At 69.6% G+C, this 57671-nt stretch carries 45 protein-coding genes and 1 pseudogene (1 of these 46 running past the window's edge); 25 read left to right on the forward strand and 21 right to left on the reverse strand.

Features of this window, described 5'->3' with window-relative positions; translation table 11 throughout:
- Positions 1–566 precede the first annotated feature (566 nt).
- Positions 567–3875: a GH92 family glycosyl hydrolase gene (locus VXC91_RS02895; protein WP_329504828.1), complete on the forward strand. Its 3309-nt coding sequence runs from the start codon at positions 567–569 to the stop codon at positions 3873–3875.
- Between the two features lie 72 nt (positions 3876–3947).
- On the opposite strand, the gene VXC91_RS02900 is transcribed toward VXC91_RS02895, so the two are convergent.
- A complete protein-coding gene (locus VXC91_RS02900) occupies positions 3948–7751 on the reverse strand; it encodes a GH92 family glycosyl hydrolase (protein ID WP_329504830.1) in 3804 nt (1267 codons plus the stop codon).
- Between the two features lie 457 nt (positions 7752–8208).
- Between VXC91_RS02900 and ngcE the strand changes: the two genes are divergently transcribed.
- The 9 genes from ngcE to VXC91_RS02945 all read left to right on the forward strand — a co-directional run bounded on the left by ngcE (position 8209) and on the right by VXC91_RS02945 (position 20245).
- Positions 8209–9660 (forward strand): N-acetylglucosamine/diacetylchitobiose ABC transporter substrate-binding protein, encoded by a 1452-nt coding sequence (ngcE, locus tag VXC91_RS02905; protein ID WP_329504831.1) that lies wholly within the window; start codon positions 8209–8211, stop codon positions 9658–9660.
- A gap of 49 nt (positions 9661–9709) precedes the next feature.
- Positions 9710–10636, forward strand: a complete 927-nt coding sequence (locus tag VXC91_RS02910) for a carbohydrate ABC transporter permease (protein WP_329504833.1) — start codon at positions 9710–9712, stop codon at positions 10634–10636.
- A 4-nt stretch (positions 10637–10640) separates the two neighbouring features.
- Positions 10641–11564 (forward strand): carbohydrate ABC transporter permease, encoded by a 924-nt coding sequence (locus VXC91_RS02915; protein WP_329504834.1) that lies wholly within the window; start codon positions 10641–10643, stop codon positions 11562–11564.
- Positions 11565–11790: 226 nt separating this feature from the next.
- Positions 11791–12990, forward strand: coding sequence for an ROK family transcriptional regulator (locus VXC91_RS02920; protein WP_329504836.1), 1200 nt, complete (start codon positions 11791–11793; stop codon positions 12988–12990).
- 133 nt (positions 12991–13123) lie between these two features.
- On the forward strand, positions 13124–14221 hold the full coding sequence (locus VXC91_RS02925) for a substrate-binding domain-containing protein (RefSeq protein ID WP_329504969.1): 1098 nt from the start codon (positions 13124–13126) through the stop codon (positions 14219–14221).
- 187 nt (positions 14222–14408) lie between these two features.
- Positions 14409–15200: an ATP-binding cassette domain-containing protein gene (locus VXC91_RS02930; protein WP_329504837.1), complete on the forward strand. Its 792-nt coding sequence runs from the start codon at positions 14409–14411 to the stop codon at positions 15198–15200.
- A complete protein-coding gene (locus VXC91_RS02935; RefSeq protein WP_329504838.1) occupies positions 15197–16489 on the forward strand; it encodes a sugar ABC transporter permease in 1293 nt (430 codons plus the stop codon). The genes VXC91_RS02930 and VXC91_RS02935 overlap by 4 nt, the downstream gene beginning before the upstream one ends.
- A gap of 177 nt (positions 16490–16666) precedes the next feature.
- The gene (dxs, locus tag VXC91_RS02940; RefSeq protein WP_329504839.1) at positions 16667–18604 is read left to right on the forward strand and encodes a 1-deoxy-D-xylulose-5-phosphate synthase; all 1938 of its coding nucleotides are present in this window, start codon (positions 16667–16669) and stop codon (positions 18602–18604) included.
- A gap of 144 nt (positions 18605–18748) precedes the next feature.
- Positions 18749–20245, forward strand: a complete 1497-nt coding sequence (locus VXC91_RS02945; protein WP_329504841.1) for an amino acid permease — start codon at positions 18749–18751, stop codon at positions 20243–20245.
- Between the two features lie 45 nt (positions 20246–20290).
- Here the strand turns inward: VXC91_RS02945 and VXC91_RS02950 are convergent, their stop codons facing one another.
- On the reverse strand, positions 20291–20689 hold the full coding sequence (locus VXC91_RS02950) for an NTP pyrophosphohydrolase (protein ID WP_329504842.1): 399 nt from the start codon (positions 20687–20689) through the stop codon (positions 20291–20293).
- Between the two features lie 80 nt (positions 20690–20769).
- Here VXC91_RS02950 and VXC91_RS02955 point away from each other — a divergent pair, with 80 nt between their 5' ends.
- From VXC91_RS02955 to VXC91_RS02965, 3 genes are all read left to right on the forward strand, one after another.
- Complete coding sequence (locus VXC91_RS02955; RefSeq protein WP_329504971.1) at positions 20770–21786, forward strand: hypothetical protein; 1017 nt, start codon at positions 20770–20772, stop codon at positions 21784–21786.
- 364 nt (positions 21787–22150) lie between these two features.
- A complete protein-coding gene (locus VXC91_RS02960) occupies positions 22151–23422 on the forward strand; it encodes a nucleotide sugar dehydrogenase (protein ID WP_329504844.1) in 1272 nt (423 codons plus the stop codon).
- Positions 23419–25149 carry a glycosyltransferase gene (locus VXC91_RS02965; protein WP_329504846.1) on the forward strand — a complete coding sequence of 577 codons (1731 nt, stop codon included), beginning with the start codon at positions 23419–23421 and terminating at the stop codon, positions 25147–25149. Before VXC91_RS02960 ends, VXC91_RS02965 begins: the two co-directional genes overlap by 4 nt.
- Positions 25150–25203: 54 nt before the next feature.
- Here the strand turns inward: VXC91_RS02965 and VXC91_RS02970 are convergent, their stop codons facing one another.
- The 7 genes from VXC91_RS02970 to VXC91_RS03000 form a co-directional block, all read right to left on the reverse strand.
- Positions 25204–26667 (reverse strand): polysaccharide deacetylase family protein, encoded by a 1464-nt coding sequence (locus VXC91_RS02970; protein ID WP_329504848.1) that lies wholly within the window; start codon positions 26665–26667, stop codon positions 25204–25206.
- A gap of 18 nt (positions 26668–26685) precedes the next feature.
- Positions 26686–28098: a cellulose binding domain-containing protein gene (locus tag VXC91_RS02975; RefSeq protein ID WP_329504850.1), complete on the reverse strand. Its 1413-nt coding sequence runs from the start codon at positions 28096–28098 to the stop codon at positions 26686–26688.
- Between the two features lie 250 nt (positions 28099–28348).
- Entirely contained in the window at positions 28349–30478 is a 2130-nt protein-coding gene (locus VXC91_RS02980; RefSeq protein ID WP_329504851.1) for a 3-hydroxyacyl-CoA dehydrogenase NAD-binding domain-containing protein, read from the reverse strand.
- Entirely contained in the window at positions 30475–31692 is a 1218-nt protein-coding gene (locus VXC91_RS02985) for a thiolase family protein (RefSeq protein WP_329504853.1), read from the reverse strand. The genes VXC91_RS02980 and VXC91_RS02985 overlap by 4 nt, the downstream gene beginning before the upstream one ends.
- 292 nt (positions 31693–31984) lie before the next feature.
- Entirely contained in the window at positions 31985–33259 is a 1275-nt protein-coding gene (locus VXC91_RS02990; protein WP_329504855.1) for a ribonuclease D, read from the reverse strand.
- A gap of 214 nt (positions 33260–33473) precedes the next feature.
- Complete coding sequence (locus VXC91_RS02995) at positions 33474–34136, reverse strand: response regulator transcription factor (protein WP_003993737.1); 663 nt, start codon at positions 34134–34136, stop codon at positions 33474–33476.
- A 339-nt stretch (positions 34137–34475) separates the two neighbouring features.
- Positions 34476–35102, reverse strand: coding sequence for a DUF3000 domain-containing protein (locus tag VXC91_RS03000; protein ID WP_408057324.1), 627 nt, complete (start codon positions 35100–35102; stop codon positions 34476–34478).
- A gap of 243 nt (positions 35103–35345) precedes the next feature.
- Between VXC91_RS03000 and hemE the strand changes: the two genes are divergently transcribed.
- Positions 35346–36413, forward strand: a complete 1068-nt coding sequence (gene hemE / locus VXC91_RS03005; RefSeq protein WP_329504859.1) for a uroporphyrinogen decarboxylase — start codon at positions 35346–35348, stop codon at positions 36411–36413.
- Positions 36414–36699: 286 nt separating this feature from the next.
- Here the strand turns inward: hemE and VXC91_RS03010 are convergent, their stop codons facing one another.
- From VXC91_RS03010 to VXC91_RS03020, 3 genes are all read right to left on the reverse strand, one after another.
- Entirely contained in the window at positions 36700–37518 is an 819-nt protein-coding gene (locus VXC91_RS03010) for a rhomboid family intramembrane serine protease (protein ID WP_329504861.1), read from the reverse strand.
- Positions 37519–37816: 298 nt separating this feature from the next.
- On the reverse strand, positions 37817–39220 hold the full coding sequence (locus VXC91_RS03015) for an FAD-dependent oxidoreductase (RefSeq protein WP_329504863.1): 1404 nt from the start codon (positions 39218–39220) through the stop codon (positions 37817–37819).
- 27 nt (positions 39221–39247) lie between these two features.
- Positions 39248–40252 (reverse strand): DUF4349 domain-containing protein, encoded by a 1005-nt coding sequence (locus VXC91_RS03020; protein WP_329504865.1) that lies wholly within the window; start codon positions 40250–40252, stop codon positions 39248–39250.
- A gap of 184 nt (positions 40253–40436) precedes the next feature.
- On the opposite strand from VXC91_RS03020, the gene hemG reads away from it, so the two are divergent.
- Entirely contained in the window at positions 40437–41891 is a 1455-nt protein-coding gene (gene hemG / locus VXC91_RS03025) for a protoporphyrinogen oxidase (RefSeq protein WP_329504867.1), read from the forward strand.
- A 4-nt stretch (positions 41892–41895) separates the two neighbouring features.
- Positions 41896–42627 (forward strand): hydrogen peroxide-dependent heme synthase, encoded by a 732-nt coding sequence (gene hemQ, locus VXC91_RS03030; protein ID WP_329504869.1) that lies wholly within the window; start codon positions 41896–41898, stop codon positions 42625–42627.
- A gap of 33 nt (positions 42628–42660) precedes the next feature.
- Here the strand turns inward: hemQ and VXC91_RS03035 are convergent, their stop codons facing one another.
- Entirely contained in the window at positions 42661–43422 is a 762-nt protein-coding gene (locus VXC91_RS03035; protein ID WP_329504871.1) for a DUF4142 domain-containing protein, read from the reverse strand.
- Between the two features lie 268 nt (positions 43423–43690).
- Complete coding sequence (locus VXC91_RS03040) at positions 43691–45070, reverse strand: DUF692 domain-containing protein (RefSeq protein ID WP_329504873.1); 1380 nt, start codon at positions 45068–45070, stop codon at positions 43691–43693.
- A 160-nt stretch (positions 45071–45230) separates the two neighbouring features.
- Between VXC91_RS03040 and VXC91_RS03045 the strand changes: the two genes are divergently transcribed.
- Together VXC91_RS03045 and VXC91_RS03050 are read left to right on the forward strand one after the other, a co-directional pair.
- A complete protein-coding gene (locus tag VXC91_RS03045) occupies positions 45231–45503 on the forward strand; it encodes a hypothetical protein (RefSeq protein ID WP_329504874.1) in 273 nt (90 codons plus the stop codon).
- A 13-nt stretch (positions 45504–45516) separates the two neighbouring features.
- A complete protein-coding gene (locus VXC91_RS03050) occupies positions 45517–46449 on the forward strand; it encodes a glycoside hydrolase family 16 protein (RefSeq protein WP_329504875.1) in 933 nt (310 codons plus the stop codon).
- Positions 46450–46495: 46 nt separating this feature from the next.
- On the opposite strand, the gene VXC91_RS03055 is transcribed toward VXC91_RS03050, so the two are convergent.
- The 6 genes from VXC91_RS03055 to zapE form a co-directional block, all read right to left on the reverse strand.
- A complete protein-coding gene (locus VXC91_RS03055; RefSeq protein ID WP_329504877.1) occupies positions 46496–47050 on the reverse strand; it encodes a DUF4232 domain-containing protein in 555 nt (184 codons plus the stop codon).
- Between the two features lie 212 nt (positions 47051–47262).
- Positions 47263–48030, reverse strand: a complete 768-nt coding sequence (locus VXC91_RS03060) for an aminoacyl-tRNA hydrolase (RefSeq protein ID WP_329504879.1) — start codon at positions 48028–48030, stop codon at positions 47263–47265.
- A gap of 72 nt (positions 48031–48102) precedes the next feature.
- Complete coding sequence (locus tag VXC91_RS03065) at positions 48103–48276, reverse strand: hypothetical protein (protein ID WP_329504881.1); 174 nt, start codon at positions 48274–48276, stop codon at positions 48103–48105.
- A gap of 28 nt (positions 48277–48304) precedes the next feature.
- The gene (locus VXC91_RS03070) at positions 48305–49153 is read right to left on the reverse strand and encodes a polysaccharide deacetylase family protein (protein WP_329504883.1); all 849 of its coding nucleotides are present in this window, start codon (positions 49151–49153) and stop codon (positions 48305–48307) included.
- 607 nt (positions 49154–49760) lie between these two features.
- Positions 49761–50795 carry a slipin family protein gene (locus tag VXC91_RS03075; protein ID WP_329504885.1) on the reverse strand — a complete coding sequence of 345 codons (1035 nt, stop codon included), beginning with the start codon at positions 50793–50795 and terminating at the stop codon, positions 49761–49763.
- A 326-nt stretch (positions 50796–51121) separates the two neighbouring features.
- On the reverse strand, positions 51122–52222 hold the full coding sequence (zapE, locus tag VXC91_RS03080; protein WP_329504887.1) for a cell division protein ZapE: 1101 nt from the start codon (positions 52220–52222) through the stop codon (positions 51122–51124).
- Positions 52223–52259: 37 nt separating this feature from the next.
- Here zapE and VXC91_RS03085 point away from each other — a divergent pair, with 37 nt between their 5' ends.
- The 7 genes and pseudogenes from VXC91_RS03085 to VXC91_RS03115 form a co-directional block, all read left to right on the forward strand.
- Entirely contained in the window at positions 52260–53108 is an 849-nt protein-coding gene (locus VXC91_RS03085) for a pyrimidine reductase family protein (RefSeq protein WP_329504889.1), read from the forward strand.
- Between the two features lie 209 nt (positions 53109–53317).
- Positions 53318–53794 carry an indole-3-glycerol phosphate synthase gene (locus VXC91_RS03090; protein ID WP_329504891.1) on the forward strand — a complete coding sequence of 159 codons (477 nt, stop codon included), beginning with the start codon at positions 53318–53320 and terminating at the stop codon, positions 53792–53794.
- Between the two features lie 82 nt (positions 53795–53876).
- A complete protein-coding gene (gene murC / locus VXC91_RS03095; protein ID WP_329504893.1) occupies positions 53877–55268 on the forward strand; it encodes a UDP-N-acetylmuramate--L-alanine ligase in 1392 nt (463 codons plus the stop codon).
- Between the two features lie 24 nt (positions 55269–55292).
- Positions 55293–55700 carry a peptide-methionine (R)-S-oxide reductase MsrB gene (gene msrB, locus VXC91_RS03100; RefSeq protein ID WP_329504895.1) on the forward strand — a complete coding sequence of 136 codons (408 nt, stop codon included), beginning with the start codon at positions 55293–55295 and terminating at the stop codon, positions 55698–55700.
- Between the two features lie 217 nt (positions 55701–55917).
- Positions 55918–56244 carry a plasmid mobilization protein gene (locus VXC91_RS03105; RefSeq protein WP_329504897.1) on the forward strand — a complete coding sequence of 109 codons (327 nt, stop codon included), beginning with the start codon at positions 55918–55920 and terminating at the stop codon, positions 56242–56244.
- Positions 56241–56726, forward strand: a complete 486-nt coding sequence (locus VXC91_RS03110; protein WP_329504898.1) for a hypothetical protein — start codon at positions 56241–56243, stop codon at positions 56724–56726. Before VXC91_RS03105 ends, VXC91_RS03110 begins: the two co-directional genes overlap by 4 nt.
- A 67-nt stretch (positions 56727–56793) precedes the next feature.
- Positions 56794–57066, forward strand: a pseudogene (locus VXC91_RS03115) (peptide-methionine (R)-S-oxide reductase); the annotation flags it as partial.
- 344 nt (positions 57067–57410) lie between these two features.
- Here the strand turns inward: VXC91_RS03115 and VXC91_RS03120 are convergent.
- Positions 57411–57671 carry the 3' end of a hypothetical protein gene (locus tag VXC91_RS03120; RefSeq protein WP_329504900.1) on the reverse strand. 540 nt of this gene lie beyond the right edge of the window, so 261 of the gene's 801 nt are visible here — the last part of the coding sequence; its start codon lies beyond the right edge, outside the window; the stop codon is at positions 57411–57413.

Genomic DNA, 57671 nt, shown 5'->3' on the forward strand with positions numbered 1-57671 from the left:
GTGTCGCCGGATGCGGAGCGAACGCGGGCGACCAGTGCATCCACAACCGTTCGGGATGCGCCAGATGAGCCGGTTTGGGTCCAAGACTCACTCCTGCTCACTGATTAGGAACGGTGGGCGACGACGACCGGGCCCGGCGCGGAGGAGCAGCGCCAGCCTCTGACCCGTGCGTGGGGCGGCATCGACGACAACACGTCGGCCACGCCCGTGTACCAGGCACGGCGAGGCACTCCGGGCGGACCGGGTGGCCAGTGTGTGGGCCACCCGGTCCGCGAGCCCGGCCGGCCCGGGGGGAGAGGGCCGGACCGGGTGATACGTGGCTTGTGTGCGCCTGCGGTGGCGACAACGTTGTCGAGATGGTCTGTACATGACTGTACTCCTGCAGCGGACAACGATGTCAAGGCTGTTCACCCGCAAGGCTGACACGGCGGAGCACACCGGCCGAGGCTCCGGCTCCGCTCGACGTCCGCAGGCGGTCTTCCGCGGTACGGGCGGCGCGCGTTACTGTCCCTGCGGCTTGTGCGACCCGTGGTGCGCGACCCGTCCGAAGGAGGAGGGGACGCGTCATGCGTTTCCGTCCGACGTCCCTGCTGCTGGCCGCCGTCCTGGCGGTCGGCGGCTCCCCCACTCTCGGCTTCGCTCGAGCGGGGGAACCCCCATCCCCGGCGCTCGCCGCGAGCGCCGCACCGCCCGATCTCGTCCGCGATCCCACCGGGTACGTCGACCCACTCATCGGCACCAGGAACGGCGGCAATGTCTTCCCGGGCGCCGTCGTCCCGTTCGGCACGCTCTCCTGGAGCCCCGAGAACACCCGCGGCGACGCGACGAGAACGGCCGCACCAGGCGGTTATCAGTACGACGCCACCCGCATACGAGGCTTCAGCCTCACCCACATGTCCGGCACCGGATGCGCGGGCGGCAGCGGTGACATCCCGTTCTTCCCCTACGCGGGCGAGGTCACCTCCTCCCCGGCGAGCGACACCAAGGACGCGGTGTACGCTGCCGACTTCACGCACGCCGCCGAGACCGCTGAGCCCGGCCACTACCAGGTCGGTCTGTCCTCCGGTGTGACGGCCGATCTGACGGCGACCACGCGGACGGGCTCGGGCCGCTTCACCTTCCCCGCGGACAAGCCGGCCTCGCTGCTGATACGGACGGCCAACTCCGAGGTGGGGTCCTCGGATTCGTCGATCACGATCGACCCGGCGAGCCGCACGGTCTCCGGCTCGGTCACCTCGGGCAACTTCTGCGGCTACCTCGACCCGGAGGGACAGCGCAGCTATTACACCCTCTACTTCACTGCCCGCTTCGACCGTGACTTCACGGCCACCGGCACCTGGCAGGACGACAGACTGAGCCCGGGATCGACCCATGCGCGTGGTGACACCGGCGGCTTCTCGCACGGCGGCAGACCCGTGGCCGGCAAGGGGGCCGGCGGATACGTCGAGTTCGTGCCCGGCTCCGGCCCGGTGAACGTCAAGGTCGGCATCTCGTACGTCAGTCAGGCGGGCGCTGAGGCCAACCTCAGGGCCGAGAACCCGGATCGGCGGTCCTTCGAGTCGGTGCGGGACGCGGCCCGCAGCGCCTGGCGTGCGGAGCTGTCCGCGATCCGGGTCGGGGGCGGCACGGACGAGGACCGGACCACCTTCTACACCGCGCTCTACCATGCGCTCCAGCACCCGAACGTGATCAGTGACGCCGACGGGCGCTACCGCGGCAGCGACTCCGCGGTGCACCGGGTCGGCCGCGGCCACAAGGCCCAGTACGGCACCTTCTCCGGCTGGGACATCTACCGCGACCAGGTGCAGTTGCTGACCCTGCTGAACCCGGACACCGGATCCGACATGGCGCAGTCCCTGTATGAACTGGCCCGGCAGAACGGGGGCGTCTGGGACCGCTGGCTGCACGGGGCGAGCGGCACCCATGTCATGAACGGCGACCCGTCGCCGACCGTCCTCGCGGGGATCCGGGCCTTCGGCGGGCAGAACTTCGACCTGCGCGGCGCGCTGGATTCGCTGGTGAAGGCGGCCACGGTCCCGACCGAGCAGGATCTGTCGACCGCGGGCAAGCCGGTGCTCTCCGTGGGCCAGCGCCCGTCCCTTGACAAGTACCTGGAGCACCACTACATGCCGTCGGTCTCCAACGCGTGGGGCGGCGCGGCGGAGACGCTCGAGATGTCGACGGCCGACTTCTCCCTCTCTCGGCTGGCCGCCGCGGCGGGGGAGAAGGACACGGCTGCCACCTTCGCACGCCGTTCCCAGTGGTGGCAGAACAACTTCAACCTGGCGGCCGACCCGAGCGGCGGCTACATGGCCAACCGCAAGGCGGACGGCAGCTGGGTCACCGGCTTCACCCCGGCGACCGGCAACGGCTTCGTCGAGGGGACGGCGGCCCAGTACACCTGGATGGTGCAGCACAACCCGGCCGGGCTGTTCGCCGCGCTGGGCGGAACGGACAAGGCGCTGGCCCGTCTGGACGCCTTCTTCCACAACGCCGACGGCAGCTGGGCCTTCACCGGCAGCGGTGGCGACAAGTCCGAACTGGACAACGAGCCGTCGATCAACGTGCCCTATCTGTACGACTACGCGGGCGCGCCCTACAAGGCACAGGAGACCGTACGCGCGGCGATGAAGGCGCTCTGGTCGACCAGGCCCGAGGGCATCCCGGGCAACGACGACCTCGGCGCCATGTCGTCCTGGTACGTCTTCTCGGCGCTCGGCATGTACCCGCAGGTGCCGTCCCGGGCCGAACTCGTCCTGTCCTCACCACTGTTCCCGCGGGTACACATCGAACGCCCGCACGGCAACGACATCGAGATCCGGGCCGAGGGCGCGGGCAAGGACTCCCCGTACGTCCGGAGCCTGAAGGTCGACGGACGGGTCGGCGACCGTCCTTGGCTGCCCGCCTCCTTCGTCCGGGACGGCGGTCGCCTGGACTACGCCCTCTCCGCGGCCCCGAACCGCACCTGGGGCACCGACCCGGCCGACGCGCCGCCGTCCTTCCGCGAGGGGGAACAGCCGTACCAGATCGGCGTCGGCCCCACCACGGCGACCCTGGCTCCGGGCGCCAGCACCGAACTGGGCATCCGTGCCTTGGCGTTGAGCGGTGACAGGGGACCCGAGGTGCGATTCTCGGTCGACACCCCGGCCGGGGTGACGGCGAACCCCGCCGAGGGCACGGTGAAGGACGGCGCACAGGAGATCACCCTCACCGCGGACACCGCGACCCAGCAGGGGTTCTACGACGTGAAGGTCACCGTGACCTCGGGGGACACCTCGTACGCCCAGCCAGTGGCGCTGACCGTCGCGGCCCCCCGCACACTGCTGGCCGCATACAACAACACGGGCATCTCGGACGATCGGGGTGACCACGACGAGGCCGACTACGACGGCGGCGGCTGGAGCTACTCGCGCCAGGCCCTGGCGGACGCCGGCCTGACGGCGGGCGCACAGGGCACCGCCGGTGGTCTCTCCTTCAGCTGGCCGAGTTCCCCGTCGGCCCGCCCGGACAACGCCTCGGCGACCGGGCAGACCATCGAACTCACCAGGCCCGCCGCGAGGTTGAGCTTCGTCGGCAGCGCCGTCAACGGCAACCAGCAGTCGGAGGCGACCGTGACCTACACCGACGGCACGACGGACGTCGTCGACCTCCCCTTCACCGACTGGACGGTCGGCGGCGGAGCCGGCACGGTCCAGTACGGCAACGAGGTCGTGGCGAAGACGGCGTACCGCAACGTCGCGGGCGCCGACAAGGACCCGGTGCCGACCTATGTGTTCGCCACCACGCCGTACGACGCCCCGGCCGGCAGGACGATCAGGAGTGTGACGCTTCCGGACAACGCGGATCTGCACGTGTTCACCCTCGCGGTGGGCTGAGCGGCGCACGCACGACACGATGGGGCGGGCGCGGAGGGAACTCCGCGCCCGCCCTGTCGTGTGTGCGCCGGGTCAGGCCAGCAGCTCCACCTCCGCCAGGGTCGCCGGGCCGCTCAGAACCAGACGGTAGTGCGTGTAGGAGCCGGTGTGCGGGATCGAGAACGCCCTCGTCTGCCGGTCCCAGGTGAAGGATTCGCCCGAGCGCTGATCGAGCGTGGTCCACCGCGTGCCGTCCTTGGACGCCTGCAGGGCCCAGCCCGTGGGCGCCTTCGTGTGGTCCGCCGGGGACGTCAGGGTGTAGTGCACCGCCTTGGTGGAGTTCGCGACGGGAAGGTCCACGCTCGTCACGGGGGCCTCCGTCACCGAGGTGTTGTCGAAGAGCGGGCCCCCACCCTTGATCACGTCCGCACGCGGCGCCGGCACCTTGTCGTCCTGGGCGATCGACACCGGCGCCGCCGTCTTCCCGGTGCCCCAGGAAGACGGGCGGGAGCCCATGTCGAAGTCCAGCACACCGCCCTTGGCCAGCAGGCTGTGCGGCAGCGACGTCGACGTCCACGGCTCGCCGTTCACCTTCACGCCCTGGACGTACACGTTCCCGGTGCTGTTCTTCGGCGCCCTGATCACCAGGTTCTTGCCGTTCTCCAGGTGCACCGTCGCCTTGGTGAACAGCGGCGACCCGATGGCGTACTCGCCGCTGCCCATTACCAGCGGGTAGAAGCCCAGTGCCGAGAACACGTACCAGGCCGACTGCTCGCCGTTGTCCTCGTCACCGTGGTATCCCTGGCCGATCTCGCTGCCGGTGTACAGGCGGGAGAGGGCCTCGCGGACCTTCGCCTGTGCCTTCCACGGTTCGCCCGCCGCGTCGTACATGTAGATCACGTGGTGGGCGACCTGGTTGGAGTGCCCGTACATGCCCATCCGGACGTCGCGCGCCTCCGTCATCTCGTGGATGACGCCGCCGTACGAACCCACGAACTCCGGCGATGCCGTCTCCGGCGTCGCGAAGTACTCGTCGAGCTTGTCCGCCAGTTCGGCGCGGCCGCCGTACAGGTTCGCCAGACCCCGGCTGTCCTGCGGGGCCGTGAAGGCGTAGCCCCAGCCGTTCGTCTCCGTGTAGTCGTAGCCCCACACCCGCGGGTCGTACTTCGAGGAGTCCACCCGCCAGTTGCCCTGCGCGTCACGGCCCTGGAAGAAGCCGGCCTTCGCGTCGAAGAGGTCGACGTAGTCCTGCGCGCGGTTGAGGAAATACGCCGACTCCTCCTTGTAACGCGCTTTGTGGGTCCTCTCGTAGAGCGCCTGGCCCATCTTCGCGATGCCGTAGTCGTTGACGTAGCCCTCCATCGCCCACGACAGGCCCTCCCCGGTGCTGGTGCTTGTGTAGCCGAGGAAGGGCGAGGTCGCCATGCCCTTGCGGCCCACCCCGGACGACGGCGGCGCGACCGTGGCGTTCTTCACCGCCGCGTCGTAGGCGGCCTCCGCGTCGAACTCCACGCCCTTCACATAGGCGTCCGCGAACGCCACGTCCGAAGAGGTGCCCGTCATCAGGTCCGCGTAGCCGGGCGAGGACCACCGGGAGGTCCAGCCGCCGTCCTTGTACTGCTGCACAAAACCGTCGACCAGTTCGCCGGCCTGCTTCGGGGTGAAGAACGAGTACGCCGGCCAGGTCGTCCGGTAGGTGTCCCAGAAGCCGTTGTTGACGTACACCTTTCCGTCGACGATCTTCGCCCCGGTGTGGGTGGGCGTGTCCGGACCCGTCATCGAGGAGAAGGGGGACGCGTACTGGTAGGTCGAACCCACCTTCTCGAACCCGGAGTTGGGGTACAGGTACAGCCGGTACATCGAGGAGTACAGCGTTGTCAGCTGGTCGGCCGTGGCGCCCTCGACCTCGACCCTGCCGAGCAGCTTGTCCCACGCCTGCTGAGCGCGCGCCTTGACGTCCTGGAACGACGTTCCGTCGGGGACTTCCTGGCTCAGGTTGTCCTTCGCCTGGTTCACGCTGATGAGCGAGGTGGCGATGCGGAGTGTCACCGTGCGGTCGGAGCCCGGCTTGAAGCGCAGATATCCCTTCACTCCCGAGGACGCGCCGTCCGTCACCGGCGCGTCGAACACGCCGTACACGAACAGCCGGGTGGCGCCCGTCGACAGCCCGGACTTCACGTCGGAGAAGCCGGTGACGATCCCCTTGTCCTTGTCGAGGGTCAGCCCTGCCTGCTCGGTCACGTTGTCGAAGATCACGCTCGCGTCGTCGCCGGGGTAGGTGAACCGCAGCACCGCCGCGTGGTCCGTCGGCGTCATCTCCGCCTTCAGGCCGTTCTCGAAGGTCACCCCGTAGTAGTAGGGACGCGCGGTCTCCTTCTCGTGCCGGAACGCCAGCGCCCGTGCCTCTCGACCGGTGTCCGGGGTGCCGGACGCGGCCGACGGCATCATCTGGAACGTCTGCCGGTCACCCATCCAGGGACTGGGTTCATGGCTCGCGCTGAATGCCTCGATGGTGGGCAGGTTGTCCTCGTTGTTGGCCCGGGCATAGTCGTACAGCCAGCTCAGCGAGCCCGCGTTGGTCACCGGGGTCCAGAAGTTGAAGCCGTGCGGCACGGCCGTCGCCGGGAAGTTGTTGCCCCGGGAGAACCCCCCGCTGGAGTTGGTGCCCCGGGTCGTCAGCGCGTAGTCGGACAGATGCGCCTTGGGCTTGTCCGGCGGCGCCGGCTTCAGGGAGACGTCGTCCAGCCAGCCCCGGAACTTCGACGGTCCCTTGGGCGAGTCGTACGCGACCAGGATCCGGTCCACGGTCTTGCCGGCCGCGACCGACCCTATCCGCGAGACCACGTTGTTCCACTGGTTCACATACAGGATCTTGGCCGCGCCCTGCCCCTGCGGGGTGAGCGGGAAGCCGTGCTGGTCGCGCGCGCCGAGGCCGCTCAGATAGGTCCCGTCGGTGAAGGCCAGGTCGACGGAAACGTCGGTGGCGTCGTAGTCCCGGTCCCCGTCCGCCATCGACGGGAAGATGCGGTACGACAGCTGAGTGTCCCGCTCGACGGCCACGTTCACGTCGAAGACCTTGTTGTACGAGTACGCACGGCCGTTCGTCGTGTGTGTGCCCGCGTACCGCAGCGCCCGCTTGCCCGTGAAGCCCATGCCCGCCTTGGCGGTGGGGGAGCCGATCGGGCCGCGGTCCACCAGCGTGCGCATGTCCTTGGGCGTGGGCTCGGTGGTGTTTCCCGTGGAGAACTGCACATCGGCGAGTTGCAGGATGTCCGCGCCGTGGTTCTTGGTGAAGTCGAACCGGAAGTGCTGGTACTCGGCCGGCTCGGCGAGATCGAACGACGCCGTCTGGAAGCGCTCGTCGAACGATGCGCCGGTGCGTGTGTCGAGGGTCTTCCAGTCCTTGCCGTCCGTGGAGCCTTGCAGCGTCCAGTCGGCCGGGTCCCGCTCGGCGAAGTCGTTGGCCGACGTCAGCGCGTACGTCACCACCTTGACCGGCGCGTCGAAGTCGAACTCCACCCAGCCCGTCGGTGCGAACGTGAGCCACTTGGTGCCCGGTTCGCCGTCGATGAGGTTCTCCTTGACCTCGCCGGAGCCCGTGTTCTCGGCGCTGGCCCGGACATCGGTGACCTCATCCGTCACATTGCCCGGAATGCCTGTCGTGTACCCACCGTCCACGCCGGAGGCCCGCTTTGAACCGTCCGCCGCCGTGTCGACGGTGTTGAGCCATGTCGGTGCCGGATCACCCGATTCGAACGACGAAACGAACTCCCGGTCGGCGGCCCCTGCCCGGACGGGCAGGGCGACCGAGGCGCCCTGTGCCCCCATGAGCAACGCGAAGGCGGCCGTGGTCACGACCGCCGTAGAGGCCCATCTGTGCCGAGATCTGTGCTGCATGCGCGAGCACCCTCCCTGCGCTGTGAATATAGGACAACGTTGTCAAGCTCGCTGCGTGAGGCACCAGTAGGTGGCCAAGTGGCCAGTGATGTCAAGGGTGTTGACTGTGGCATTCGGGCTCATTGCGGTGGATATGCCGTTCTGGAAGCGTACGAGCATCCCGTATTTCCGCGAGGTCTCAACTCGGAAAAGCAAAGAGTCAACCTTGCATTCGATCTTGCCCAGTTGGCGGGAAGTGGACTATACCTGTCGGCGTCCGGAGCAGCCGTCTTCTACGGTTCTGACGGCTGTGGGCAGGCATGACCGGGGGAATGGGGAGGCGCGGACCGTTTCGGGCATAAACCGCTGCCGTGCGCCCCACTCAATCCCTCGTGCACGACCCCAGCTTCACCATCACCGCGGTGCCGGGGAGGATCCGGTTCACCGCCTGAGTCCTGGAGAAGGCGAGGACTTGAGCATGGGATCCACTTCCGGCGAGAACACCACCTCCGCAGGCGTCGGCCGGCGCGACCTGATCAAGCGGTCCGCCGCACTCGGTCTGATCTCCGTCCCGGCGATGAGCTTCCTTTCCGCCTGTGCCAGCGGCGGCGGGAACGACCAGGGTAAGGCCGAAACGGGCAAGAAGACCGCGAAGAACCCCCTCGGTGTCAATGACACCGCGCAGATGGAATTCGTGTTGTTCGACGGCGGCTTCGGCAAGGAGTACGCCCAGGACGCGGTCAAGATCTACGAGAAGGACTTCCCGAAGGCGAAGGTCAAGTTCGCGGCCACCCAGAAGATCCAGTCCACCCTGCAGCCCCGCTTCAACCAGGGCACTCCGCCGGACCTCATCGACAACTCCGGCGCCGAGCAGATGGACATGGGTGTCCTCGTCGGCAAGAACCAGCTCGCCGACCTGACCCCGTTGCTGGACGCCGCGTCGTACGACGACCCCTCCAAGAAGGTCCGCGACACGCTGCGTCCCGGCATCGTGGAAATGGGCCAGTTCGACGGCCAGCCGGTCTGGATCCTCTACTACGCCTACACGGTGTACGGAGTCTGGTACTCGCAGAAGGCCCTTGACTCGCTCGACGAGAAGTACCCCGAGACCTGGGACGAGATGCTCAAGGTCTGCGAGAAGGCCAAGAAGAAGGGCATGGCGGGCTGGACGTACGCGGGCAAGTACCCGTACTACATTCCCTTCTCGCTGTATCCGATGATCGGAAAGGTCGGTGGCCGCGAGGTTCTGGACGCCATCGACAACCTGGAGCCCAACGCCTGGAAGCACCCCGCGGTCAAGGCCTGCTTCGAGGCCTACTACGAGCTCTACAAGAAGGGCTACGTCCTCAAGGGGACGCCCGGCCTCGACCACATCCAGTCGCAGACCGCCTGGGCCAAGGGCAAGGCGCTGTTCATCCCGAACGGCTCCTGGGTGGAGAACGAGTCCGCGAACGTCATCCCCAGCGATTTCAACCTCGCGGTCTCCGCTCCCACCGGTCTCGACAGCTCCGACAAGATGCCGTTCGGCACCATCTGGGCCTCCGGCGGTGAGCCCTTCGTCGTCCCGGCCAAGGCGAAGAACGCCGCGGGCGGCATGGAGCAGCTGCGCATCATGCTCAGCGAGGCCTCGTCGAAGAACTTCACCGCCAAGGTGAAGTCCCTGACCGCGTACAACGGCGGCACCGACGGCATCACCCTCACCCCGGGTCTGAAGTCCGGTGTCGCGGCGCTGGAGAAGGCCGGCGACAACGTCGTGAATCCGCGCCTCCAGGACTGGTACGTGCAGCTGCAGAAGGAGAAGATCGGCGTCGCCGGCCTCGGCGAGATGATGGCCGGCCGGCTCACCCCGGCCGAGGCAATCCAGAAGATCCAGGGCTTTGCCGACGAGGCCGCGAAGGACACGTCGATCAAGCACTACAAGCACCAGTGAGGGTCCGTCACCAGCGGCATCACCCGCCCAGAGATCGGGGTCGGTAGCAATGCAGCACGGCAAGTACCGGTTCATCGTGGGGTTCCTGACGGTTCCCCTGGGGCTGTACGCGCTCTTCGTCGTCTGGCCGTTCATCCAGTCCATCTACTACTCGTTCACGGACTGGACCGGCCTGAGCCCCGAATTCAAGATGGTGGGCTTCGACAACTACAAGAGGATGCTCGATGACGAGATCTTCTGGAAGTCGTTGCAGCACAGCCTGCTGTTCGCCTTGGTGCTGCCGCTGGTGACGCTCAGCCTGGCGCTGTTCTTCGCCTTCATGATCAATGTGGGTGGCCGGCGCCGGAGAGGCGGCCCGGTGATCTCCGGTGTCCGCGGCTCGTCGTTCTACAAGATCGTCTACTTCTTCCCTCAGGTGCTGTCGATCGCGATCGTCGCCCTGTTGTTCGCCTTCGCGTACAACCCGGACAGCGGCGCGATCAACTCCCTGCTGCGCGGGATCGGACTCGACAGCGTGCAACCGCTGTGGCTGGGCGACCCGAGCCTTGCCCTGTGGTGCGTCATGGCGGTGCTCGTCTGGTCGACGGTCGGCTTCTTCGTGGTGCTGTTCTCCGCGGGTATGGCCTCGATTCCGATGGATCTGTACGAGGCCGCGCTGCTGGACGGCGCCAACCGGATCAACACGTTCTTCCGGATCACCCTGCCGCTGCTGTGGGACACCGTGCAGTCCGGCTGGGTGTACATGGGCATCCTCGCCCTCGGCGCGGAGTCGTTCGCGGTCGTACAGATCATGACGACCGGACCGGGCGGTCCCGACTACTCGACCACCGTCATGGTCCTGTACGTCTACCAGAAGGCCTTCCGTGACGGTCAGGCCGCCTACGCCACGACCATCGGCGTCGCCCTGCTCATCGTCACCCTGGCCTTCGCGGCCGTGGTGATGCGGCTGGGCCGACGCGAGCGGCTGGAGTTCTGATCAGATGAAGACGACTGACACCCCCGCCCCCGTGCCGGCCGAATCGGGTCTTCCCGTCGCCAAGATCGACACCCCTGCGGGAAAGGCACCCAGGGAGAAGAAAGAGGGCACCGGCCTCAATGTCTTCTCGCACGGGATCCTCGTCATCTGGGCCTTCATGGTGGTCATGCCGCTGCTGTGGGCGGTGATGACGTCCTTCAAGGACGACAGCTCCATTTTCGGCTCGCCCTGGTCACTGCCCGACAAGCTGCATTTCGACAACTGGGCACGGGCCTGGACCGACGCCAACATGAGCGACTACTTCCTCAACACCGTCCTGGTGGTGGGGGGCTCACTCATCGGCACCCTGGTGCTCGGTTCGATGGCGGCCTATGTGCTGGCCAGATTCGATTTCCCGGGAAACCGCTTCATCTACTTCCTGTTCATCGGCGGCATGAGTTTCCCGATCATGCTGGCGCTGGTCCCCCTGTTCTACGTCGTGAACAACATGGGACTGCTGAACACGATTCACGGACTGATCCTGGTCTACATCGCCTACTCCCTGCCGTTCACGGTGTTCTTCCTGACGGCGTTCTTCCGGACCTTGCCGACCTCGGTCGCGGAGGCCGCGTTCGTGGACGGGGCCTCACACAGCCGGACCTTCTTCCAGATCATGCTGCCGATGGCCAAACCCGGCCTGATCAGTGTGGGGATCTTCAATTTCCTGGGGCAGTGGAACCAGTACATGCTGCCGACGGTGCTCAACACCGACCCGGACAAGCGCGTCCTCACCCAGGGGCTGGTGCAGCTGGCCGTCAGTCAGGGGTACAAGGGTGACTGGTCGGGTCTCTTCGCCGGTCTCGTCATGGCCATGCTGCCCGTGCTCGCGGCGTACATCGTCTTCCAGCGCCAGGTGGTGCAGGGCCTCACGGCCGGCGCCCTGAAGTAGGCCCCGGCCCTCCGCCGCGCCGACGCCGCCCCCGTTCGCCGGGGCGGCGTCGGCACGCGTGTCCCAGGAAGCGCAGGCGTGTCCACGGATCGGATCCGCGGCGCGTCCACAACCCGGATGTAGTTCAACCTCTTGACGGGAGGCAACCCGAACGGCTCAGCTTAGAGTTCACTAGTTGGACATAGGCGGGGCCTCATCGAGGCGGCCCCGTGCTCAGGAGGTCGTCGTGGAGACTCCAGGGTCGCAGTCATCGCTGCACCGAGCCAACCTGGAGCGGGTCGTACGCGCCGTGCGGCTGGCAGGATCCCTCACACAGGCGGAGATCGCGAGGACGACGGGGCTGTCCGCGGCAACGGTCTCCAACATCGTGCGGGAGCTCAAGGACCGCGGAACCGTCGAGGTCACGCCCACATCGTCGGGTGGCCGCAGGGCCCGCAGCGTCTCCCTCAGCGGCGATGCCGGCATCGTCATCGGTGTCGACTTCGGGCACACCCATTTGCGCGTCGCGATCGGAAACCTCGCCCACCAGGTGCTGGCCGAGGAGTCCGAGCCGCTCGATGTGGACGCCTCCGCCGACCAGGGCTTCGACCGGGCGGAACGGCTGGTCAGCAGGCTGATCGAGGCGACCGGGGTGGACCGGGCCAAGATCGCCGGCGTGGGCCTCGGCGTACCGGGACCCATCGACGTGGAGTCGGGCACGCTCGGCTCCACCGCCATCCTGCCGGGCTGGACCGGCGCCAAGCCCGCCGAGGAGCTGCGGGGGCGGCTCGGCGTGCCGGTGCACGTGGACAACGACGCCAACCTCGGCGCCCTCGGTGAGCTGGTCTGGGGCAGCGGCCGAGGGGTCAAGGACCTGGCGTACATCAAGGTCGCGAGCGGTGTCGGCGCCGGTCTCGTGATCGACGGCAAGATCTACCGTGGACCCGGTGGCACGGCCGGGGAAATCGGGCATATTACTCTTGATGAATCCGGTCCGGTCTGCCGCTGCGGCAACCGGGGCTGTTTGGAGACGTTCGCCGCGGCACGGTACGTGCTGCCGTTGCTCCAGCCCAGCCACGGCACCGATCTGACCATGGAAGGCGTGGTCCGGCTGGCACGGGACGGTGATCCGGGCTGCCGTCGGGTGATCGCCGACGTCGGCCGTCACGTCGGCAGTGGAGTCGCCAATCTCTGCAATCTGCTGAACCCGAGCCGGGTGGTCCTGGGCGGTGATCTCGCCGAGGCCGGTGAACTGGTTCTCGGGCCCATCAGGGAATCGGTCGGCCGGTACGCGATCCCCAGCGCCGCACGCCAGCTCTCGGTGTTGCCGGGGGCTCTCGGAGGGCGGGCCGAGGTGCTCGGGGCGCTCGCCCTGGCACTCAGTGAAATGGGCGATTCGACGCTTTTGGACGGCACGTTTCCCGCGGTAACCCCTGCCTTCACTTAGAGAACGGATGGCACCGTTGCCATCTCGTTAAGGATTTACTTCTTGACGTCGCACGTGCGGCCGAGTTGACTTCCAGCCACCTCGGCCGCAACGACGCGGCCTCGTCAGGGAGGTTTCTGAAGTGAACACGCGTATGCGTCGTGCGGCCTTCGCCGTTGCTGCTGGTGCCATGGCCGTCGGGCTGGCCGCATGTGGCAGCGCCAAGGAGTCGGGTGGCGGCTCCTCTTCGCCCTCGAGCGCCAACAAGGGCGACGCCATCAAGGTGGGTCTGCTTCTCCCCGAGAACCAGACCGCCCGTTACGAGAAGTTCGACCGCCCCTTGATCGAGAAGAAGGTCAAGGAGCTCACGGGCGACAAGGGCGAGGTGGTTTACGCCAACGCCAAGCAGGACGCCAGCCTGCAGAACCAGCAGGTCGACACCATGATCACCAACAAGGTCGACGTGCTGATCGTGGACGCGGTGGACTCCGCGGCCATCAAGAACTCGGTCCAGAAGGCCAAGGACGCCGGCATCCCGGTCGTGGCCTACGACCGCCTGGCGCAGGGCCCGATCAGCGCCTACACCTCGTTCGACAACGAGACCGTCGGCAAGACCCAGGGCGAGGCCCTCCTCACGGCGCTCGGCTCCAAGGCCAAGTCCGGCAAGATCGTCATGATGAACGGCTCCGTCACCGACCCGAACGCCGGGCAGTTCAAGAAGGGCGCCCACGAGGTGCTCGACGGCAAGGTGAACATCGGCAAGGAGTACGACACCAAGGACTGGAAGCCGGAGAACGCCAACACCAACATGGAGGGCGCCATCTCCGCCCTCGGCAAGAAGAACATCATCGGTGTCTACTCCGCCAACGACGGCATGGCCGGCGGTATCATCACCGCCCTGAAGGCCGCCGGCATCAAGGTCCCGGTCACCGGCCAGGACGCGGAGCTCGCGGGCGTGCAGCGCATCGTCGCCGGTGAGCAGTACATGAGCGTCTACAAGCCGTACGCCCCCGAGGCCGACGCCGCCGCCGAGATGGCCGTCGCGCTCGCCCAGGGCAAGACGCTCGACTCGGTCGCCAAGGACAAGGTCGACAGCCCGACCACCAAGCAGGTCCCGTCGGTCCTGGTCCCGGTCCAGTCGCTGACCAAGGACAAGATCCAGGACACCGTCATCAAGGACGGCGTCTACACGGTCGCGGACATCTGCACCGCCCAGTACAAGGCGGCCTGCGACAAGCTCGGACTGAAGTAACCGGCCGAACGTCGTCGTCCTGTCCTGCGGGGGAATAAAACGCTCTTGAACTCCCCTTCAGGATCGACGAACGAAGGCTCCTCCGGCGCCCCGCACTCACCAGCCCCGCAAGCTCGTTGCGGGGCGCCGGACGGAACATCCCCCCAAACTTCTGCACAACCTCCCGCCGGGTCAGGCGGCGAAGGAGATGGTTCACGTGTCCGCTACGCCCGTGCTGGCGTTGCGCGGGGTCTCCAAGCGGTTCGGTGCCGTTCAGGCGCTCACCGACGTAGAGCTTGAGGTCCACGCCGGTGAGGTGGTCGCCCTCGTGGGCGACAACGGTGCCGGAAAGTCCACGCTGGTCAAGACGATCGCCGGCGTGCACCCCATCGATGAGGGTGTCATCGAATGGGAAGGCAAGCCCGTAACGATCAGCAAGCCGCACGACGCCCAGAGCATGGGCATCGCGACGGTGTATCAGGACCTCGCGCTGGCCGACAACATCGACGTCGTCGGCAACCTGTACCTGGGCCGGGAGATCCGCCGGTACGGCGTCCTGGACGAGGTCGAGATGGAACGCCGCTCGCGTGAGCTGCTGACCACGCTGTCGATCCGCATCCCCAGCGTCCGTATCCCGATCGCCTCGCTCTCCGGCGGCCAGCGCCAGACCGTGGCCATCGCCCGTTCGATGCTGGGTGAGCCGAAGCTGGTCATCCTGGACGAGCCCACCGCCGCCCTCGGCGTCGAGCAGACCGCCCAGGTCCTCGACCTCGTCGAGCGACTGCGTGAGCGCGGTCTCGCCGTGATCCTCATCAGCCACAACATGGCGGACGTGAAGGCCGTCGCCGACAAGGTGGCGGTGCTGCGTCTGGGGCGCAACAACGGCGTCTTCGAGGTCAAGACGACCTCGCAGGAAGAGATCATCTCCGCCATCACCGGCGCCACGGACAACGCCGTGACCCGTCGTGCGGCGCGCAGCACTGGGGAGATCCAGAAGTGAGCATCGACAAGACTTCCACGTCTCCCGAGGACCACGTCGTGGAGAACCCGGACGCGGCCCCCCAGGCCGTCACCGCCGTCGACCCCCGGCTGCTGGTGCGCGAACAGGGATTCAAGGGCTACATCACCGAGTTCAAGCGCAAGATCAAGGCCGGTGACCTGGGCGCGATCCCGGTCGTCATCGGTCTGGCGATCATCTGGATCATCTTCCAGAGCCTGAACTCCAACTTCCTGACCGCAGGCAACCTCTCCGACATCTCCGTCGCCATGGTCGGCACGGGCATGATCGCCGTCGGTATCGTCTTCGTGCTGCTGCTCGGCGAGATCGACCTGTCGGTCGGCTCGGTGAGTGGTGTCGCCGGTGCCGCCTTTGCGGTGCTGACGGTCACCCACGGCATGTCGGCCTGGCTGGCCTTCGTCCTGGCCATCCTGACGGGCACGGTCGCCGGTGCGATCCACGGCTTCGTCTTCGCCAAGATCGGCGTGCCCGCGTTCGCCGTCACGCTGGCCGGTCTGCTCTTCTGGAACGGCTTCATGCTCCAGATCCTGGGCGACAGCGGCACCATCAACCTGGACAGCGAGGGACTCGTCGCCAAGCTGACCAGCTACTACTTCACGGACGTGGCCGCCGCCTACGGGCTCGCCCTCGTGGTGACGGTTCTTTACTTCCTCAGCTCCTACTTCGGCAACAGGCGGCGCGAAGCCGCCGGTGTGCCGTCCCGGCCGCTGAGCGAGACTGTCCTGCGCACGGCGCTGCTGGCGGTCCTCTCGTTCGCCGTGGCGGCCGTCTACAACCAGTACAAGGGCCTGCCGCTGGCGGTCGTGATCTTCATCGCTGTGCTGCTGATCACCGACTTCATCCTTCGCCGCACCCGGTACGGCCGGATGATCTTCGCCCTCGGTGGCAGCGTCGAGGCCTCCCGGCGTGCCGGTATCAACGTGGAGATGGTCCGGATCTCGGTGTTCGCGATCTCCGGTGGGTTCGCCGCGCTCGGCGGTCTGTTCATCGCCTCGAAGATCGCCTCCGCCAACCAGGGCGCCGGTGCCGGTGACCTGCTGATGAACGCGATCGCCGCGGCGGTGATCGGTGGCACGTCGCTGTTCGGTGGCCGTGGGCGCACGTGGAACGCGCTCCTCGGTGTGCTGGTCATCGTGTCGATCCAGTACGGCCTCGCCCTCGAGGGCATCGCCTCGCCGGTCCAGTACATGATCACCGGTGGTGTTCTGCTGGCGACCGTCGTCATCGACGCCATCACGCGCAAGACGCAGAAGACGGCCGGCCGCGCCTGACGCTCCGGCTCCGTCTCCCGAACCGTGCCCGGCACCGACGGTGGTGCCGGGCACGGTGCGTGTGCAGCCGAACGTGTTGCGCGGAAGGTGAGGGCCGCCCATGATCCGCCCAGGCGGAAGATTAGACTCGACGGGCCCGGCGAAAGCTCGTCACAGCTCTACTGCAAGGAGGCACGGGTGCCGCTGCTGACCCGCATCAGGGGACCGCGCGATCTGGACCGGCTCAGCCTGGAGGAGCTGGACCAGCTGGCAGAGGAGATCCGGACCTTCCTCGTCGACGCCGTCTCCAAGACCGGCGGCCACCTCGGCCCCAACCTCGGTGTGGTCGAGCTCACCATCGCGCTGCACCGCGTCTTCGACTCGCCCAGGGACAGGGTCCTCTTCGACACCGGGCACCAGGCCTATGTCCACAAGCTGCTCACCGGCCGTCAGGACTTCTCGAAGCTGCGCGCCAAGGGCGGCCTGTCCGGCTACCCCTCGCGCGCCGAGTCGGATCACGACGTCATCGAGAACTCGCACGCCTCCACGGTCCTCGGCTGGGCCGACGGCCTGGCCAAGGCCAACCAGCAGCTCGAGCGCGACAGCCACGTTGTGGCCGTCATCGGCGACGGCGCCCTGACCGGCGGCATGGCCTGGGAGGCGCTCAACAACATCGCGGACGCCAAGGACCGCCCGCTGGTCATCGTCGTCAACGACAACGAGCGCTCGTACTCGCCGACGATCGGCGGGCTCGCCAACCACCTGGCCACCCTGCGCATCACCGACGGATACGAGAAGTTCCTCGCTCGCACCCGGGAGGTGCTGGAGCGCACGCCCGTCGTCGGCAAGCCCCTTTACGAGACACTGCACGGGGCCAAGAAGGGCCTGAAGGACTTCATCGCCCCGCAGGGCATGTTCGAGGACCTGGGCCTGAAGTACGTGGGTCCGATCGACGGTCACAACATCGAGGCACTGGAGTCCGCGCTGGCCCGCGCCAAGCGGTTCGGCGGCCCGGTCATCGTGCACTGCCTCACCGAGAAGGGCCGCGGCTACAAGCCCGCCGTCGAGGACGAGGCCGACCGCTTCCACGCCGTCGGCGTCATCCACCCCGACACCGGCCTGCCCATCAAGGCCGCCGCCGCGAGCTGGACCTCCGTCTTCGGCGACGAGATGGTCAAGCTCGGCCGGGAGCGCGAGGACATCGTCGCCATCACCGCGGCGATGCTGCATCCCGTGGGCCTGAAGAAGTTCGCGGACGCCTTCCCGAACCGGACCTACGACGTGGGCATCGCAGAGCAGCACGGCGCGGTCTCCGCGGCCGGCCTGGCGACCGGCGGTGTGCACCCCGTCTTCGCGGTGTACGCGACCTTCCTCAACCGCGCCTTCGACCAGGTCCTCATGGACGTCGCCCTGCACAAGTGCGGTGTGACCTTCGTACTCGACCGGGCCGGTGTCACCGGCGACGACGGCGCCTCTCACAACGGCATGTGGGACATGTCGATGCTCCAGGTCGTGCCGGGCCTCAGGATCGCCGCCCCGCGCGACGCCGAGCAGTTGCGGGCCCAGCTGCGCGAGGCCGTCGACGTCGACGACGCGCCCACCGTGCTGCGCTACTCCAAGGGCGTCGTCGGTCCGGCCGTCCCCGCGGTCGGCACCGTCGGCGGCATGGACGTTCTGCGCAAGGCCGACGCCCCCGTCCCGGACGTGCTGCTGGTCTCCGTCGGCGCGCTCGCGCCGATGTGCCTGGAGATCGCCGACCTCCTCGACAAGCAGGGCATCTCGACGACCGTCGTCGACCCGCGCTGGGTCAAGCCCGTCGACGAGGCGCTCGCCCCGCTCGCCGCTCGGCATCGCGTGGTCGTCACCGTGGAGGACAACTCGCGCGTCGGCGGTGTCGGTTCGGCGGTCGCGCAGGCCCTGCGCGACGCGGGCGTCGACGTCCCGCTGCGCGACTTCGGCATCCCGCCGCGCTTCCTCGACCACGCCTCCCGCAAGGAGGTCATGGCGGAGATCGGCCTCACCGCGCCGGACATCGCCCGCCAGGTCACCGGCTTCGTCGCCAAGCTCGACGGCGGCCGGTTCGGGCGTACGAGTGCCACGCAGGCCGTGGACCCGGTCGAGAGCGCGCGCGACTGACGCGACCGCATGGTCTGCCTGGGCCGGCTTCAGATCCTTTACGGTGGCGAAGCCGGCCCGTCAGCGTGAACCCACGTGCGCCGGGGCATACGGACTACGCCCCCTCTCGATCATGTCGAGGACGCCGAGCGTGGGAGGTAAGCCGTGAGCAGCGCCCTCTTCCGGACGAAGAACGTCGAGCAGTCGATCCGGGACACGGAGCAACCCGAGCACGCGCTCAAGAAGACCCTCTCCGCCCTGGATCTGACCGTGTTCGGCGTCGGTGTCGTCATCGGCACCGGCATCTTCGTGCTGACCGGCAAGGTCGCCAAGGAGAACGCGGGCCCCGCCGTCTCCCTGGCCTTCGTGATCGCCGGTGTCGTCTGCGCGCTCGCCGCGCTCTGCTATGCGGAGTTCGCCTCGACGGTCCCCGTCGCGGGTTCCGCGTACACGTTCTCCTACGCCACCCTCGGCGAGCTGCCGGCCTGGATCATCGGCTGGGACCTCGTCCTGGAGTTCACGTTGGGCACGGCGGTGGTCGCCGTCGGCTGGTCCGGGTACGTCCGCTCACTGCTGGACAACGCGGGCTGGCACCTGCCCGGCTATCTCGGCGGCCGGGACGGGGCGCAGGGCTTCGGCTTCGACATCCTCGCCGCCGCGCTGATCCTGGTGCTCACCGCCATCCTCGTCGTCGGCGTGAAGCTCTCGGCCCGGCTCACCGAACTCGTCGTCGCCATCAAGGTCACCGTGGTGCTGATCGTGATCGTCGCGGGCGCCTTCTTCGTCAGCGGTGCCAACTACAAGCCGTTCATTCCGAAGGAACAGCCGGTGGAGGCGGCCGGCATGCTGAGTGCCCCACTGATCCAGCTGCTGTTCGGCTGGGCGCCGTCCAACTTCGGTGTGATGGGCATCTTCACCGCCGCGTCCGTCGTCTTCTTCGCCTTCATCGGCTTCGACATCGTGGCGACGACGGCCGAGGAGACCAGGAACCCGCAGCGCGACATGCCGCGGGGAATCCTCGGCTCCCTCTTCATCTGCACCGTGCTGTATGTGGCGGTGTCCATCGTCGTCACCGGGATGCAGCACTACACCAGGCTGTCCGTGGACGCACCGCTCGCCGACGCCTTCAAGGCCATCGGGCACCCCTGGTACGCGGGCGTGATCAGCTTCGGCGCCGCCGTCGGCCTGACGACCGTCTGCATGATCCTGCTGCTCGGCCAGACCCGGGTCTTCTTCGCGATGAGCCGGGACGGACTGCTGCCCCGCTTCTTCTCGCACGTCCATCCGCGGTTCAAGACCCCGCACCGGCCGACCGTCCTGCTCGGTGTGGTCATCGCCGTCGTCGCGGGGTTCACCAGCCTCAGCGAACTCGCCGAACTCGTGAACATCGGCACGCTCTTCGCCTTCATGGTGGTGGCCATCGGCGTGATCGTCCTGCGCAGGACCCGTCCCGACCTGCACCGCGCCTTCCGCACCCCGTTCGTTCCCGTGGTGCCGATCCTGTCGGTGTGCGCCTCGCTGTGGCTGATGCTGAACCTGCCCGCCGAGACCTGGCTGCGGTTCGCCATCTGGCTGGTCGTCGGCTTCCTCGTGTACTTCCTCTACGGCCGTTCGCACAGCCGCCTCGCCGCTGGCCAGGAGAGGCGACCGGCCGGACGGTGATCCCGCCGCGGGAGGACGACGGATCGTCCAGTGCTGTTCGCAGCACTAGCCGCGGTCCGCCCGCGGTCGCCCGTCGCGCACCGTGCGCGGGCCCGTGACCTCGGCTCCCAGTTCTGTGACCCGGCGCCGCAGTTCGCGGTCCGCCGTGACGACCAGGACGGCACGGTCCCCGGCCTCGGCGACCAGTTCGACGATGCGGTCGTCACCGCTGCCGGGCGCCGCCTCCACCCGCACCCCGGGCACGGACTCCACCCCGCGGGCCGCGCCCTCGACCACGAGCACCACCTCCACGGGCCCGGGGAGGCCCGGGAGCCCCGCGCCGGCGTACCGCACGATCCCGTCCCGCAGCCGTTCCGCGGCACCCTGCCGGTCCCGCCACCAGCCGTCGGGCACCGACCCGACGACGTTCGCGGCGTCGACGAGGACCAGGGGCTGAGCACTCATGCCGCACAGCCTCGCACGCACCCGCACCGCACGCACGGCGGACGCCCTATTAGAGTGGGGGAGTGTCGACGGTCCCTACAGTGAACGGCCCCTGGCTGCTGCGTGGCAGGGACGGCAGCCTGAGTACCTACGCCACGCGGGACGAGGCGGTGTGGTGCCGGGCCGAGCGACAGCCGAGCCTGCACTGGACGTCTGCGCGCCGGGTGGGCGGGGAGCAGCGGGTCCGGGCCCAGCTGGCCGTCGGTCAGGGCCCGGACGGTTATGCCCATCTTGTCGCCTGGCGTCCCACGGTCCGGGGCGAGTTCGGTCTCGTGCACTCCACGCACTTCCGTCCCCATCTGTCCGCGCTCGACTGGGTTCCCATCGGCCATCCGAACAAGAAGGGCGACCGGACGGGTCTGCCCGCGGTGGCCGTGGACGCCGAGGGCCGGGCCCATGTCTTCGTCCGCAACCAGGGCGGCGGCGTCAGCATGCTCGCCCAGAAGGAACGCGGCGGCTGGGGCCCGTGGCACGACCTCGGAGGCCTGGGCGCACACGAGGAACTCGCCGCCGTGACCGGCCATTCAGGGCGGATCGAGCTGTACGCCACGACAGACGATGGCCTTCTGCGCTGGAGCCAGGAGAAGCCCGGTGAGGCCCTCGTCCCCGACGATGCCCTGGAAGCGCGCGTGCGCCCCGGAACGCTGACCGCGCTGCACAACTCCAAGGCCGACGGCACCGCACTGTTCTTCACGGATCCCGAGGGGATGCTGCACACATGGCGTCCGGGCGGCGTTCCCCGTCCGCTGCTCGCCGCCGCGGGGCCGGGTCCGGTGGCGGCGCTCGGCTGTGTCGTCGATGGTCGGGCCTGCACACTGCTCGCCCAGCGTTCCGCCTCCGGCCGGGTCGTCATCTGCGTCTGTCCCACCGAGCAGGGATCGGTGGGCCTGCGATGGACCGAATCGGGTCCGCAGCTGCCGGCGGGCTCGAGGGTGGCCGTCGCCGAGGACGCACAGGGGCGCGTCGTCGCCGCGTCGCTGACGGAGGACGGCGAACTCCGTCTGGCCCGCCAGAAGGACGGTACGGGACCGGCGCTGGATACGTGGCAGACGGTCTGACCGTCCCCTCCCGGCACAGGGGTTCCCTGTGCACCGGCAACCGGATCGCGGGCGGCCGCCGTGGCCGCCCGCTGGTGTCGTCCGCCCGCGGCCGCATTCTCCTGCGGGGGAGCAGGGCGAGCCGCCCTTCCCATGTACTCGAGTGACCCTGGTCGCCGAACGATGCAACCGCACACGGGTGCATGCAAACGGGCTTACTGAGACACACGAGACGGATAGAGGGTTGTACACACTTGAGAGTGATAAGAGGCACTGCGACGAGCCGTGGTTGAACCCTGAAGCGGTTGTTAGTCTCGACTCTCTTGTTCGATTTCTGGAACCGACGGAGCGCTGAGCCCGTCGGGCGGGGGTTGGGGATGGGGTCGTGAGCAAAGCCACCACGGTGGATCTCGTTGTCGTCGGGCTCGGATACGTGGGGTTGCCACTGGCCCGCTCCGCGTCGGCGGCCGGACTGAAAGTGGTCGGTCTCGACCGCAGCCGTCGAGTCATCGACGGTCTGAACGGCGGCCGTTCGCACGTCGACGACATCACCGACGCCGAGGTCCGCACCATGCTGGAGCAGGGCTTCGAGGCTGTCGACCGGGCCGAGGTCATCGCCGATGCCGCTGCCGTGGTCATCTGTGTCCCGACACCGCTCACCGAGCACGGCTCGCCCGACCTCGGCGCCGTGCACGCCGCGGTCGACGACATCGCGGCCCATCTGGCTCCCGGCACCCTGGTGGTGCTGGAGTCGACGACGTACCCAGGAACCACCGACGAGGTCGTACGTCCCCGGCTCGAGGCCGGTGGCCTGCGGGTCGGCGAGGACTTCCACCTGGCGTTCTCGCCCGAGCGCATCGACCCGGGCAACGCCAGCTTCGGCCTGGAGAACACGCCCAAGGTGGTCGGCGGCATCACGCCGGACTGCACCAAGGCCGCACGCACGCTCTACGAGCGCTTCGTGCGGCAGGTGGTGGAGGCCAAGGGCTCGCGCGAGGCCGAAATGGCCAAGCTGCTGGAGAACACCTACCGCCACGTGAACATCGCGCTCGTCAATGAGATGTCGATGTTCTGCCGTGAGATCGGTGTCGACCTGTGGGACGCGATTCGCTGCGCCTCCACCAAGCCGTTCGGGTTCGCGGCCTTCTACCCCGGCCCGGGCGTGGGCGGCCACTGCATCCCGATCGACCCCAACTACCTCTCCTACAAGGTTCGCTCACTCGGCATCCCGTTCCGGTTCGTCGAGCTGGCCCAGGAGATCAACAACCGGATGCCCGTCCATGTGGTCAACCGAGCGGCCGACCTCCTGAACGACCAGGGCAAGGCGGTCCGTGGGTCCCGCATCCTGCTGCTCGGTGTGACCTACAAGCCCGACATCTCCGACCAGCGGGAGAGCCCGGCCGTCGCGGTCGCCGAGAACCTCCTCGAGCGCGGTGCCGAACTGGTCTACTTCGACCCGCGCGTCGACGACTGGACGATCGCCGGAGCCCCGGTCGAGCGGGCCGACGACTACCTCGTCGCGGCCGAGGCCGCGGACCTCACCATCCTGCTCCAGCCACACCGCGAGATCGACCTGGGTCTGCTGGCGGACCGCGCCCGGGCGCTCTTCGACACCCGCGGCAAGACCGCCGATCACCCCCGGGTGGTCAAACTGTGAGCGCTGAGGGTACGTACATACCCGGGGCCGTCGATTCCGGCGGCCGTCAAAAGCACCGCAGGCGCAGGCATCTGAAGGTCTCGTACTTCTTCTTCCTCGCGCTGGCCGCGCTCATCGCCACCCGGCTCGACGCGGGTTCCCTGCATTTTTACTCGTTCGGTGCGATGGGCCTGCTGGCGATCAAGATGTTCATGGCGCTCTTCTACCGGCCGGCCAAGGCCGGCCGGGAGGAGCTGGAGTACCTCGAGCAGGCGTGGGTCACCGCGGTCATCCCGATCTACAACGAGGACCCGGTGATGTTCGAGCAGGGCATGCGCAGCCTCCTCGCGCAGAGCCGTCTGCCCAACGAGATCCACATCATCGACGACGCCAGCGCCAACGACTCCGGCATCCGGGCCGCGAAGAGGATGCGCCGCGAGTTCGAGGCCAAGGGCGTCAAGTACACGGTCAGTGTGCAGCCCGAGAACAAGGGCAAGCGCGAGGCGCTCGCCCGGGGCTTCGAGGCGGCGCCGTACTCCGACATCTTCCTGTGCGTGGACTCGGACACCGTGCTCGCCCGCGACACGGTCCGCGAACTGCTGCTGCCGCTCGCCGACGAGCGCGTCATGGCCTCCACCGGAATGGTCCTGGCGCTCAACCACGACAGCAACATCTTCACGCGCCTGCAGGACCTCAGGTACGGGAACTCCTTCCTCTTCGAGCGGGCCGCCTACTCGCGCCTGAAGTCCGTTCTGTGCTGCTGCGGTGCCCTGTCCGCGTACCGCGGCACATTGGTGCGCAAGTACCTCCCGGACTTCCTCAACCAGCAGTTCCTGGGCAAGCCGGCCGTCTTCGGCGACGACCGCCGCATGACCAACTACTGCCTCATGGAGGGCCAGGTCGTCTTCCAGGAGACCGCTGTCGGCTACACGGCCGTTCCCGAGAAGCTGCCGCACTTCCTGCGCCAGCAGGTCCGCTGGAACAAGTCGTTCTTCCGCGAGTCCCTGTGGGCCTTCCGGCACCAGAAGAAGTTCCGGCCCGCCTTCTGGCTCACCTGTATGGAACTGGGCCTGTGGCTGGTCTTCGGCACGGCGATGTTCTACTCGCTCATCGTCCTGCCGATCCTGCACCCGGCCTCGTTCGTCAACCATGTGGGCGACTACGCCGTCTTCATGATCCTCATGGGGTACCTGCGCAACGTCCGGTACCTCGACTTCCCCCGCCGGGGCATGGGCTTCATCAAGCGGTTCGGCATGTTCCTGCTGGCCCCGCTCTACGGGTTGATCCAGCTGTTCCTTCTCACCCCGCTCCGCTTCTACGCCCTGCTCACCCTGCACAAGGGCAGTTGGGGCACCCGGCAGGGCGGCGTCGAGGTGTCCGTGGCGGGCGACCACGAGGCCGATGTGACGGAGATCTTCGAGGAAGAGGACCCGTACTCCGACAAGAAGGTCAGCGAGACGCTCCAGTTGATGCGCCTCGAAGGCGTGGCGCTGGGGCGCACGATGCCGAGCCAGGGCGTCAGGATCCCCGTCCAGCCGCAGCCGCTGCCCGGCTACGACGAGGAGCACGCCTACGCGCCCCAGCAGCGCGTGTCCTGGGGTACGCCGGCACAGGTCGGGCAGTACCAGCACCAGCAGCCGTGGCAGGAGGGGCAGTACGACCCGTACCACACGGGCCAGGACAACCAGGGGTACCCGGACCCGTCATGGCAGCACGGCCAGGGCCAGGGCCAGGGACAGGGCTGGTAAGTCACGAAAAGCGGAAGGGGGCGGCCTCCGGGCCGCCCCCTTCCGTCTTCTCCCCTACGTGTAGTACGCCATCGCCTCCGCGACCGTCACGACGGGGATCCCCCGGTTGGAGATCGCCTTCATCAGCGTCTCGAGGCCGGTCCTGCCGATCTGCGTGCTGGCCGTCGGAGTTCCGTCGACGACCCGGTGCAGACAGAGGATCAGCCAGTCCCCGTTGTTGACGCATCGGTCGAGCCGGCCGCCCGCCGCCGTCAGGTTCGCCACCGCCGTGCCGCCGATGCCCGATGCGTCGGTGATGCCGGTCAGCGCCTTGAGGCGGTACGGCATCGCAGGGGCGAAGGACTCGATCGTCTCGGAGATGATGGAACGGGCCGTGGTGAAGTGCCGGCTCGCTATCTGGTCGACCGGAACGCCGTCCGTCGTCTTCTCGAACGCGCCGTGCGGATAGGCGAAGTGCTCGCTGGTGAACCCGTGGGAGACCAGCCACTCACGCAGGGTCCGCAGGTCGTTGTCCACCTGCTGTGCGGTGAGCTTGCTGTAGCTCGCGGTGTGGGCGCTCGTCGCGTACGAGTGCCCGGCCATCTCCCAGCCCGAGAAGTCCTGCAGGGAGTGCATCTGGTCGAGGGTCAAGTAGTCTCCGGCGCCTATCGCGTCGGCGATGTTGTAGACCGTGCCGGAGAACCCGTACGCGTCCATCACCGGACGGGCCAGGCTGTGCACGGAGGTGTGGGAGTCGTCGAAGGTGATGGAGACGACGCCCTTCGGGAAGACGGAGGCGGTGTCGGGGATCAGCTCGACGGCCTGCAGATGGTACGTGACCGGGCCGCCCGCGTTGTCGTACACGGCGAACGACATGTCCGTGAACCCCGTCGTGGTGGACGGCACTCCGGCGGAGGAGATCGAGTACGTGCCGAACGCGCTCGTGACGTCGGCCCACTGCAGGTGCACGGTCACCCATTCGCCGGACTGGACGTAGTTCGTCGACGTGGTGGAGTGCGTGTGGAACTGCCAGAGGAAGTAGTTCGCCAGCGAACTGCTGCCCAGGTAGAAGGACAGCTTCGACAGGTCGGTGGTGTCCTCGACCCGGAAGACGAGTCTGATCGCCTTGCCGGTCAGGTTCGTCGCCAGCCCGCCGAGTCTGCGGACGTACGACTGCTTGCCGGTGCCGGCGGTGGTCACCCTGACCGACTGCGTGCCCCGTACGAAGACGGACGTGTCGTTCGCGTCGGCGGACGAGGTGCCCGTGCCCGCTGCGGACCAGCCGTGCCCCGACTGGAACTGCTGCGACCAGGTGGCGCGCCGGTGTCGGGGACGGCGCCCGGACGGGGCGTACGTCGGTGGTGTGGTGAGGTTGCCGATCGCCGCCGCCGCGGCGGCCGCAGGAGCCGCGGCGGCGGGCTGGGCCGGTACGGTGCCCAGCATCGCACCACCGGCGGTCACCAGGCCCCCGGTGCCGGCCAGACGCAGCGCCGAGCGTCTGCTCAGCCCGCGGGCGGAAAAGCCCGGTTCATGGTTCACGTGAGCCCCCCCCAGGGATCAGGACGTGGTGTTGAAGTAATTCATGCCGTTCTCGCTGAAGCCCTGCACCGCGGTGTCGACGTCCCCCAGAGACAGCGCTTGCTTGGAGTTGTAGTAGAGCCAGTCGACCTTCATGTCCCAGGAACGCTCGCCCTTGAACGGCAGGTCCACGAACCAGGTGTTGAAGTTCACGGACATGCCCGCGCGCGGGGCGTACTTGCCGTTGGTGGTGAAGATCTTCTTGCCGTCCAGGTGGTAGGTCACCACGTCGTCCTTGACGGTGATCACGATGGTGTGCCAGCCGGCGAGGCTCTTGTGCGTGGTGTTGTAGACCCGGTCTTCCACCGTGTGCCAGGTCACGTTGTCGAGCTTGGGCCCGAGACGGCCCCAGCCCCCGTTCGGCAGGTACTCGTTGTCGAGCTCGCTGTACGTCGAGCCCTTTCCGCCGATGGTGTAGAAGGTCTCGTTGACGTGGTCGCCGTTCTTGCCGGACGTGGGGTCGTCGCTGAAGTGGATCCGGGCGGCGTAGGTCCCGGACCGGAACTCCCGGCCCGAAGTCCCGACGCTGGCCTGCTTCGTGCCGGCCTTGGTGCCGTCCGTGCTGGCGCTCAGGTTGAGCACCTGGCCGTCGCCCAGGGAGTCCTTGTCGGAGGGGAAGCTGACGCCGTCGGACGACCACGTGTCGTCGATGCCCGGGCCGCCGTCACTGGTGCGGACGAGCCACCCGTGTTTGAAGAGCGCGGGGTCCTTGGGGCCGAGGTAGTGGAAGTTGTCGAAGAGGACCCCGGACGGGGCGGCCGGTACCGGAGCGGCGGCAGAGGGGTCCGCCGACTTCTTGGGGTCGCCGCCCGGCTCCTCACCCCAGGCGAGGACCCCGCGCTTGTACGCGGTGACCGTCTTCGACTCCTTGTAGGTGGTCTTCTCCGCGTCGAAGGAGCGGTCGTTGGACTGGTCCAGCTGCTTGTGGTCGGTGCGGTACAGCTGGAGGTCGATGCCCTTGCTGTTCGCATCGGGCTCCAGGGTTCCCGCGTCCGTGGTGAACCGGATCTCCAGGTAGTGGTCGGCCGTCTCGGTCGGCGCGTCGAGTTCGCCGATGGTCGCGGCGATGTGCGAGCATCCGACCTCGGCCTGGACGCAGTTGACGGCGTACGACGTGGCACCGTCCGCGGTGAAGTAGTACCTGAGGGAGACATCGCTCAGCGGCAGAGGCTTCTTCGACTCGTTGAAGACTTCCAGCGACGGCCTGGCCGCGTCGGAGGCGGCAGCGGTGTCCGTCCGGTAGCGGACCACGAGCTCGGGCGGCTCCGGATGTGCGTCGCGCCACACCGGGTACAGGGCCGTGCCGCCGGCGGCGACCACGCACACGATGAGCAGCAATTTGATCTTGGGCCATACCCGACGTCGGGGTTGTTGGCGGCGGGCAGACGCCACTGAGGCTCCTACGGGTGACTTCGAGTCCGAATCGAGGGCGAATCGGCAAGACGGACGAGAATCTGTGGTCAGATCTTATGTAGATCCTATCTGTGGTGTGAATGCGTATCGGGTGAACCCGTTGCAAGACGGAATCGTCCTGAGACACAGTCCTGAGACACGGCCGATGCACGGGCCGCAGCACAGCCCTTGAAAGAAGGGTGGGCCGCACGGCACTTCGCCGTGCGGCCCACTCCTCCAGGGTGGTGCGTTACGCGGGGACGCTCGCCACGCCCGGTTCCAGGAACCTCTTGCCGTTCACCCGCTCCGAAACGCCCTCGCGGTCCAGGTACGGGGTGATGCCGCCCAGGTGGAAGGGCCAGCCGGCGCCCGTGATCAGGCACAGGTCGATGTCCTGAGCCTCGGCCACGACGCCCTCGTCGAGCATCAGGCCGATCTCCTGGGCCACCGCGTCCAGGACGCGGGCGCGCACCTGCTCCTCGGTCAGGACCGTGCCGCCCTGCTTCAGGAGCGCGGCGACCTCCGGGTCCAGCTCCGGCTTGCCGCTGTCGTAGACATAGAAGCCGCGCTTGCCCGCCTTGACGACCGCCTTGAGGTTCGGGGAGACCGTGAAGCGGTCCGGGAAGGCCCGGTTGAGGGTCTCCGAGACATGCAGGCCGATGGCCGGCCCGACCAGCTCGAGGAGGACCAGCGGGGACATCGGCAGGCCCAGGGGCTCCACCGCCTTCTCCGCCACCCCGACCGGGGTGCCCTCGTCGATGACGTTCTGGATCTCGCCCATGAAGCGGGTGAGGATGCGGTTGACGACGAACGCCGGAGCGTCCTTCACCAGCACCGCGGTCTTCTTCAGCTTCCTGGCCACCGCGAACGCGGTCGCGAGCGAGGCGTCGTCCGTCTTCTCGCCGCGGACGATCTCCAGGAGCGGCAGGACCGCGACCGGGTTGAAGAAGTGGAAGCCGACGACCCGCTCGGGGTGCTGCAGCTTCGACGCCATCTCCGACACCGACAGGGAGGAGGTGTTGGTGGCGAGGATCGCGTGGGCCGGGGCGACCGCCTCGACCTCGGCGAACACCTTCTGCTTGACCGACATCTCCTCGAACACGGCCTCGATGACGAAGTCCGCGTCCGCGAAGCCCTCGGCCTTGTCCAGGACACCGGAGACCAGCGCCTTGAGGCGGTTGGCCTTGTCCTGGTTGATCCGGCCCTTGCCGAGCAGCTTGTCGATCTCGGCGTGGACGTAGCCCACGCCCTTGTCGACACGCTCCTGGTCGATGTCCGTGAGGACGACCGGGACCTCCAGCCGGCGCAGGAACAGCAGCGCCAGCTGCGAGGCCATCAGACCGGCGCCGACGACGCCGACCTTGGTGACCGGGCGGGCCAGGTTCTTGTCCGGGGCGCCGGCCGGGCGCTTGCCGCGCTTCTGGACGAGGTTGAAGGCGTAGATGCCCGCCCGCAGTTCGCCGCCCATGATCAGGTCCGCGAGGGCCTGGTCCTCGGCGTCGTAGCCCTGCTGCAGGTCGCCGTTCTTCGCCGCGGCGATGATGTCCAGCGCGCGGTACGCGGCCGGAGCCGCGCCGTGAACCTTGCCGTCCGCGATGAAGCGGCCCTTGGCCACGGCCTGGTCCCAGGCCTCGCCGCGGTCGATCACCGGACGCTCGATCTGGATCTCGCCCTTGAGGACGGCCGCCGTCCAGATCAGCGACTGCTCGAGGAAGTCGGCGCCCTCGAAGATGGCGTCGGCGATGCCGAGTTCGTAGACCTGTTTGCCCCCCAGCTGCTTGTTCTGGTTGAGGGAGTTCTCGATGATCACCGAGACGGCCTTGTCCGCGCCGATCAGGTTCGGCAGCAGGGTGCAGCCGCCCCAGCCGGGGACCAGGCCCAGGAAGACCTCGGGCAAGGAGAACGCCGGGAGCGCCGCGGACACTGTGCGGTAGGTGCAGTGCAGGCCGACCTCGACGCCGCCGCCCATCGCCGCGCCGTTGTAGTACGCGAAGGTCGGGACGGCCAGCGTCGACAGGCGCTTGAAGACCTCGTGGCCGCCCTTGCCGATGGCCAGCGCGTCCTCGTGCTTCTTCAGCAGCTCGACGCCCTTGAGGTCGGCACCGACCGCGAAGATGAACGGCTTGCCGGTGATGCCGACACCGACGATCTCGCCGTCCGCGGCCTCCTTCTCGACCTGGTCGATCGCGGTGTTCAGGTTCGCGAGCGACTGCGGGCCGAAGGTGGTCGGCTTGGTGTGGTCGAAGCCGTTGTCCAGGGTGATCAGGGCGAAACGGCCCGCGCCCTGCGGCAGGTCGAAGTGGCGTACGTGCGCCTGGGTGACGACCTCGTCCGGGAACAGCTCGGCCGCGCCCTTCAACAGTTCGGCGGTGGTGCTCACTTGTCCCCCTCGAAGTGCGGGTTCTCCCAGATGACCGTCGCGCCCATGCCGAAGCCGACGCACATGGTGGTCAGGCCGTAGCGGACCTGCGGCTGCTCCTCGAACTGGCGGGCGAGCTGTGTCATCAGACGGACACCGGAGGAGGCGAGCGGGTGGCCGAAGGCGATGGCACCGCCGTACTGGTTGACGCGCTCGTCGTCGTCCGCAATGCCGTAGTGGTCGAGGAAGGCCAGGACCTGGACCGCGAAGGCCTCGTTGATCTCGAAGAGGCCGATATCGGAGATGGACAGGCCCGCCTTGGCGAGCGCCTTCTCCGTGGCGGGGATCGGGCCGTAGCCCATGACCTCGGGCTCCACGCCCACGAAGGCGTAGGAGACCAGGCGCATCTTGACCGGCAGGCCGTTCTCGCGGGCGAAGTCCTCGGACGCGATGATCGAGGCGGTGGCGCCGTCGTTCAGACCGGCCGCGTTGCCCGCGGTGACCCGGCCGTGCACGCGGAACGGCGTCTTGAGGTTGGCCAGGTTCTCCAGGGTGGTGCCCGGGCGCATCGGCTCGTCCGCCGTCACCAGACCCCAGCCGGTCTCGCCGCTCTCGGGGTTCGTGCGGCGCACGGAGATCGGCACCAGGTCCTGCTGGATCTTGCCGTTGGCGTACGCCTTGGCGGCCTTCTCCTGCGAGCGCACCGCGTACTCGTCGGCGCGCAGCTTGGTGATGTGCGGGTAGCGGTCGTGCAGGTTCTCCGCGGTCATGCCCATGAAGAGGGCGGACTCGTCGACCAGCTTCTCGCTCACGAAGCGCGGGTTCGGGTCCACGCCCTCGCCCATCGGGTGGCGGCCCATGTGCTCGACACCGCCCGCGATGACGGCGTCGTAGGCGCCGAAGGCGATCGAGCCGGCCGTCGTCGTCACGGCCGTCAGCGCGCCGGCGCACATGCGGTCGATGGAGTAACCCGGCACGGACGTAGGGAGACCGGCCAGAATGCCGGCCGTGCGGCCGAGCGTCAGGCCCTGGTCACCGATCTGGGTGGTGGCGGCGATGGCGACCTCGTCGACCTTCTTCGGGTCGAGACCCGGGTTGCGGCGCAACAGCTCCCGGATCGCCTTCACGACGAGATCGTCGGCGCGGGTCTCGTGGTAGATGCCCTTCGGGCCCGCCTTGCCGAACGGGGTACGGACGCCGTCGACGAAGACGACGTCCCTGACGGTACGAGGCACGATGGCTCTCCTCCAGGGTGCGGGATGGCACTGCTGCGACGCGCTGAGCGCGCGCTCAGCACCATGCTACTTGTGGGTAACCAAGCTGCCCAGTCCCGCAGGCCCAAGCGGTGAAGGTCACACCACCACGGGAGTCCTTCCGCTGCTACCCACACGACGGCGCGCCGATCTTGGCGTGTTCTCGACGCGGCCGTTCCGCTCCGGGGCCGAGGCGGCGCTCAGGCAGGCGGACCGGCCCGTGGCATGGAGAAGGGCCGCCCCGAGGGCGGCCCCGTCCCGTCGTTCCCGGTTGTCAGGGCTTCGCGGACAAAGCCGCCACCAGCACCGGGGTGACCTGCTCCACCTGCCACGGCCGCGCGCCGTGTCCGGCGAGCGCGGCCGCGACAGACTCGGCGTCGGCCGGTTTCGGCGGTTCCCAGCACACCCGCCGCACGGTGTCCGGGGAGACCAGATTCTCCTGCGGCATGTTCAGCTGCTCGGCGAGCGCCGAGACCGCCGCCCGCGCGGCGGTCAGCCGCGCCGCGGCCGCCGGGTCCTTGTCGGCCCACGCGCGCGGCGGGGGCGGCCCGGTCACCGGCTGGCTCGGCTGCGGCAACTCGGCCTCCGGCAGCCCCTTGGCGCGATCGACGGCGGCCTGCCACTGCTCCACCTGACGCCGTCCCATGCGGTGCCCGAATCCGTTGAGGGCGGCCAGGGCGTGCGCGTTCGGCGGCAGGGCCAGCGAGGCCTCGACGATCGCCGCGTCCGAGAGCACCTTGCCCGGCGAGACGTCCCGACGCTGCGCGATACGGTCCCTGGTCTGCCACAGCTCACGGACGACCGCCATCTGGCGGCGGCGGCGCACCTTGTGCATGCCGGACGTACGCCGCCAGGGGTCCTTGCGGGGCTCCGCGGGTGGCGCGGAGGCGATCGCCTCGAACTCCTGGTGGGCCCACTCGAGCTTGCCCTGCCGGTCCAGCTCCTTCTCCAGGGCGTCCCGCAGATCGACGAGCAGTTCGACGTCGAGGGCGGCGTAGCGCAGCCAGGGGTCGGGCAGGGGCCGCGTCGACCAGTCGACCGCGGAATGCCCCTTCTCCAGCACGAAGGCAAGCACGCTCTCGACCATGGCGCCGAGCCCGACCCGCGGGAACCCGGCGAGACGTCCGGCCAACTCGGTGTCGAACAGGAGCGTGGGGACCATGCCTATCTCGCGCAGACACGGAAGATCCTGGGTGGCGGCGTGCAGCACCCACTCGACACCGGAGAGCGCCTCACCCAGGGCCGACAGGTCGGGGCAGGCGACGGGGTCGATCAGCGCCGTGCCCGCGCCTTCGCGGCGCAACTGGACCAGGTAGGCGCGCTGGCCGTAGCGGTAGCCGGAGGCGCGTTCCGCGTCCACGGCCACGGGGCCGGAGCCGGCCCCGAAGGCGGCGACGGCCGCGGCGAGCGAGGCCTCGTCGGCGATCACGGGGGGGATGCCGTCCCGCGGCTCGAGCAAGGGGATCGGCGCCGCTTCGACATCGTCCGGAGGGGCGCCTCCGATGGTTCGCAGTGGGCTGTCTGCTGCGGTCTCTTGGGCCTCGGTCACCTGTCAAGGGTATCGGTGGATGGAGCACGCCCGTCGACGGAACGTTCCGTCGACGGGCGATGGAGGGTCGTGAACCAGTCATGTGTCACACGCGCGGGTGAGGGGTACCAACATCCTCCGCTTGACGTGGGGCGGCTGTCGCCGGTGCGGTGATCTCCCCGGACCCATGTCTGCGGCGGCACGGTGCGGACGGGGGTGAACAGCGGGAGCGGGGTCAGTGGATGATGCCGGTCCGTAGCGCGACCGCCACCATTCCGGCGCGGTCGCCGGTGCCGAGCTTGCGGGCGATGCGGGCGAGATGGCTCTTGACGGTCAGTGCGGACAGTCCCATCGAGACGCCGATCGCCTTGTTGGACTGGCCCTCGGCGACCAGGCGCAGCACCTCCACCTCGCGGCCGGACAGCTCGCGGTAGCCGCCCGGGTGGCTCGGGGCTCCCGGGGGGCGGCGGTGCAGGCGCGCGGCGGCGGCGCCGATGGGGGCGGCGCCGGGCCGAGTGGGGAGCCCGACGTTCGTGCGCGTGCCGGTGACGACATAGCCCTTCACCCCGCCCGCGAGGGCGTTGCGGACCGCGCCGATGTCGTCGGCGGCGGACAGGGCGAGACCGTTGGGCCAGCCTGCAGCGCGGGTCTCCGACAGGAGGGTGAGGCCGGAGCCGTCGGGGAGGTGTACGTCGGCGACGCAGATGTCGCGCGGATTGCCGATACGGGGGCGGGCCTCTGCGATGGACGACGCCTCGATGACGTCGCGCACCCCGAGCGCCCAGAGGTGGCGGGTGACGGTGGAACGGACGCGCGGGTCGGCCACGACGACCATGGCGGTCGGCTTGTTCGGGCGGTAGGCGACCAGGCTTGCGGGCTGCTCGAGGAGAACGGACACCAGGCCTCCTGGGGGTGCGGGACGGGGCCGGCTCTGGGGATGAAGCCGGGACGAACCGTGCTTTCAAGGTCACAGTCGTCTTCGGCATCAAACTCGTGCTCCTTTAGAGAATGATCACGATTTGGTGAGTAACAATCGGTGCAATTCGGACGCGCGCGCGATCACCCGAAGATCGAATCGGTTCGCTCTGTTGTCCATACGGGGCCGAAAGTGGCCGTATCGACAAAGAGATGACAAGAAACCGTCGGCGGAGGTGTGACGAGGTAATGCCCTGACGAGGGCCGTGCCCCAGGTTCATGTGGGGCACGGCCCTCGTCAGGACACGGCCGATGAGGTCCGTCAGCGCGAGTCCGGCCCCCGCCGTTGTGGCAGGGTCACCACCGAGGAGTCGCCCGGGCCCGCCGGGGGCAGGCCCGCGATCTGCGCGAGCAGGTCGCACCAGGAGGCCAGATGGGCGGCGGTGTCCGGGACGCCGCCCAGGCCCTCGCGGGGGGTCCAGGAAGCGCGGATCTCGATCTGGGAGGCGGCGGGGCGGGCGGCCAGCCCGCCGAAGTAGTGCGAGCTTGCGCGCGTGACGGTGCCGCTGGGCTCGCCGTAGGCCAGCCCGCGGGCCTGCAGCGCGTCGGTCAGCCAGGACCAGCACACCTCGGGCAGCAGCGGGTCGGCCGCCATCTCGGGTTCGAGCTCGGCGCGCACCAACGTCACCAGGCGGAAGGAGCCCTGCCAGGCCTCGTGCCCCGCCGGGTCGTGCAGCAGGACCAGGCGCCCGTCGGCCAGGTCCTCGCCCTCCTGGACGACCGCGGCCTCCAGGGCGTAGGTGTACGGGGCGAGTCGCTGCGGAGGACGCGTCGGCTCGATCTCGATCTCCGGCCGCAGCCGCGCGCCCTCCAGTGCGTCGACCGCGGCGCGGAACGGCGGCGTAGCCGCCTCCATCGCATCGCCGTCCCCCTCGTCCGCGTCGTCCATTCCGCCAGCGCCGTCCGTCAGTGGTTCCTGAGCCGCAGCCATGCGGGGAAGAGTAAGGGGAGGAAAGCGCGTTCGCAGGGAGAGACACCCGTCCCGCCGGTGGTTGGCCGGGAACGGCGAGATGTCGTTTCGGTGGGGGCCCCGTGCCCCGTCCGGGCGATGCCCGTGCCGCCCCGCGAGCGGGCCCGGGAGCGCCGTCGCCCCCGGGCCCGGCCGTCCCGGCGGCGTGCGAGACTTCTTGGCGTGAGTGCCAACGACCGCCCCGTGACGGGCCAGCCGACAGCGACGTACGATTCCGCCTTCCTCAAGGCGTGCAGGCGCGAGTCCGTTCCGCACACACCGGTGTGGTTCATGCGGCAGGCCGGGCGCTCCCTGCCCGAGTACCGCAAGGTGCGCGAGGGCGTCCCCATGCTCGAGTCCTGCATGCGGCCCGAGCTGGTCACCGAGATCACGCTCCAGCCCGTCCGCCGGCACGGCGTGGACGCGGCGATCTATTTCAGCGACATCGTGGTGCCCCTCAAGGCCATCGGCGTCGATCTCGACATCAAGCCCGGCGTCGGGCCGGTCGTCGGGCACCCGATCCGCACCCGGGCCGACCTCGCGCAGCTGCGGGATCTCACCCCCGAGGACGTCTCCTACGTCACGGAGGCCATCGGGATGCTCACCGCCGAACTGGGCGGGACCCCGCTCATCGGTTTCGCGGGTGCGCCCTTCACTCTCGCCAGCTACCTCATCGAGGGCGGCCCGTCCCGTACGTACGAGAACACCAAGGCGCTCATGTACGGCGACGTGCAGCTGTGGGCCGATCTGCTGGACCGGCTCGCGGACATCACGGCCGCCTTCCTGAAGGTCCAGATCGAAGCGGGCGCCTCCGCGATCCAGCTCTTCGACTCCTGGGCGGGTGCCCTCGCCCCCGCCGACTACCGCCGCTCGGTGCTGCCCGCCTCGGCCAAGGTGTTCGGGGCCGTCGAGGAGTACGGTGTCCCGCGCATCCACTTCGGCGTCGGCACCGGCGAGCTGCTCGGTCCGATGGGCGAGGCGGGTGCGGACGTCGTCGGCGTCGACTGGCGCGTCCCGCTCGACGAGGCGGCCCGCCGCGTCGGCCCGGGGAAGGCCCTCCAGGGCAATCTCGACCCGGCGATCCTCTTCGCACCGAGGGAGGCGGTCGAGGCCAAGACCCGCGAGGTGCTCGACGCCGCCGCGCGTCTCGAGGGTCATGTCTTCAACCTCGGGCACGGGGTCATGCCGTCCACCGACCCGGACGCCCTGACCCGGCTCGTGGAGTACGTCCACACGCGGACGGCCCGCTGACCGCTGCCTCTGCATCCGGCGGCCCGGTCCACTCGTCCCGGAGCGGATTCCGGCGCCCCGGCTGCTACCGCCCGCGCGGTGCCGCCGCGTCGACGGCGGCGACGGGGTGACGGTCGCTCAGCTCGGCGCGACTGCCGTCCACCGTGTGCTTCCGCGCCTTCGTCCGCGCTCGGACGAGGGCGGGGACGGTGGTCCGATCGTCCGGTCCGGGGCCCGAGGTGCTGTCAACTTCACGTGTCCCGGGGCCGATGTCCCGGTCGGAGCCGGCGGCCGGGTCCGGCCGGTCTCACCATCCCGGACGTGCTCGCCTGCCGAACAGCAGGCCGCGTGGCTCGGGCGGTGGCGGGGTGCCGGGGCGCAGGGGCCAGGCGATCAGCATGCCGACCAGGAAGCCGACCACGTGTGCCGCGTATGCCACGGTGCCCGCGCTGGAGACGCCCTGGCCGGAGGAGTACACCGCTTGGAGGGCGAACCAGAAGCCCAGCACGATCCAGGCGGGCAACCGCAGCGGCAGAAAGATCAGGAACGGTACGAGGACCCATACGCGGGCCCTCGGATACAGGACCAGATAGGCCCCGAGGACTCCGGCGATCGCCCCGGAGGCTCCGATCAGCGGATCGCCCGAGTCGGAGTTCGCGAGGGCGAAACCGTAGGAGGCCGCGTACCCGCACACGAAGTAGAAGAGCGTGAAGCGGATGTGGCCCATCCGGTCCTCGATGTTGTTGCCGAAGATCAGCAGGAACAGCATGTTGCCCAGCAGGTGCAGCCAGCTGCCGTGCAGGAACATCGCCGTGAAGACGGACGCCGGCGGTGACTTGTCGTAGTCCGGCGGGGCCACCACACAGCCCGGGCCGTGCGGGCCCACGCCGACCGCGCCCGTGGGGACGAGGCGCGGCAGCTGATCGTGGATCAGTTCCCGGGGCACCGCGGCGTAGTGATCGAGGAACGCCTGGAGATGGCACAGCTGCGCCAGATCACTCTGTCCCGCCACCGAGCCCGCTATCCCGGGGGTGAACAGGAAGACGACGAAGTTGGCCGCGATCAGCGCGTACGTCACATACGGCGTACGGCGCACCGGGTTTACGTCATGGACGGGGATGACCACAAGGAAGTAGTGCCCTGGATGGGCCGGGCGAATCAGTGAACGTGGCCGTCCGCCTGTGCGTATCTCTCCTCAACCGGTTGCCGTCACCCTCCGCGCCTCGATGTCGTCGCCTCCTCCGCGGCCGCCCGCCGAGCAGGCCCGGCGGGCCATCGAGAGGATCGACGGACAGCACGAGACGGTGGAGGCCGTCCGCTGCGTGAGCCGTGGGGGCCGGTGACATGCGGGTGGTCCCCACGGCTGTCGGCGGGCGCGGCGGCGCCGCTGAAGGCCACGGCGCCGTGCGCCGAGACGCCGTAAGTCAGCCGGCGGCGTCCTTCCGTACCGCAGCGGTCGCCTTCCGGGCGGCCACCAGGACCGGATCCCACACCGGTGAGAAGGGAGGTGCATAGCCCAGGTCCAGGGCCGTCATCTCCTCGACCGTCATACGTGCGGTCAGCGCGACCGCCGCGATGTCGACCCGCTTGGCCGCGCCCTCCCGGCCGACGATCTGGACGACGAGCAACCGGCCCGTGCGGCGTTCGGCGAGCATCTTCACTGTCATCGGCGCGGCGTTCGGGTAGTAGCCCGCGCGGCTGGTCGACTCGATGGTGACCGTCACATACTGGAGCCCGGCCCGTCGCGCGTCCTTCTCGCGCAGACCGGTGCGGGCGATCTCCAGATCGCAGACCTTGCTCACGGCGGTGCCGACGACGCCCGGGAACGTGGCATAACCCCCGCCCACGTTGGTGCCGATGACCTGGCCGTGCTTGTTGGCGTGCGTGCCCAGGGCGATGTGCCGCTCCCGCCCGGCAACCAGGTCCATGACCTCGACGCAGTCGCCGCCGGCCCAGATGTTCTCGTGACCGCGCACCCGCATCGAGAGGTCCGTGAGCAGTCCGCCGTGCTCGCCGAGCGGCAGCCCGGCGGCCCGTGCGAGCGCGGTCTCGGGGCGCACGCCGATGCCGAGGACCACCACGTCCGCCGGGTACTCGGCGGCCTCCGTGCCCACGGCCCGGACCCGGCCGTCGTCGCCGGTGAGGATCTTGGTGACCTCCGCGTCGTTGACCATCCTGATCCCGAGGCCCTCCATGGCCTCGTGGACGAGCCGGCCCATGTCCGGGTCGAGCGTGGCCATCGGTTCCTTGCCGCGATTGACCACGGTGACCTCGTAGCCACGGTTGACCATCGCCTCGGCCACCTCCACGCCGATGTAGCCGGCGCCGACGACCACCGCCCGGCGTCCCCGCGTGGCGGCCAGCGTGTCGAGGAGCGCCTGGCCGTCGTCCAGGGTCTGCACGCCGTGCACCCCGGGGGCGTCGACGCCCGGCAGATCGGGGCGGATGGGCCGGGCACCGGTCGCGATCACGAGTCTGTCGTACGACGTCCATGCCTCGGTCCCGGAGTCGACGGCCCGCGTGAGTACCCGTCCGCCCGCCACGTCGATCTCCGTGACCTCCGTCCGCATCCGCAGGTCGATGCCCCGCGCCGCGTGCTCCTCGGGAGTTCGGGCGATCAGCTCGTCCCGTGCGGCGACGTCACCACCCACCCAGTACGGGATGCCGCACGCGGAGAACGAGGAGAAGTGACCGCGCTCGAACGCCACGATCTCCAGCTCGTCGGGCCCTTTGAGGCGGCGCGCCTGCGACGCGGCGGACATGCCCGCCGCGTCGCCGCCGATCACGACCAGGCGCTCTGCGGAACGGTTCGTACGACTCATGTTCATACGAACACGCTACGTGCGCGGGGAATGTCAGTCCTGCTCGCCCCGGCCCTGCTCCCGGGCGGGCTCGGGCGCCGTACGGGCCGCGGGGAACGCGCCCACCGGCGGTGCGGCGGTCGCGGACGCCGGACGGCGGGCAGACCGGGGGCGTACCAGCCGCAGCCACACCAGCACCAGCAACGCAGCGCACACCGCGAAGGGGAGCGCCGCCCCGATCGCCAGGGCGATCCACCGCAGCAGCGTGACGAACCAGTTCCACCCACCCGCCAGCGCGTCCATGAACCCGGGCCGGTCGTCCTTCGCCGCCTTCTGCACCGGCGTCTCGGACAGCGAGAGTGTGATGGTGGCCAGGCTGGTGCGGTCCTTCAGGGACGCCTGCCGGGCGAGCAGCGCCTCGAGGCCGGCCTCGCGCGAGCTCAATTCCCCTTCCAGGGCGACCACGTCGCTGAGCTTGGTCGCCCTGTCCATCAGTTCGCGTACCCGTGCCACGCTGACCCGCTGCGACCTGATGCGGCTCTCCACGTCGACGACCTGGTCGGTGACGTCCTCGGCCCGGGCGGTCCGGTCGAGCAGCTTGCCCGCGCCCTGGAGCGAGGCGAGGACCTCGTCGTACTTCTCGGTGGGTACGCGCAGGACGAGCCGGGTGCGCTCGCGGCCCTGGGCGTCGCGGCTGGTGTTCTCGTTGCCGACGAACCCGCCGGCGTTCACGACCGTCGTCCGCGCCTCGTCGAGCGCCTTGGGTACGTCCTTCACCTGCACGGTGAGGGACGCCGTACGGATGATGTCGTTCGTGGTGAGCGCGGGCGTGCTGCCAGGGCCCTTCGCGGCACCGCCCGGGGCGCTGCCGCCGCCCTTCGCGTCGGCGCCCACGGCGCTGTCGGCGGCCCCCTGCCGCTGGGCGCCCGCCGCGCCGGACTTGGCGTCGCCTTCACTGCTGTTCTTGTCGTTGGCGCCGCAGCCCGCGAGCGCGAGCGTGGCGGCGAGCAGGATCGTGGCCAGCACCTGGACCGGCCGTACGGAGCGTGGAGTGACCATGTGGTCCTACCCCCGAGGATTGTGGTGACGGATGCCTCTTGGACGCCGGGCCCGCACCGAACGTTGGCCGGATCCGGTCCCGATGCGGTCACGGTCGGGACTCGGCGAGGACACCCGTTGCCTGGGACCGGCCGCGGGACATACCGCTCCTCGGTCTCCGGGAACGGTTTGAGAGGCTGGGGCCATGAGCGCAACGCAGACCCGCTCGGGCGCGGGACACGTCGTCGTCATCGGAGGCGGGATCGCGGGGCTGGCCGCCGCCCACCGGCTGCTGGACCGGGAAAGGCACGTGACGGTCCTGGAGGCGGCGGACCGGGTCGGCGGCAAGCTGCTGCAGGGCGAGATCGCGGGCGTGCGGGTCGACCTCGGCGCCGAGTCCATGCTCGCGCGACGGCCCGAGGCGGTGGCGCTGGCCCGTGAGGTGGGACTCGCGGACCGTCTCCAGCCGCCGGCCACCTCGACGGCCTCGATCTGGACGCGTGGCTCCCTGCGGCCGATGCCGAAGGGCCACGTGATGGGCGTCCCCGGCGCCGCGTCCGCACTGTCCGGCGTCCTGTCGGACGAGGGCCTGCACCGCATCGGGCGGGACGCGGAGCTGCCGCGCACGGAGGTCGGCGACGATGTGGCGGTGGGGGAGTACGTGGCGGCGCGCCTCGGCCGTGAGGTCGTCGACCGTCTGGTGGAGCCGCTGCTGGGCGGGGTGTACGCGGGCGACGCGTACCGCATCTCCATGCGCTCGGCCGTCCCGCAGCTCTTCCACGCCGCCAGGGCCCACGCTTCGCTGACGGAGGCGGTCCGGGAGATCCAGGCGAAGGCGGGCGCGGCGCAGACGGGTCCGGTGTTCATGGGCATCGAGGGCGGCGTCGGCGGGCTCCCCCTCGCCGTGGCCGAGTCGGTGCGCGCCCGGGGCGGCGAGATCCACCTCAAGACCACGGTGGACGGACTGAACCGCACTCCCGGAGGATGGGAGGTTTTGGTCGAGGGCCACATCGTCGAGGCGGACGCGGTGGTCGTCGCCGCCCCCGCCGGGGAGGCCGCCCGCCTGCTGCGCACCGCCTGTGCGGACGCCGCCGCGGAACTGGACACCGTCGAGTACGCCTCCATGGCCCTCGTCACCCTCGCCTACCGCCGCGCCGACATCGCCCTTCCCGAGGGCAGCGGCTTTCTCGTGCCGCCGGTCGACGGGCGGACGATCAAGGCGTCGACCTTCGCCTCCCAGAAGTGGGGCTGGATCGCTGACGAGGACCCGGACGTCGTGGTCCTGAGGACGTCCGTCGGCCGCTGCGGCGAGACGGAGATCCTCCAGCGCGAGGACCCCGATCTCGTGACGCTCTCGCGGCACGACCTGCGCGAGGCGACCGGCGTGGACGCCCTTCCGGTGCAGACCCGCGTCACCCGCTGGACCGACGGTCTGCCGCAGTACCCCGTCGGCCACCACGCGCGCGTGGCCCGCATCCGCGAGCACGTGGCCAAGCTTCCGGGGCTGGTGGTGTGCGGCGCGGCCTACGACGGCGTCGGCATCCCGGCGTGCATCGCGAGCGCGTACGCCGCGGTCGACCAGCTCGGCGGTGACCTGCGCGGGGTCGAGGAGCTCACCGCCAACCCGGTGCAGAGTCTGCACGGTGAAGCGGGAGAATAGGAACATGAGTGACGACGCACCCACCATCGAGGCCGGCCGGATTCCGAACAAGGGCAAGCTGGCCAAGGACCTCAACGAGGTCATCCGCTACACCCTGTGGTCGGTCTTCAAGCTGAAGGACGTGCTGCCCGAGGACCGCGCCGGTTACGCCGACGAGGTCCAGGAGCTGTTCGACCAGCTCGCCGCCAAGGACGTGGCCGTCCGCGGCACCTACGACCTCTCCGGAATGCGCGCCGACGCCGACCTGATGATCTGGTGGCACGCGGAGAGCAGCGACCAGCTCCAGGAGGCGTACAACCTCTTCCGCCGCACGAAGCTGGGCCGCGCGATGGAGCCGGTCTGGTCGAACATGGCGCTGCACCGCCCCGCCGAGTTCAACCGCTCGCACATCCCGGCGTTCCTCGCCGACGAGACGCCGCGCAACTACGTCAGCGTCTACCCCTTCGTGCGCTCCTACGACTGGTACCTGCTGCCCGACGAGGACCGCCGCCGCATGCTCGCCGACCACGGCAAGATGGCCCGCGGCTACCCGGACGTGCGCGCCAACACGGTCCCCTCGTTCTCGCTCGGCGACTACGAGTGGGTCCTGGCCTTCGAGGCCGACGAGCTGTACCGCATCGTCGACCTCATGCGCCACCTGCGCGGCTCGGAGGCCCGCATGCACGTCCGCGAGGAGATCCCGTTCTTCACGGGCCGCCGGAAGTCGGTCGCCGAACTGGTCGAGGGCCTCGCCTGATCGCTCGGGGCACCCCTGGTGTCCGGCGCCCCGTCACGGCGGGAGGCTGGACACCGCCGGCGGCAGTGTGTACATCGGCGTCGGCGTCACCGGGACGGGTGTGCCGGGATCGTCCGTGGGGCCCGGCGGGGCCGGGGAAGGGACGAGCGGGGGTGGGCTCGCGGTCGCCGCGTCCTCGGCGAGCGCGTCGAAGTCGACGTAACCCGTGGCCTCCAGGACCTTGATGTGGTCGAGGACCGTGGTGTTCGCGTCGTCGGCGAGGGCGCGTACGAGTGAGTTGCGGGTGGTGGCGCGCACCTGGGCGACGACGGCGAAGACCTTGCCGTGGGCCCTGCGCAGAAGGTTGGCGAAGTCGCGGTCGTACTCCTGGCCCTGGGCCGCGTCCAGGGTGGCCAGCCACTGGCGCTGCTGCGCATTCGGCTGGTTGGGCAGGGCGAGGCCGAGGCGCGTGGCGACGTCGCGGACGCGGGCGTCCAGGAAGGTGTGGCCGGTGACGAGGTGCTCGCCCGCGGTGCGCACCGCCTGGGTGGTGCTTTTCTGTTGGGCCTGCTGTCCCGCCGGCAGCTCCCACAGCCCGGCCAGCCGGACCTTGGTGACGAAGTCCCGGTCCAGCGCGGACAGTGGGCCGTAGTTCGTCGGCACGGTCTGGGCGTTCAGGGTGTCCAGGCCGGTGCCGGAGCGGTCCGCGTAGGACCAGACCGGAAAAATCAGCGCGGCGAGGGTGCCCGCAAGCAAGGTGATGATGATCCCGGTGCCGCTGAGGAGTCTGCGGCCTCGGACGGGTCTGGATCGCATGGTGCCTCCTGCTTGCGGCACCGCACGCTCGTGCGCATTGGGTGCGGGTTGGCATATTACTGTGCCGTATCCGTCAACTGACGTACGCAGGCGTCCCATTGGAAAGCGGGCATCACTGCTCGAACATGGCATGCAGAGTGATGTCCTTCTCCGGCGAGACGGGGGCAAACCAGCTCTTTCGCCTCTCCTGTGTGCCTCCGTGTCAACCGCGGCACATTCCGCCGGGCGGCCACCGGAGCCCGCCCGAGTGATACAGGGCGGGCTGTGCTCAGTGCCGCAGCAGGACCCGGCGCGTGGCCCGGGCCAGCCGGGCCGTGGTACGCCGGGAGGGTGGCGTGGGCCCCGAGCGCTCCAGCCACCAGGCGCGCAGCCGGCGCCTCTGCTCGGCGTTCTCCGGCCGGTCCGCGCTCAGCAGATGCTCGGCGAAGTCGAGGGCGTCGCGCCGGTAGCCTCCGGTCATCGGACGGTGGTGGGCGTAGGCGAGGAAGGCGGGCCGATAGTCCGCCCCGAGGATCTCGGGCAGCTCGGGTGCGACCTTCGCCACGACGCCGGCCCGCTTGCCGGCCAGGGCACGCGCCTGCACCCCGAGGCGCACCCGGTCGAACCCCTCCGGCACGGGCGTGCCGGCGACGAGCGAGGAGAGCAGTGCGGCCTGCGCGAGTGCGAGGCGCTGACGTCCGGCGCCGGTGTCACCGCCGCCGGAACCCCGCGCCGCCGATGAGGTGGTCGTCCGCTCGGGCAGGCCGGCCGTCCCCGGGGTGGCGCGGTGGCCCGACGCGTCCGTCCATCGCGGGTTCGTTGTCCGGGGTGTGGCGGGCGGCTGCGCCGCCTTCTCCACCGTCTCCCGAATGGCGGTCAGCTCCCTCTCCAGCTCGGCCGGTTCGGGGAAGTTCTCGTCGCGCTCCAGCAGGACGCCGGGCGGGGTGGCGCGGGACGCGAGGTCGGCGAGGATGTCGAGGACCGGCTGCGGCACCGGGTGGGCGTGGCTGTCGTGCCAGACGCCGTCGCGTGCGAAGCCGCCCGCCACATGCACATACGCGATGGCCTCGACGGGCAGCTCGTCCAGGGCCATGGCCGGGTCCTCGCCCCGGTTGACGTGGTTGGTGTGGAGGTTCGCGACGTCGATCAGCAGCCGTACCCCGGTGCGGTCGACCAGCTCGTACAGGAACTGGCCCTCGGTCATCTCCTCGGCCGGCCAGGAGATCATCGCCGCGATGTTCTCCAGGGCGAGCGGCACGGGCAGGGCGTCCTGGGCGATGCGTATGTTCTCGCACAGGACGCCCAGCGCGTCGCGTGTGCGCGGGACCGGGAGCAGATGGCCCGCCTCCAGCAGGCGGGAGGCCGTCAGCGGCCCGCCGGCCCTCACGAACGCGATGTGCTCCGTGACCAGCGGCGTGTCCAGCGCCGTGGCGCGCTCGGCGAGGTCGGCCAGGCGGGCCTCGTCGGGGCGGTCCGCGCCGCCGAGCCCGAGGGAGACGCCGTGCGGGACGACGGTGACGCCTCGCTCGCGCAGGCGCAGCAGCGACTCGGGGAGGTGCCCGGGGCACACGTTCTCGGCCACGGCTTCGACCCAGTCGATGCCCGTCATGCGCTCCACGGCGTCGGCGATCTCCGGCCGCCACCCGATGCCCGTTCCCAGTCGCCGCATGGTCCGCTCCTCCACCCTGGTCCACCGGCCGCGTCCTGCGGGCGCGGCCGCCCCGGCCGTGCCTCCGCGCCCCGTCGACGCACCACCGCTGCCGGTGTGACGGAGTCATGACCCCGGCCTTCGGAACCGAACCCCTGCCGCGGGACGTTCAGAGCAACATTTGAGGTTCGGTCGGACCCCGGCCCGGCTCCCGCACTACTGCAGCACCTGCTCCGACTCCACCGGATCCGGCCGGGCGGTGTCGACGGTGCGCGGTTCGCCCGGGGACGGCCGGGAGCCGGTCGTCGAGGAGACCACCGTCCGCGAGGCGGAGTTCGACCCGAACGGCCGAGCCGACGGGCCCGACTTCCAGGAATGCCTTGGTGGAGGCCGTCCGTCACCCTGCCCGGTCCGAGGGCACACGGCCACCGCTGCGCCGGTCGTGGCCCAGTAACGAGGAGCAGGAGATGAGCCGATCCCGCCGCCGCGGCCGCTACCGCCTGCGCGGTGCCGTCGCCCTCGTGGTGGCCGTCCTCGAGGCGGCCTTCACCGTGCCGCAGGCGAACGCCCGGACGCCGTCCGAGGATGCCTGTCACACCACTGGCGACGTGATGCCGCGCGGCGACTGCGGCTCCTTCCACCAGGTCTTCGCCGAGAACTTCAACGGGGACGTGGTGCCGCTCGGCTCCTTCAGCGACTGCGACCACAACGCCGACACGCGGAGCGCCTACTGCGGCGGCCTCACCGGCTCCTACCGCGACGACTGGTGGGCCTACCCCCGTGGCTGGTACGACACCGCCAACCCGCGCAACCACTCCAACGGCAACGATCGCGTGCTCGGGGGCGAGTACCGGGCCGACGACACGGTGTGGGTGAGCCCCGCCGCGAACGGCGACGGCCGTATGCACATCCGCATGTACCGTCCGGCGTCGGGGGGCGACCTCCACGTCGCGGCCGTGGTGCCGCGGACGGTGATGCGGCAGACGTACGGGAAGTACAGCGCCCGGGTGCGGGTCGTGAAGGCCGTGCCCGGTTACAAGAGCGCCTGGCTCTTCTACGACGGCGGTTGCGAGATGGACATGTACGAGCAGTCCTGGGTGGACACCGTCCACTTCTTCCACCACCCGTGCGATGGACGCCCCCAGGGCTACGCCGACACCGGCAGGCCCTTCACCGAGTGGCACACGGTCACCATGGAGTGGACACCCGGCCTCGCCCGCTACTACCTGGACGGCCGTCTCCACCTCAGCGACCGCCGCGGCGTCGCCGCGCGGCCGCTGAGCTGGATCCTCCAGAACGAAAGCGCTCTGTACGGGGCGTACGCCACGCCGGGTTCATGGGCGCAGATGGACATCACGTGGGTGACCGCCTACACCTACACGGGCGCGAGGCCCGGCTGACGGCGCGCTTTCGCGAACGCGGGACGTCGGCCCGCCGCTTGGGACGTCAGGAACCGGCGGCGCCGAAGGCGGTGGCCCGGACGGTGTTGCCGCAGAGCGCGAAGTCGCCGCCGTCATCGGGGGCCAGCTGCTGCCACCCGCCCGCGACACCCACCACGATCGTGGGCGCGACCGAGGGCTCGACACCGGAGGCGCAGTATCCGCCCGCCTCGCCGAGTACCGGCGTGAAGGTGAGCTGCGTGGACGCCCGGCCGCCGACCGCGAGTTGCACCGGCGTCGCCGTGCCCTGGGCCATGACACCGAGGGGTTTGTTCTTCTGCGGCGAGCCGAGACCCGCAAGGGCCACCGTGGGGAAGCCCTTCAGCATGCACGGCTCGGGACCCTCGTTGACGACCGTGACCTTGACCTGCACGGACCCAATCCGGTGCGCGCTGTTCGCGACGAGTTGGCTGTGGGTGCAGGGAGCGGGCGGAGCCTTCCGGAATGCGGCCGCCTCCGCCGCTGCCGCCGACCCGGCGCCCACCGTCAGGCCTCCGGTCATGGCACCCGCGAGCAGCATGGACGAGAGGGCGGTCACGCCGATTCTCGTGGTGCGTTTCATGGGATGTCCTTCCGCGGTCTACGGGATGCTGCGAAACCCTGGCGGCCCGGACCCGTGACGAGGCGGAACGCCGCAGTCACACGGTCACCACCAGCCCCACCCTTCCCAGGCTCGCATCAACCCCCGACCTCGGCCAGCCGGAGCGTCGACCCCGTCAGGGCCTGGGCCGAGCTTCGGAGCCACCCGAGCAGAGCGGGCATCCGCGCCGCTCGTCAGCTGTGGCGCAGTGCCGGATGGTCCGCGACCACGGTGCAGCTGCCCGGGGCGATCTCCGTGAAACCGGCGTCCCTCACCAACGGCAGGCCCGACGCGGTGAGTTCGCCCCACCGGGACGGGTCCGCCGTGCGGACGGCGAGCGGGAAGCCCGCGTCGCGCCAGGATGCGCGCTCCTCGTCCGACAGGGCCCACCAGGCGAGCTGGGCGCCGTGTCCGGCTTGGGCCATCGCCTTGCCCGCCGACATCTCCAGGTCCGGGTTGAGCCAGAGTACGGGGGCCATGGGGTCGGCTTCGATCGGCGGCTCCGGGTCGTCGAGCTCCGTGCCGGAGACCTGCAGCCGGGCCAGGTCCTTGGGCCAGCCCTCCAGCGGGACGGGTGGGAAGACACGCACCTCCGCCGACTTGCCCGTGACCGTGATCCCCGGCAGTGCCTCGGCCCGGCGCCACTCCGCGCCGCGCGCCCGCCGCACCACCTTGCGGATGCGCGCGTCCTGCCAGTCCCGGATCGCCCGGGCCCATGCGCCCTCGCCCAGCGACCGCTCGTCACTCAGGATCACGAGCACGGCCCGCGCCGCCGTCTCCAGTGCGTCCGTACGCGCCGGGGGAGCGGCGCGCTCGACGCGCACGACGAGCGGCAGCACGTACTGTGGTGCCTCGTCGCGCGCGGTGCGTTCGGAGCGGAAGGGGCTGTCCTGGCCGGATCGGCCGGCCCGGTCCTCGTGCGGGGAGTCCGCCGATGTTGCGGGGGTCTGGTCACTGCTCACGGCGTCCAGTCTGCCAGGCGGAAGATCGGGTCCTCGCGGAGGCGGGAGGCGACCGTCTCACGGCCCGTACGGTCACCCGGAGCAGGCCGTGCGCTGTGCCTCCTGCCACTCGCAGACCGGGCAGAGCGTGATCCCCTTGTACGACTCCGGGTACTCCGTGGGCTCTCGGCACAGCACGCATTCGGCGAACGGAGGCCCGCCCTCCCCTGGCACCGCCGCCGTCTCCGTGTCGCAGTAGTCGCTCATGCGTCCAGCGTACGTGCGGTGCCCGCGGCTACGACCGCCCGCCGGAAGCCCCGATCAGCTCGGAGACCTTCACGAACCGGTAGCCCTGTCCGCGCAGCTCGGGCACCACGGCTCTGATCACCTGTTCGCCCACCGGCGCCGCGCTGCCCGTGCGGTGGACGACGACCACGGAACCGGGCCGGACCCCGTCCAGCACCTGCCGCACGGCCGCGTCCGCGTCCGTCGCGGACGCGGCCCCTGCGGCCACGTCCCACTGGACCGCGGTGACACCGAGCGAAGCGATCGCGCGCAACGCCCGGTCGTCGTAACAGCCGCCCGGGAAACGGAAGTACGGCATCGGACGGGGCACGCCCGCCTTGCGGATCGCCGTGAAGGCGCGCTCCGCATCGGAGCGGATCTTCTCCGCGGGCAGGACCGGCAGCCCGTGGCAGTGGCCGGCGAAGGAGGAATGGCTGTAGGAGTGGTTGGCGACCTCGAAGAGCGGGTCCCGGCCGATCGCCCGGGCTTCCCGAGGGTTTTCGTCGGCCCATCGGCCGGTCATGAACACGGTCGCCGGTACCTTTAGGCTCCGCAGCGCCTCGATCAGCCCGGGAATGTCGACATGTCCACCCGCCGCGCCCCGCGGTCCCTCATTCGCGTCCCTGTCCACGTCGAAGGTGAGGGCGACGACCTTTTCGCGTGTCGCGGCCCTGGTGAAGACCGGCGTCGGCCCCTCCGGCCCAGGAGCGAGGGCGGGTTGCCGTGCGGCCGAGGAGGGCGGGGCCGGGGGCGGCGCCGAGAGCGGCGCGGGACGCCGCGACGTGCCCGGGGCTCCGCAGGCGGCCAGCGCCGCACCGATGACGCACAGGGTGGCGATACGTCGGACGAGAAGGATCACCGTACGAACGTAGAGGGTCAAATGATCGGATAAGTAGATGTTCTGAGCGTGCCGGGTCGTAACGGGAACGAAGTCACCCGCCCGGCTGCCGCCTCGGCCCCTGCGGGCCGGAGTGCGCCGCCTCAGGCCCGCAGGGCACCTGCTCTTCGCCTCCGTTCCTCGACACAGGTCCGTGTCTGCGGCAGCGGGTCGGCGACATCGACGACCGTCGGCTTTCCCGGAGAGACTTCGTTTTTGCCGACCGCCGGTCGGTGTACTCGACGGTCTTCCGGTTTTGCCGACAGGTGGTTGGTGTACTCGACGGCCTTTCGGTCTCGCCGACGGAGCGACCGACGGTGTCCCCTACGGATACGCCGTGAGCCGTGCGACCGGCCGTGCTACCCGTCCCAGACGCCGGCGCTGCGGCGGGCGATGAGTTCTCCGACGCGGCGTAGTGCCTCCTCGGCGGGCTGTGGCTCCAGACGCAGGGCGTCGCGCAGACGGAGCGAGACCTGATGGACCGCGGCCTGCCGGGCGCCGATGACCGCCTGTCAGGGCACCAGGGGAGCTGCCAGGCCGCCGCCCTCATTCCCCCGGGCGGCCGGGCTCCCCCCGGGGGGGAGGGGCTCTACTGTTCGTGGGGCCGCGGTGAGCCCTGGGGGGTGTGGTGGGCCCACAGCTCGGGAGGGATCTCACGGTCAGGCAGGGGTGACGCCTCGGGCGCGGGCACCTGCTCGATGAGCCGGTCGGCCACCGACCGGGTTTCCCCCAAGGGCGCCGGTGCGGCTTCCTCCAACGGCTTCGCCGTCGTCTGCGGCGTGGGCGCCCCCGCCTCTTCGGACGGTGTCACCGCGGGCGTGGCCGAGGAGGACCGGGCCCCCTCGTGGCCCCCTGCTCCCTCCTGAGGCGCCGCCCGCTCCAGGAAGCGCAGCAGCTCCACCGGGAACGGCAGGACCAGCGTGGAGTTCTTCTCGGCCGCGACCGCCACCACGGTCTGCAGCAGCCGCAGCTGGAGCGCGGCGGGTTGCTCGGACATCACCCCGGCCGCCTGCGCCAGCTTCTTCGAGGCCTGCAGCTCCGCGTCCGCGTTGATGATGCGGGCACGGCGCTCGCGGTCCGCCTCCGCCTGGCGCGCCATCGACCGTTTCATCGTGTCGGGCAGGGACACGTCCTTGATCTCGACCCGGTCTATCTGCACACCCCAGCCGATGGCCGGGCTGTCGATCATCAGCTCGAGCCCCTGGTTGAGCTTCTCCCGGTTGGAGAGCAGGTCGTCCAGGTCGCTCTTGCCGATGATCGAGCGCAGCGACGTCTGTGCCATCTGTGAGACCGCGAACCGGTAGTCCTCGACCTGGATCAGCGCGTTCGCCGCGTCGACGACCTTGAAGTAGACGACGGCGTCCACACGTACGGTGACGTTGTCCCGCGTGATGCCCTCCTGCGCGGGGATGGGCAGCGTCACGATCTGCATGTTCACCTTGTGCATCCGGTCGACCCCCGGAACGATCAAGGTGAAGCCCGGCAGCCGGGGGGACCCGAGGAGCCGACCGAAGCGGAAGACCACGCCGCGCTCGTACTGCTTGATGATCCGCGCAGCCGCAGCGAGGCTCACGAGTCCGACGGCGCCCGCCGCCACCAAGGCACCCACCAGCTCCTGGATCATGACGACCTCCTTGTCGAGAGGTCCGGTATGTCTGCACTTGCCACCATAATTCCGCCCGAGCCCGCGAGGCGAGGGTCCGCCGGTGCGGACCGGGAGACCTGCGCATCGCGGTCGGGCCGAGCGGCTGCGCGCCGTCAGCGGCCGGGACGTCACCCGCACCGGTTCCGTCCCGGCCGTGCTGTGCCGCTCCGCCCGGTTCTCCAGGCTCCTACGGCAGGCGTGGTCGAGGTGGTGCGGTCCGGACAGGTCCAGTGCGACCGGCCGGGTGTGGGGAGCGCCTCCAGGCTGTCGAGGATCTTCGGCAGCCGCAGGAACGTCGGGTTCTGCTAGGCCTCGACGAGACCCTTCGCGTCCCGGGCGAGTGCCGTGAGACGGGAGATCGCGCGGAAGTACTTCTTGCGGTAGCCGCCCTTCAGCATCTCCTCGCTGAACAGCTTGTCGAACGGCACTCCGGAGGCGAGCACCGGCACCTCGCGGTCGTAGAGCCGGTCCGCGAGCACCACGAGCCGCAGGGCGGTGGACTGGTCCGGCACCGGACCGACGTCGGTCAGGCAGACCGCCCTGATGCCGTCGGTCAGCGCGCCGTACCGGCTGGGATGCACGCGCGCGAGGTGTTCCAGCAGGTGCGGGAAGTGGTCGAGCGAGGTGCCGGGGGTGGCGTACGCCGCCTTCGTCACCTGCTCGTCGCTGTACGGCGCCGGCGCCTCGGGCAGGCCGCGGTGGCGGTAGTCCTCGCCATCGATGCGCAGGGTGCGGAAGTGGGCGGACAGGCCCTGGATCTCGCGCAGGAAGTCCGCGGCGGCGAAGCGGCCCTCGCCGAGCTTGCCGGGCAGTGTGTTGGAAGTGGCCGCGAGGGCGACACCCGCGTCGACGAGCTTGCCGAGCAGGGTGGAGACGAGGACGGTGTCGCCCGGGTCGTCGAGCTCGAACTCGTCGATGCACAGCAGACGGTGGCCGGAGAGCGTCTGGACCGTCTGCTGGAAGCCCAGCGCGCCGACCAGGTTCGTCAGCTCCACAAAGGTGCCGAAGGCCTTGAGCGCGGGCGCGGCCGGGGTCGCGTGCCACAGGGAGGCGAGCAGGTGGGTCTTGCCGACGCCGTACCCGCCGTCGAGGTAGACGCCGCGGGGACCGGGGGGCGTCTTGGGCGCCTTCGGCTTCCCGAAACCGAAGAGAGAGCGCCTGGCGGTCACCGCGTGCGCGCCCCCGAGCCCCCCGGTGAAGCCTTCGAGTACGCGGACGGCCTCGCTCTGGCTGGGCTGGTTCGGGTCCGGGATGTACGTCGCGAAGCGGACCGAGTCGAAGCGCGGGGGCGGCACCATCTCGGCGACGAGGCGGTCGGCGGGGACATACGGCTCGCGGGAGGACAGGGAGAGCGGAGCCGTTTCGGATATCGGCTCGATCCCGGACGCGGCTGTGGATGACGGCACGGCTCACCACCTTAAAGGCCGTGTCACACTGCATGACATGCAACGCCTGTTCCCTGTGACCGACGAGACAGTGGCCCGACCGGGTGGTACGGCGCCGGACGGTGAGGGGGCTCCCGGTGCCGGCCCGGTCCTTTCGCCCGGCGCCGTTTCCGGCGACCGCGAGTGGACGCTTCATGAGCTGGCCGCGGCGTACGCCTACCCCGAGACCGGTCCGGGCGGCCGCGAGCCCTGGCTGCGCGCCAACATGATCTCCACGCTCGACGGGGCCGCCCAGCACGACGGCCGCTCCCAGCCCATCTCCTGCCCCGCCGACATGCGGATCTTCGGCGTGCTGCGGGGGCTCGCGGACGTGGTGATCGTGGGTGCCCAGACGGTACGGCAGGAGGGATACCGCCCGGCGCGCGAGCCGGAGGCCTTCGCGGCGCTGCGGAAGGAGGCCGGGCAGGGACCCGCACCCGCGATCGCCGTGGTGAGTGCGAGTCTCGAGCTGGACTTCTCGGCGCCCCTGTTCACCTCGCCCCTGGTGCCCACGCTGGTGCTCACCGGGACCGCCGCTCCGCCGGACCGGGTGACCGCCGCCGAGAAGGCGGGCGCCCAGGTGGTGATCGCCGGGGACGGCGTGGGTGTGGACCCGGTCCGCGCAGTACGCGCCCTCGCGGACCGCGGCATGACCCGGCTGCTCGCCGAGGGCGGCCCGCGCCTGCTGGGGCAGCTGATCGCGTCCGGGGCCCTGGACGAGCTGTGCCTGACGGTCTCTCCGATGCTCACGGCGGGTGACGCGCAGCGGATCGCCGGAGGCCCCTCCGTCACGGTGCCCCGGCGGTTCGCGCTTGTGTCGCTCCTGGAGGAGGACGGGTTCCTGTTCGGCCGCTACGGCCGCGCCTAGACGAGGTGGCGCCACATGTGGGCCGGTTTGCTCCGCAGATTCCGGCATGTGATGGAATCAACCGTTCCGCTTATTTCCCGAAGGGCACACTCGATCTCGTGGTGCCCGTCCGATCGCGGGGCAGGATGGTTTCCGCAAGACCTCGGAGGCCACGCAGGAGAGGTCCTCCGGGGCCCTCAAGGACTCGAAGAGAAGAAAGGGCGCCCGTCGTGTTCACGAGCGTACTGATGATCGAGAAGGCCCTCACCTCCGCCGACGTGGAGTTCGTCACCACCCTGCACGGTGACGAGTCGGTCTCCTTCCGCGTCCTGCTGCAGCCCCGCGGCGACCAGGCGGACCGCCTGCTGCGGGCCATCGACGACATCGCGCTCGGTGAGCTGGACGAGGCGGCGCACGAACGGGACACCCCCGAGGGCAAGGATGCCGCGGCCCTGGGGCGGCAGGCCCTGGATGTCTCCCTGGCCGCCCTGCACGCGGCGGGCAGCGAGGCCGAGGGCCGGCTCATCGAGGACCATCCGCTGGACGCGCTCAGGACGCTCGTCGCGGAGGTCGACGCGGACGAGGTGATCGTGCTGACCGACCCCCACTACGTGGAGGAGTTCTTCCACCGCGACTGGGCGTCGAGAGCCCGGCACAAGGTGGGCGTGCCGGTGCTGAAGCTGTTCTCGCACAGCAAGGCGCAGTGACCGGTCGGTGTAGGTGGTGCCGTGTGGCACGCAATAGGCTGGGCCGCTGAACGCACGCCGTACCAGCACTCAGGAGACACGCATGGCACCCGGCCTCCCCACCGCCATGGACCGACCGCACTTCATCGGCATCGGCGGCGCCGGAATGTCGGGCATCGCGAAGATCCTGGCCCAGCGCGGCGCCAAGGTGGCGGGGAGCGACGCGAAGGACTCGCCCACCGCCGAGGCCCTGCGCGCGCTGGGCGCGACAGTGCACGTCGGCCATGCGGCCGAGCACCTCGCCGACGACGCCACCTGCGCCGTCGTCTCCTCTGCGATCCGGGCGGACAACCCGGAGCTGGCGCGGGCGGCGGAGCTGGGCATCCCGGTGGTCCACCGCTCGGACGCCCTGGCCAGGCTGATGGACGGCCTGCGCCCGATCGCGGTCGCCGGCACCCACGGCAAGACGACCACGACATCGATGCTGGCGGTGTCCCTGACCGAGCTGGGCCTCGCCCCGTCGTACGCGATCGGCGGCGACCTGGACGCACCCGGTTCCAACGCCCTGCACGGCGACGGTGAGATCTTCGTCGCCGAGGCCGACGAAAGCGACCGCAGCTTCCACAAGTACGCGCCCGAGGTCGCGATCGTCCTCAACGTCGAACTGGACCATCACGCGAACTACGCGTCCATGGAGGAGATCTACGAGTCCTTCCAGACCTTCGCGGGCCGGATCGTGCCCGGCGGGACGCTGGTGGTGTCGGCGGACCACGAGGGCGCGCGTGAGCTGACGCGGCGGCTGGCGGGATCGGTGCGGACGGTGACGTACGGCGAATCGGAGGATGCCGACGTCCGTATCCTCTCGGTGGTCCCGCAGGGCCTGAAGAGCGAGGTCACGGTGGACCTCGGCGGCTCCGAGCTGACCTTCACGGTGTCCGTGCCCGGCCGCCACTACGCGCACAACGCCGTGGCCGCGCTGGCGGCGGGCGTGGCGCTGGGTGTCCCGGCGGCGGAGCTGGCCCCCGCCCTGGCGGCGTACACGGGCGTGAAGCGCCGCCTCCAGCTCAAGGGCGAGGAGTCCGGCGTCCAGGTCATCGACTCCTACGCGCACCACCCGACGGAGATGACGGCGGATCTGGAGGCGATGCGAGCGGCGGCCGGCGAGGCCCGCATCCTGGTGGTCTTCCAGCCCCACCTCTTCTCCCGCACCCAGGAACTGGGCAAGGAGATGGGCGAGGCGCTCGCGCTGGCGGACGCCTCGGTCGTCCTGGACATCTACCCGGCCCGTGAGGACCCGATCCCCGGCGTGACGAGCGAGTTGATCATCGATGCGGCGCGGGCGGCGGGCGCGGACGTGCAGGCCGTCCACGACAAGGTGGAGGTCCCCGCGGTCGTGGCGGGAATGGCGAAGCCGGGCGATCTCGTTCTCACCATGGGAGCGGGTGACGTCACCGACCTCGGCCCGCAGATCCTGGAACGTCTCGCACAGAAGTGAAACAAAAGTAAGGGGCTGGCCTTCATGTCGTACGACGTCGATAAGCCGGACGAGCAGTGGCGGGCGGAGCTGACTCCGGCGGAGTATGCGGTGCTGCGCCAGGCCGGCACGGAGCCTGCCTTCGTGGGTGAGTACACCGACACCAAGACCAAGGGCGTCTACTCCTGTCGGGCCTGCGGCGCGGAACTCTTCACCTCGGGCACGAAGTTCGAGTCCCACTGCGGTTGGCCGAGCTTCTACGATGCACGCAACTCGGATGCCGTGGAACTTCTGGAAGACCGTTCCCATGGGATGGTGCGGACGGAGGTTCGTTGCGCTAGGTGTGGCTCCCACCTTGGACACCTTTTCGAGGGGGAGGGTTACGGTACGCCGACAGATCAGCGGTACTGCATCAACTCGATCTCGCTGCGGCTGACACCGGACGAGGGCTGAACGCAACCAGCTGACGCCGGATGGGATGATGCCCGCAACAGGGAGTTCTGTGCGGGCATCATCACGTTTCACCAGGCCCGGGTACGTCAAGGTGTCCGGAGATACGGCGCCGACGTCGCGGCCACCGCTTTCGTGTCCGGCGGGCACGTCGTCCCGACGTCGAAGCTTCGAGGCATCGCCGCTTGCACCTCCGTAATACGCGTCATACGGTTGCTGTGTGGCGAAGACCCGGATCACCATCAGCCTGGAGCAGACGCAGGCCGAGCGCATCAGACAGCACGCGGAGCGGTCGGGCATGGATGTCTCCGCGTACCTGGTGCATGCCGCGACCCGGCAGATGGCGGAGAGTGATGCCATAGAGGAACAGTTCGCAGGGGTGGACGCGCTGATCGTCCGGGCGGAGCGGGAAGCAGTCGACCTTCCCGAAGAGCCCGCTGCGGCGTCGGTGGAGCTGACGGAGCAGGAGCGCCGCGAGGTCGAGGAGGCCCTCGGGCTCGTTCACGGCCGGGACCAGCAGGGCCGGCGGCCGGGGCATGCCGCGTGAGCGCTCGAGTGCCGGTCTATGACACCGGCATGCTCATCGCGCTCGCCGATCGCAAGGCGAAGGCGATGGCGCTCCATGAAGGACTGCGGTCGGCCCCGCACCGAGCGCTGGTGCTCGGCCCGGTTCTTGCCCAGGTGTGGCGCCCCCGTCCGGCGCTGGTGTACTCCCTGTCCGGGGCGCTCAAGGACTGCACCGTCCCTCAGGCCCGTACGTCCGAGCCGCCGATGCGGGAGACGAAGGCGGGCCGTCCGGAGTGTCTGGCCTGTGTCACGGGCCCGGACCTGGTCGACTGGCGGCGCATCGGCACTGCGCTGGGGCAGGCGGTCCTCCCGGCGAAGAAGCGGCCGGACGCGGTCGACGCCTGGGTGGCCCTCGCCGCGGTCCGGCACGGCAGCGCGGTCATCTTCACCAGTGACCCGGAGGACATCCGCGCGTACCTGGCGGTGTTGGCTCCGCCGGACGTGCATGTGGTTGCCGTCTGACGATGGCTTGCCGCATGAGGTCGGTGCGCTTCAGGGCGATCGATGGGGCTCATGGGATTGAAGGGTGTGCAGCTGGCCGAGCTTCTACGATGCACGCAACTCGGATGCGGTGGAACTGGTGGCCGATCATTCACACGGGATGGTGCGGACGGAGGTGCGGTGCGCCCGGTGCGGATCGCACCTCGGGCATGTGTTCGAGGGGGAGGATTCAACGCCCACTGACCGGCGGTACTGCATCAACACGATCTCGCTGAGGCTGGTGTCGACAGTCGTCGGCGGACTGAGGGCGGGCCTGTACGCAGGAGCCCGTTGGCGGTGTGGCTTCGCGGAGACGGGTTGATCACGGAGCGGCTTCGTAAGGCAGCATGAGTTCGTGCAGAGCCCTCCTTGCGGTCCCTTCACCTGGGCGGATTACCAGGTCGGCCACGCCGGAAGTGCCGGCGGGCCGGCAGAGGTCTGCCATGTCCCCCACCGTCCATCATGTCCCGCCACGCCACCGGGCACTCAACGTCCCGTGGTACGCGGTGCGTTCCGGTCCGCTGACCGGTCACACCCTCACCACGCTCCGGTACTCCACCGCCACCGGCGCGGCAGGTGGCAACGTCGCCCGCTTCCCACGCGGTGGCATCCGCCAGGTTCCCCAGCCAGTCGAGCAGGGTGGCGCGGACGTGGTCGACGCGCGGATCAGGCAGTACCGCGGTGACGAAGAGCGCTGCCGGAGCCGTTGCCGAGTAGACCGTGTCCTGGTGGTTGACCAGGCCCTGCCCTGTCGCACATAAGGTGCGTGCTTTGCACGGGAGCCAGTGCCGCAGCGATGCGGGTCAGGGCGGCCGATGGCCGGGCCCCGGCGTGGCGGAGCGCGTAGTCGCCGGTGCTGACGAGGGCGCCGTCCTCGGTGCGGGACCAGTCGGTGCGGGTCCAGTAGCCCTGCGTCTCGAGGAAGGC

It is taken from the genome of Streptomyces chiangmaiensis (assembly GCF_036281785.1).
GTDB classification, from domain to species: domain Bacteria; phylum Actinomycetota; class Actinomycetes; order Streptomycetales; family Streptomycetaceae; genus Streptomyces; species Streptomyces chiangmaiensis.

What these genes read in the sequence shown, in the direction of transcription:
- VXC91_RS02895 (WP_329504828.1), top strand. Translation starts at nt 567, where the DNA reads ATGCGTTTCCGTCCGACGTCCCTGCTGCTGGCCGCCGTCCTGGCGGTC.
- VXC91_RS02900 (WP_329504830.1), bottom strand. Translation starts at nt 7,751, where the DNA reads ATGCAGCACAGATCTCGGCACAGATGGGCCTCTACGGCGGTCGTGACC.
- ngcE (WP_329504831.1), top strand. Translation starts at nt 8,209, where the DNA reads ATGGGATCCACTTCCGGCGAGAACACCACCTCCGCAGGCGTCGGCCGG.
- VXC91_RS02910 (WP_329504833.1), top strand. Translation starts at nt 9,710, where the DNA reads ATGCAGCACGGCAAGTACCGGTTCATCGTGGGGTTCCTGACGGTTCCC.
- VXC91_RS02915 (WP_329504834.1), top strand. Translation starts at nt 10,641, where the DNA reads ATGAAGACGACTGACACCCCCGCCCCCGTGCCGGCCGAATCGGGTCTT.
- VXC91_RS02925 (WP_329504969.1), top strand. Translation starts at nt 13,124, where the DNA reads ATGCGTCGTGCGGCCTTCGCCGTTGCTGCTGGTGCCATGGCCGTCGGG.
- VXC91_RS02930 (WP_329504837.1), top strand. Translation starts at nt 14,409, where the DNA reads ATGGTTCACGTGTCCGCTACGCCCGTGCTGGCGTTGCGCGGGGTCTCC.
- VXC91_RS02950 (WP_329504842.1), bottom strand. Translation starts at nt 20,689, where the DNA reads ATGAGTGCTCAGCCCCTGGTCCTCGTCGACGCCGCGAACGTCGTCGGG.
- VXC91_RS03000 (WP_408057324.1), bottom strand. Translation starts at nt 35,102, where the DNA reads ATGGACGACGCGGACGAGGGGGACGGCGATGCGATGGAGGCGGCTACG.
- VXC91_RS03015 (WP_329504863.1), bottom strand. Translation starts at nt 39,220, where the DNA reads ATGAACATGAGTCGTACGAACCGTTCCGCAGAGCGCCTGGTCGTGATC.
- VXC91_RS03020 (WP_329504865.1), bottom strand. Translation starts at nt 40,252, where the DNA reads ATGGTCACTCCACGCTCCGTACGGCCGGTCCAGGTGCTGGCCACGATC.
- hemG (WP_329504867.1), top strand. Translation starts at nt 40,437, where the DNA reads ATGAGCGCAACGCAGACCCGCTCGGGCGCGGGACACGTCGTCGTCATC.
- hemQ (WP_329504869.1), top strand. Translation starts at nt 41,896, where the DNA reads ATGAGTGACGACGCACCCACCATCGAGGCCGGCCGGATTCCGAACAAG.
- VXC91_RS03035 (WP_329504871.1), bottom strand. Translation starts at nt 43,422, where the DNA reads ATGCGATCCAGACCCGTCCGAGGCCGCAGACTCCTCAGCGGCACCGGG.
- VXC91_RS03040 (WP_329504873.1), bottom strand. Translation starts at nt 45,070, where the DNA reads ATGCGGCGACTGGGAACGGGCATCGGGTGGCGGCCGGAGATCGCCGAC.
- VXC91_RS03050 (WP_329504875.1), top strand. Translation starts at nt 45,517, where the DNA reads ATGAGCCGATCCCGCCGCCGCGGCCGCTACCGCCTGCGCGGTGCCGTC.
- VXC91_RS03055 (WP_329504877.1), bottom strand. Translation starts at nt 47,050, where the DNA reads ATGAAACGCACCACGAGAATCGGCGTGACCGCCCTCTCGTCCATGCTG.
- VXC91_RS03065 (WP_329504881.1), bottom strand. Translation starts at nt 48,276, where the DNA reads ATGAGCGACTACTGCGACACGGAGACGGCGGCGGTGCCAGGGGAGGGC.
- VXC91_RS03075 (WP_329504885.1), bottom strand. Translation starts at nt 50,795, where the DNA reads ATGATCCAGGAGCTGGTGGGTGCCTTGGTGGCGGCGGGCGCCGTCGGA.
- VXC91_RS03085 (WP_329504889.1), top strand. Translation starts at nt 52,260, where the DNA reads ATGCAACGCCTGTTCCCTGTGACCGACGAGACAGTGGCCCGACCGGGT.
- murC (WP_329504893.1), top strand. Translation starts at nt 53,877, where the DNA reads ATGGCACCCGGCCTCCCCACCGCCATGGACCGACCGCACTTCATCGGC.
- msrB (WP_329504895.1), top strand. Translation starts at nt 55,293, where the DNA reads ATGTCGTACGACGTCGATAAGCCGGACGAGCAGTGGCGGGCGGAGCTG.